The 54,457-nt window shown below is 37.1% G+C and carries 52 protein-coding genes, 1 tRNA gene and 4 pseudogenes; 19 read left to right on the top strand and 38 right to left on the bottom strand.

What is annotated here, in order from left to right:
* Positions 1–219 (bottom strand): hypothetical protein (locus GY23_RS17180; protein ID WP_211270701.1); only part of this gene is annotated, 219 nt, incomplete at its 3' end.
* Positions 220–270: 51 nt separating this feature from the next.
* Entirely contained in the window at positions 271–1,245 is a 975-nt protein-coding gene (locus GY23_RS17175; RefSeq protein ID WP_075620411.1) for a phosphotransferase, read from the bottom strand.
* Positions 1,246–1,365: 120 nt separating this feature from the next.
* Here GY23_RS17175 and GY23_RS17170 point away from each other — a divergent pair, with 120 nt between their 5' ends.
* A complete protein-coding gene (locus GY23_RS17170) occupies positions 1,366–2,763 on the top strand; it encodes a WD40/YVTN/BNR-like repeat-containing protein (RefSeq protein WP_075620410.1) in 1,398 nt (465 codons plus the stop codon).
* On the opposite strand, the gene GY23_RS17165 is transcribed toward GY23_RS17170, so the two are convergent.
* From GY23_RS17165 to GY23_RS17155, 3 genes and pseudogenes are all read right to left on the bottom strand, one after another.
* Complete coding sequence (locus GY23_RS17165) at positions 2,764–4,200, bottom strand: glycosyltransferase family 2 protein (protein ID WP_075620409.1); 1,437 nt, start codon at positions 4,198–4,200, stop codon at positions 2,764–2,766.
* A gap of 273 nt (positions 4,201–4,473) precedes the next feature.
* A pseudogene (gene groEL / locus GY23_RS18885) lies at positions 4,474–4,670 on the bottom strand (chaperonin GroEL); the annotation flags it as partial.
* A gap of 1,036 nt (positions 4,671–5,706) precedes the next feature.
* Complete coding sequence (locus tag GY23_RS17155) at positions 5,707–6,060, bottom strand: winged helix-turn-helix transcriptional regulator (protein WP_075620407.1); 354 nt, start codon at positions 6,058–6,060, stop codon at positions 5,707–5,709.
* A 191-nt stretch (positions 6,061–6,251) separates the two neighbouring features.
* Between GY23_RS17155 and GY23_RS17150 the strand changes: the two genes are divergently transcribed.
* Positions 6,252–7,238: a Gfo/Idh/MocA family protein gene (locus GY23_RS17150; RefSeq protein WP_075620406.1), complete on the top strand. Its 987-nt coding sequence runs from the start codon at positions 6,252–6,254 to the stop codon at positions 7,236–7,238.
* A 226-nt stretch (positions 7,239–7,464) separates the two neighbouring features.
* On the opposite strand, the gene GY23_RS17145 is transcribed toward GY23_RS17150, so the two are convergent.
* The 3 genes from GY23_RS17145 to hxlA all read right to left on the bottom strand — a co-directional run bounded on the left by GY23_RS17145 (position 7,465) and on the right by hxlA (position 9,478).
* The gene (locus tag GY23_RS17145; protein ID WP_075620405.1) at positions 7,465–8,082 is read right to left on the bottom strand and encodes a cyclase family protein; all 618 of its coding nucleotides are present in this window, start codon (positions 8,080–8,082) and stop codon (positions 7,465–7,467) included.
* 198 nt (positions 8,083–8,280) lie between these two features.
* Positions 8,281–8,835, bottom strand: a complete 555-nt coding sequence (gene hxlB, locus GY23_RS17140; protein WP_075620415.1) for a 6-phospho-3-hexuloisomerase — start codon at positions 8,833–8,835, stop codon at positions 8,281–8,283.
* 1 nt (position 8,836) lies between these two features.
* A complete protein-coding gene (gene hxlA, locus GY23_RS17135; RefSeq protein ID WP_075620404.1) occupies positions 8,837–9,478 on the bottom strand; it encodes a 3-hexulose-6-phosphate synthase in 642 nt (213 codons plus the stop codon).
* An 874-nt stretch (positions 9,479–10,352) separates the two neighbouring features.
* Here hxlA and zwf point away from each other — a divergent pair.
* The 7 genes and pseudogenes from zwf to GY23_RS17100 all read left to right on the top strand — a co-directional run bounded on the left by zwf (position 10,353) and on the right by GY23_RS17100 (position 16,055).
* Positions 10,353–11,798, top strand: a complete 1,446-nt coding sequence (gene zwf, locus GY23_RS17130) for a glucose-6-phosphate dehydrogenase (protein ID WP_139311145.1) — start codon at positions 10,353–10,355, stop codon at positions 11,796–11,798.
* Between the two features lie 31 nt (positions 11,799–11,829).
* A pseudogene (locus tag GY23_RS17125) lies at positions 11,830–12,833 on the top strand (glucose-6-phosphate isomerase); the annotation flags it as partial.
* Between the two features lie 96 nt (positions 12,834–12,929).
* Complete coding sequence (locus tag GY23_RS17120; protein ID WP_211270700.1) at positions 12,930–13,445, top strand: DUF2268 domain-containing putative Zn-dependent protease; 516 nt, start codon at positions 12,930–12,932, stop codon at positions 13,443–13,445.
* Positions 13,430–13,660: a DUF2268 domain-containing putative Zn-dependent protease gene (locus GY23_RS17115; protein WP_075620402.1), complete on the top strand. Its 231-nt coding sequence runs from the start codon at positions 13,430–13,432 to the stop codon at positions 13,658–13,660. The genes GY23_RS17120 and GY23_RS17115 overlap by 16 nt, the downstream gene beginning before the upstream one ends.
* 211 nt (positions 13,661–13,871) lie before the next feature.
* Positions 13,872–14,306 carry an Rrf2 family transcriptional regulator gene (locus GY23_RS17110; RefSeq protein ID WP_075620401.1) on the top strand — a complete coding sequence of 145 codons (435 nt, stop codon included), beginning with the start codon at positions 13,872–13,874 and terminating at the stop codon, positions 14,304–14,306.
* An 87-nt stretch (positions 14,307–14,393) separates the two neighbouring features.
* The gene (locus GY23_RS17105) at positions 14,394–15,257 is read left to right on the top strand and encodes an SDR family oxidoreductase (RefSeq protein ID WP_075620400.1); all 864 of its coding nucleotides are present in this window, start codon (positions 14,394–14,396) and stop codon (positions 15,255–15,257) included.
* An 81-nt stretch (positions 15,258–15,338) separates the two neighbouring features.
* A complete protein-coding gene (locus tag GY23_RS17100) occupies positions 15,339–16,055 on the top strand; it encodes an SDR family oxidoreductase (RefSeq protein WP_075620399.1) in 717 nt (238 codons plus the stop codon).
* Between the two features lie 100 nt (positions 16,056–16,155).
* Here the strand turns inward: GY23_RS17100 and GY23_RS17095 are convergent.
* The 5 genes and pseudogenes from GY23_RS17095 to GY23_RS18380 form a co-directional block, all read right to left on the bottom strand.
* Positions 16,156–16,493, bottom strand: a pseudogene (locus tag GY23_RS17095) (SRPBCC domain-containing protein); the annotation flags it as partial.
* 1,046 nt (positions 16,494–17,539) lie between these two features.
* Positions 17,540–17,920 (bottom strand): type II toxin-antitoxin system RnlB family antitoxin, encoded by a 381-nt coding sequence (locus tag GY23_RS17090; protein ID WP_075620398.1) that lies wholly within the window; start codon positions 17,918–17,920, stop codon positions 17,540–17,542.
* 62 nt (positions 17,921–17,982) lie between these two features.
* Positions 17,983–19,080 (bottom strand): RNase LS family HEPN domain-containing protein, encoded by a 1,098-nt coding sequence (locus GY23_RS17085; RefSeq protein WP_075620397.1) that lies wholly within the window; start codon positions 19,078–19,080, stop codon positions 17,983–17,985.
* A 4-nt stretch (positions 19,081–19,084) separates the two neighbouring features.
* Complete coding sequence (locus GY23_RS17080) at positions 19,085–20,002, bottom strand: ribonuclease H1 domain-containing protein (RefSeq protein WP_075620396.1); 918 nt, start codon at positions 20,000–20,002, stop codon at positions 19,085–19,087.
* Between the two features lie 345 nt (positions 20,003–20,347).
* Positions 20,348–20,551 carry a hypothetical protein gene (locus tag GY23_RS18380; protein ID WP_161487625.1) on the bottom strand — a complete coding sequence of 68 codons (204 nt, stop codon included), beginning with the start codon at positions 20,549–20,551 and terminating at the stop codon, positions 20,348–20,350.
* Positions 20,552–20,561: 10 nt separating this feature from the next.
* Here GY23_RS18380 and GY23_RS18375 point away from each other — a divergent pair, with 10 nt between their 5' ends.
* Positions 20,562–20,714: a hypothetical protein gene (locus tag GY23_RS18375; RefSeq protein ID WP_211270699.1), complete on the top strand. Its 153-nt coding sequence runs from the start codon at positions 20,562–20,564 to the stop codon at positions 20,712–20,714.
* Positions 20,715–20,793: 79 nt separating this feature from the next.
* On the opposite strand, the gene GY23_RS18880 is transcribed toward GY23_RS18375, so the two are convergent.
* Both GY23_RS18880 and GY23_RS18875 read right to left on the bottom strand, forming a co-directional pair.
* Positions 20,794–20,985: a hypothetical protein gene (locus tag GY23_RS18880; protein WP_075620395.1), complete on the bottom strand. Its 192-nt coding sequence runs from the start codon at positions 20,983–20,985 to the stop codon at positions 20,794–20,796.
* Between the two features lie 53 nt (positions 20,986–21,038).
* A complete protein-coding gene (locus GY23_RS18875) occupies positions 21,039–21,227 on the bottom strand; it encodes an FtsK/SpoIIIE domain-containing protein (protein WP_075620394.1) in 189 nt (62 codons plus the stop codon).
* A 514-nt stretch (positions 21,228–21,741) separates the two neighbouring features.
* On the opposite strand from GY23_RS18875, the gene GY23_RS17065 reads away from it, so the two are divergent.
* The 5 genes from GY23_RS17065 (at position 21,742) to GY23_RS17045 (ending at position 27,091) form a co-directional block, all read left to right on the top strand.
* Complete coding sequence (locus GY23_RS17065) at positions 21,742–22,026, top strand: hypothetical protein (RefSeq protein WP_075620393.1); 285 nt, start codon at positions 21,742–21,744, stop codon at positions 22,024–22,026.
* An 827-nt stretch (positions 22,027–22,853) separates the two neighbouring features.
* Complete coding sequence (locus GY23_RS17060; RefSeq protein ID WP_075620392.1) at positions 22,854–23,255, top strand: hypothetical protein; 402 nt, start codon at positions 22,854–22,856, stop codon at positions 23,253–23,255.
* A complete protein-coding gene (locus GY23_RS17055; RefSeq protein ID WP_075620391.1) occupies positions 23,252–23,767 on the top strand; it encodes a hypothetical protein in 516 nt (171 codons plus the stop codon). The genes GY23_RS17060 and GY23_RS17055 overlap by 4 nt, the downstream gene beginning before the upstream one ends.
* Positions 23,764–26,376, top strand: coding sequence for a hypothetical protein (locus GY23_RS17050; protein WP_075620390.1), 2,613 nt, complete (start codon positions 23,764–23,766; stop codon positions 26,374–26,376). Before GY23_RS17055 ends, GY23_RS17050 begins: the two co-directional genes overlap by 4 nt.
* A gap of 262 nt (positions 26,377–26,638) precedes the next feature.
* Positions 26,639–27,091, top strand: coding sequence for an HNH endonuclease (locus tag GY23_RS17045; protein WP_161487623.1), 453 nt, complete (start codon positions 26,639–26,641; stop codon positions 27,089–27,091).
* A 297-nt stretch (positions 27,092–27,388) separates the two neighbouring features.
* Here the strand turns inward: GY23_RS17045 and GY23_RS17040 are convergent, their stop codons facing one another.
* The 13 genes from GY23_RS17040 to GY23_RS16980 all read right to left on the bottom strand — a co-directional run bounded on the left by GY23_RS17040 (position 27,389) and on the right by GY23_RS16980 (position 41,059).
* Positions 27,389–27,739: a hypothetical protein gene (locus tag GY23_RS17040; RefSeq protein WP_075620388.1), complete on the bottom strand. Its 351-nt coding sequence runs from the start codon at positions 27,737–27,739 to the stop codon at positions 27,389–27,391.
* 497 nt (positions 27,740–28,236) lie between these two features.
* Complete coding sequence (locus GY23_RS17035) at positions 28,237–28,722, bottom strand: DUF3888 domain-containing protein (RefSeq protein WP_075620387.1); 486 nt, start codon at positions 28,720–28,722, stop codon at positions 28,237–28,239.
* Positions 28,723–28,908: 186 nt separating this feature from the next.
* The gene (locus GY23_RS17030) at positions 28,909–29,181 is read right to left on the bottom strand and encodes a hypothetical protein (protein ID WP_075620386.1); all 273 of its coding nucleotides are present in this window, start codon (positions 29,179–29,181) and stop codon (positions 28,909–28,911) included.
* Positions 29,182–29,315: 134 nt separating this feature from the next.
* Positions 29,316–29,573: a hypothetical protein gene (locus GY23_RS17025; RefSeq protein WP_075620385.1), complete on the bottom strand. Its 258-nt coding sequence runs from the start codon at positions 29,571–29,573 to the stop codon at positions 29,316–29,318.
* Between the two features lie 59 nt (positions 29,574–29,632).
* Complete coding sequence (locus GY23_RS17020; protein ID WP_075620384.1) at positions 29,633–30,220, bottom strand: recombinase family protein; 588 nt, start codon at positions 30,218–30,220, stop codon at positions 29,633–29,635.
* A gap of 473 nt (positions 30,221–30,693) precedes the next feature.
* Positions 30,694–32,445, bottom strand: coding sequence for a hypothetical protein (locus tag GY23_RS17015; protein WP_075620383.1), 1,752 nt, complete (start codon positions 32,443–32,445; stop codon positions 30,694–30,696).
* A gap of 544 nt (positions 32,446–32,989) precedes the next feature.
* Positions 32,990–37,048 carry a HigA family addiction module antitoxin gene (locus GY23_RS17010; RefSeq protein WP_075620382.1) on the bottom strand — a complete coding sequence of 1,353 codons (4,059 nt, stop codon included), beginning with the start codon at positions 37,046–37,048 and terminating at the stop codon, positions 32,990–32,992.
* Between the two features lie 483 nt (positions 37,049–37,531).
* Entirely contained in the window at positions 37,532–38,014 is a 483-nt protein-coding gene (locus tag GY23_RS17005) for a hypothetical protein (protein WP_075620381.1), read from the bottom strand.
* Between the two features lie 263 nt (positions 38,015–38,277).
* Positions 38,278–38,784, bottom strand: coding sequence for a transposase (locus GY23_RS17000; protein WP_211270698.1), 507 nt, complete (start codon positions 38,782–38,784; stop codon positions 38,278–38,280).
* A 244-nt stretch (positions 38,785–39,028) separates the two neighbouring features.
* A complete protein-coding gene (locus GY23_RS16995; protein WP_075620380.1) occupies positions 39,029–39,868 on the bottom strand; it encodes an ATP-binding protein in 840 nt (279 codons plus the stop codon).
* Positions 39,813–40,538 (bottom strand): hypothetical protein, encoded by a 726-nt coding sequence (locus tag GY23_RS16990; RefSeq protein ID WP_075620379.1) that lies wholly within the window; start codon positions 40,536–40,538, stop codon positions 39,813–39,815. The genes GY23_RS16995 and GY23_RS16990 overlap by 56 nt, the downstream gene beginning before the upstream one ends.
* Before the next feature lie 122 nt (positions 40,539–40,660).
* Positions 40,661–40,855 carry a helix-turn-helix domain-containing protein gene (locus tag GY23_RS16985; RefSeq protein ID WP_075620378.1) on the bottom strand — a complete coding sequence of 65 codons (195 nt, stop codon included), beginning with the start codon at positions 40,853–40,855 and terminating at the stop codon, positions 40,661–40,663.
* A gap of 3 nt (positions 40,856–40,858) precedes the next feature.
* A complete protein-coding gene (locus GY23_RS16980; RefSeq protein WP_075620377.1) occupies positions 40,859–41,059 on the bottom strand; it encodes a hypothetical protein in 201 nt (66 codons plus the stop codon).
* Between the two features lie 125 nt (positions 41,060–41,184).
* On the opposite strand from GY23_RS16980, the gene GY23_RS16975 reads away from it, so the two are divergent.
* Both GY23_RS16975 and GY23_RS16970 read left to right on the top strand, forming a co-directional pair.
* Entirely contained in the window at positions 41,185–42,210 is a 1,026-nt protein-coding gene (locus tag GY23_RS16975) for a hypothetical protein (protein ID WP_075620376.1), read from the top strand.
* Positions 42,211–42,504: 294 nt separating this feature from the next.
* Positions 42,505–43,633: pseudogene (locus GY23_RS16970) on the top strand (site-specific integrase).
* A 108-nt stretch (positions 43,634–43,741) separates the two neighbouring features.
* Here the strand turns inward: GY23_RS16970 and groL are convergent.
* Entirely contained in the window at positions 43,742–45,370 is a 1,629-nt protein-coding gene (gene groL / locus GY23_RS16965; protein WP_075620375.1) for a chaperonin GroEL, read from the bottom strand.
* A 34-nt stretch (positions 45,371–45,404) separates the two neighbouring features.
* Positions 45,405–45,689, bottom strand: a complete 285-nt coding sequence (gene groES / locus GY23_RS16960) for a co-chaperone GroES (protein WP_075620374.1) — start codon at positions 45,687–45,689, stop codon at positions 45,405–45,407.
* A gap of 350 nt (positions 45,690–46,039) precedes the next feature.
* Here groES and GY23_RS16955 point away from each other — a divergent pair, with 350 nt between their 5' ends.
* Positions 46,040–46,768: a CPBP family intramembrane glutamic endopeptidase gene (locus GY23_RS16955; protein ID WP_075620373.1), complete on the top strand. Its 729-nt coding sequence runs from the start codon at positions 46,040–46,042 to the stop codon at positions 46,766–46,768.
* Between the two features lie 34 nt (positions 46,769–46,802).
* Here the strand turns inward: GY23_RS16955 and tatC are convergent, their stop codons facing one another.
* The 3 genes from tatC to GY23_RS16940 form a co-directional block, all read right to left on the bottom strand.
* Complete coding sequence (gene tatC / locus GY23_RS16950) at positions 46,803–47,606, bottom strand: twin-arginine translocase subunit TatC (RefSeq protein WP_075620372.1); 804 nt, start codon at positions 47,604–47,606, stop codon at positions 46,803–46,805.
* Positions 47,607–47,627: 21 nt separating this feature from the next.
* Positions 47,628–47,825: a twin-arginine translocase TatA/TatE family subunit gene (locus GY23_RS16945; RefSeq protein WP_075620371.1), complete on the bottom strand. Its 198-nt coding sequence runs from the start codon at positions 47,823–47,825 to the stop codon at positions 47,628–47,630.
* A 63-nt stretch (positions 47,826–47,888) separates the two neighbouring features.
* Positions 47,889–48,542, bottom strand: a complete 654-nt coding sequence (locus GY23_RS16940; RefSeq protein ID WP_075620370.1) for a redox-sensing transcriptional repressor Rex — start codon at positions 48,540–48,542, stop codon at positions 47,889–47,891.
* A 123-nt stretch (positions 48,543–48,665) separates the two neighbouring features.
* Here GY23_RS16940 and GY23_RS16935 point away from each other — a divergent pair, with 123 nt between their 5' ends.
* Positions 48,666–50,597, top strand: a complete 1,932-nt coding sequence (locus GY23_RS16935; RefSeq protein WP_075620412.1) for an ABC-F family ATP-binding cassette domain-containing protein — start codon at positions 48,666–48,668, stop codon at positions 50,595–50,597.
* A gap of 340 nt (positions 50,598–50,937) precedes the next feature.
* Here GY23_RS16935 and tsaD read toward each other — a convergent pair whose 3' ends face one another.
* The 5 genes from tsaD to GY23_RS16910 all read right to left on the bottom strand — a co-directional run bounded on the left by tsaD (position 50,938) and on the right by GY23_RS16910 (position 53,882).
* On the bottom strand, positions 50,938–51,957 hold the full coding sequence (gene tsaD, locus GY23_RS16930) for a tRNA (adenosine(37)-N6)-threonylcarbamoyltransferase complex transferase subunit TsaD (RefSeq protein WP_075620369.1): 1,020 nt from the start codon (positions 51,955–51,957) through the stop codon (positions 50,938–50,940).
* Entirely contained in the window at positions 51,954–52,409 is a 456-nt protein-coding gene (gene rimI, locus GY23_RS16925; protein WP_075620368.1) for a ribosomal protein S18-alanine N-acetyltransferase, read from the bottom strand. The genes tsaD and rimI overlap by 4 nt, the downstream gene beginning before the upstream one ends.
* On the bottom strand, positions 52,402–53,112 hold the full coding sequence (gene tsaB, locus GY23_RS16920) for a tRNA (adenosine(37)-N6)-threonylcarbamoyltransferase complex dimerization subunit type 1 TsaB (RefSeq protein WP_075620367.1): 711 nt from the start codon (positions 53,110–53,112) through the stop codon (positions 52,402–52,404). Before tsaB ends, rimI begins: the two co-directional genes overlap by 8 nt.
* Positions 53,109–53,561 carry a tRNA (adenosine(37)-N6)-threonylcarbamoyltransferase complex ATPase subunit type 1 TsaE gene (gene tsaE, locus GY23_RS16915; RefSeq protein ID WP_075620366.1) on the bottom strand — a complete coding sequence of 151 codons (453 nt, stop codon included), beginning with the start codon at positions 53,559–53,561 and terminating at the stop codon, positions 53,109–53,111. Before tsaE ends, tsaB begins: the two co-directional genes overlap by 4 nt.
* Positions 53,562–53,806: 245 nt before the next feature.
* Positions 53,807–53,882: transfer RNA gene (locus GY23_RS16910), tRNA-Asp, on the bottom strand.
* Positions 53,883–54,457 lie beyond the last annotated feature (575 nt).

Raw genomic sequence — 54,457 nt, 5'->3', positions numbered from 1 at the left:
TTTTGGTTTTGGTTTTGGTGTTGTCGTTACTGGTGGTTTTGGTGTTGTCGTTACTGGTGGTTTTGGTGTTGTTGTTACTGGTGGTTTTGGTGTTGTTGTTACTGGTGGTTTTGGTGTTGTTGTTACTGGTGGTACCGGTGTCGTCGTTACTGCTGGTGCTGGCTTCCCCATCTTTTCCAATGTATAATCCACAGAACCTACAGGAAATTGATTCGGCATTCTGATCTCCTTTCTACATAATGTAATCATCTCATCTTATTCAAACAAACCTTAGGATAGGTCGGAATATGATAATATTTTAATTTTATTGTAGACTGTGTTAACAGTGTACATAGAAAGATTTTGATTAATCCACTCTTTACTAACCTGTTGATCTAATAATAATTTACAATACATTTCCCAATAAATTTTTCCAGGGACAAATAGTTGTGATTTTAAAAATTCAAATTCTATTTCACTTAATGGTCTCACCCGGTGATAGGACTTTAATATATCAAGAAGCCTTTCTCCCTCTTTTCCCATGTAGAGATGGCATAAGAAGACTAAATCGCTAACTCTTAAGTAAGAGGAACTATCATCAAAATCTAAAACATACATTTGACCTTTTGATGATAAAATCAAATTTGAAGAATTATAATCACCATGTACAAATGTATTTTTTTCTTCCTCTTTCACCACTAACTCTTTATAGCTATTTAAAGGAAAAATGTATTCCGCGTATTCCATTCTTTCCAGTGCTATTCTTAACGTATCGGTTCCAAACTGTTGAACCCACGCTTTTAATTTTTCATAAATAATATGATTGTAATATTGACCAACTCTGACATCATAAAATGATATAGGAAGTAAAAAATCGTTTGGTCCTTTTGCTTTGATACTATAATCAGAAGCTAAGGCTGCCTGGTGGAAGGTGGCCAAGAATGCCGAGGCATTTATCAAGTGGTCTTTATTTGAAAAAGAGGGTTTAACCCCTTCAATCCACTCGCTCAATGTGTAAATTAACTTACCTTCAGTTACAGAATTTAATCTATCCAAAGTCGGAATAATTTGGTGAAAATAATTAAAATCATTATTTTTTAACTGCTGATGGAGTGTATAAAGAAAATTATGATTAACTGCCCAATCATAGACCTTCAATGCATAAGTTTTCTCTGTAGTTTGGATTTTATAAATATTATTTCTAAGCTGTTTAATGAATACAGAACTAATGCCGTACTTTATTTTAAGCACATCGACTATTTCCATTTATTCACTTCCCCCAAATTACTTCTTTGTAATTTTTCATAAAGCATATTTCTACATCATATTCTATTCTATGACACTATTAATATTACCTAATTAATTGTCGAAAAGAGGGATAGAAAAATGTCGGATTATGTATTAATGCAAGTGAATAAAATGATTTCAATTGATAAGTGCCTCGCGATTTTTAATGTTAAACCCACTGCAACACCAATAAGTGCCGTCATCCACTTTGAATTCTCAAGTGATGACGGACTGACCTGGGATTCATTATTGGTTCGTCCAATTAACAGCGGTATACCTCAAGAGTATATAATGATTCCCGGAATTTTTTATGCTGACATCCAACACGCAACACACATTAAATACGTTAGAGACCTGGCGCATGATAACTTTTTCACCGTAAAGGTCAAATTCGTGTCAAACCTTACCTTACAGAATGAAACTACACGAAGTACTAAACGTTATACCCCTGTTCCAGCAAGATTAAGCCCTATCATTCGGTCTACCATAGGAAGAGAAATATCTGACGTTACACCTGATGGCACAATATATGCATACGGTGGTCTAAATCTATATAAGTCGACAGATTTAGGAATATCCTGGATTCCGATTCAAAGTCCATTTACTCAGGGCAACATTAGCAGATTTAAAAAACTATCTTCAAGGGAATTGCTAATTATCGGTAATAATTTAGATGGCAAAAAAGGTTTGCAAGTGTGGAAAAGTGATCCTAATGAAAAAAGTATCCATAAAGTAGCAGTGTTAGATACTGTGTCAGATGCCAACAGTTTTTGGGGACTTGAATCGTATGATAATATTATACTCTTCGCTCCATATGTCCTGCAGCCAAGAAAATCTAACCAAATACTTAAAGCATATATTTCTCGGGATTATGGTCAAAGCTGGCAAAGTATTTTCCAAGCCCCCGTTATTGATTCATGGCATTTCCACAATATAAAACTTGATCCATACGAAAGTAGAATTTGGTTATTGAGTGGTGATGGCTCTAAGAAAACAAATGTATGGTTCACTGATGATTGGGGACAAAACTGGAGTAGTTTGTGGCCTGAGGGTGAGTCACCTGTGCAATTTACCGACTTAGCTATACTACCACATTGTCTAATCTTCGGAATGGATGATAATAAAGGACGTGGTTTTTTCCGTCTGGATAAAACGACAAACCGCTTATCAGCCGGAGCCCTTAACTCCCAAATGCACGAAGCATTCTTTATTGATAAGATTGGCACTCCAGCTGACGCAACTGGAACCTTCATTACTCATCAAAATGTGGCTTATCTCCCTACAGAATCTCCGAGAGGATTGTTAACCGCCACTATGGACGGAATCAATTATTACGTGCTTTGGGATTATACACAACAACCTACTGGACCCGTAGAAGGGTTAAGTTATTTTTCAGCTACTATTACTGGGAAATTAATCGGTTATTTTAAAGATGATAGTTCAAAAAGTAGTCCGTTTATTTGGGTTGCTGATCAGCCAAAGTGGATAGAAATTTAATTAAATGACCCTCCCATGCTTTTGAAGAATTATTTCGTACAATCCCTGACACATATCTCCTATAATAAGTTGTTCAACTAAGTTTCCTCTACTGCTGTAATGTAATTCGCTTCTTATTCTATTTTTCGATATTACATCTACTTCACGAATTGCTTTAACGGTTAATCCTGATAATACAGCTCTTACCATCGCTATTGTAGGAACTGCCAAATTCGCAACTCCGATTATATTAACTGCTCTTCCATTTATAGCATGCGGAACTGCGGTTAGAGTATTTACATCCAAGTCTTTTCGGCTTAATGAATTATTTAGAAAAAATTTAGACCAGGTTACCTCATCCCATTCAGGATGCTTCACTAAATTACTTAAATTATTTAAGGCTACATCTATTCCTCCTTTGGTAACAGCAGTAATAAATGGAATTAGTTCCTCTACTGAAAGAACCATGTCTCCATCAAGAAATAAGTAATGTGCTGAAGGAAAGTTCAAAGCCCCTACTCCTCTGCCAACATCGTGCCCTAATCTATATGAGAAGGATAAGACTTTTGCACCTGCTTCTTTAGCTATTTTCGCAGTGGCATCAGTTGAACCGTTCTCTACAACTACTACTTGTGTAGCACCCGCATCAAAGGCACTTCTGATTACATTGCCGATGGTCTCCTCTTCATTGGAGGCAGAAATTATCGCAGTAACTCCCGAATGGTAGGACAGTATCTCATAATTTTGAAGTTCTAATACGTCAAATCTTCGCCCTAAATTCGTATATCCACTTCTTCTGCCGTAACTGTTCAACCAAGATGACGTTGATTGTAAAAATTCTTCCATTATCAGTGATTCTTCCTTTTCGTTTAACTTGTTCAAATTATTTTTGGAGTGATTAAAAACTTCGATAACTAAGCCCTTTTTTATTGCATTCATTTTTGCTAATGGAGGGACTGCCAGGCTATCTGCTCCAATAATTTTTAAAGCTTCTCGACTGATAGCAAAAGGGACATTATAGAGCGAACTGCACAAAAGGTCTCTCCGATTAGAGATAATATTGAGAATGTATTCTACTGATTCAAAATTGATAACACCTGGCTGGGGTGTATCTGAAAAGGTGCTAAGAGCTAAATCTGCTTTTTTATTTTCTACACAAAGTATCAGCGATCTTATTTCTTTGAAATTTATTAAGAATTTTGTATCCATGAATAGTAATATATTTCCCTTTGCTATTTTTGCTCCGTGTACCCGCATTTTGTGACTTATTATTTCTGAACCAAAATGAAGTACTTTTACATCATGATTGGAATAAATTAGATAATCTTTATTGTTGGATGAACCGCTCAGTAGTAAGATTAGCTCAGAATAATGTAAGTTTTGCGCTACCCTGAATAATTGCTCTAAATTTTCATCATCTGCTTTTCCGGTTATTATGATTGATAAAGTCGGTTTCAATATCCACTCTCTCCTCCCTTTTTAAGTGATTAATAAATCAGCGATTCATACAGCTTTTTTCTTACCCCCATTGAAATAATAAAAAGCGTTCCATAGGGGGTGCTTTCAAGCTGCCGCTTATATTCCATATAGTATGAGAGAACGATTAAAGATTTAAAGGCAGCTGTCCTCATTTAATATAATTTTTAGAAATCCTTTCCCAAGGCAAAATGTTAACCTTTTACTTTTATCTAACCTAAAAAACATTTATACACAAAGGTTTCTAGACGAAAATCACATCACTTCGCCCATTGGATTTTTTTCAGGTAGGTTTGCAACTACTGCTTCTGTAGTTAAGAATAATGTAGCTACAGATGCAGCGTTTTAAGGGCAAAACGCGTTACTTTAGTTGGATCCACGATTCCTGCGTCTATTATGTTCACCTATGTACCGTTCGCTGCGTTGAAACCGAAACCGATTTCTTCGCGTTTAGTCGATTTTCTGAACGGGTATTCCAAAGTAATATTCAAAGCAGTATATTATTTAAGAGAATTCTCCATAAATTAAACTATAATCCCCCCAAAATAATAAACATAGATCCAAAATCTATTCTTTTTGACACAGGAGCCGAAAAATCAATCCACTGGGAACAAAGAAAAAAGCGTGTAAACCTTGTATTACCAAGGTTTACACGCTTTTTTTATTGATGAATTACATCATGCCACTCATAAATCCTTCAATTTGTAATATGTTGAACGAAAGTGAATATAAGTTGATTAAAGCGCGATATGTCAACTTTCATGTAGCATGTTCTGCAACATCTTTTACTCTAGATAATGACTTTTAAATGGATTATGTGTCCAGTATTTAACCCTATTTGCATTGGTATACGAGGAAGATAAAATTTTCCCGCAATCATTCTTTTTTGTGTTAGCCATAATTAACTCTTTAGTTGCTACATTAATTGGAGGAATAATTGCAAATTATTACTATAGTTAAACACTCTATAAACATAGGAGGAATATGTGCTTCTGTTTACTATGAAATTAATCTTTTACTCGGCGGATATGAATTATTTAGTTTCCCAAATATTACTACGCTGGTTGTTTTGGTGCAATATTTGTACAATGAAATCAAAATTAAACGAACTAATCTTTGATACACTACGTGGGTGCATAAAAAGCATCAGGTTTTTTGGTTTGAGGTGAAATATGAGTTCTCATTTTTAATAAAAGCCCACTCATATGAGTAGGCTTTATGCAACGAATTAAATTCTTTAAAAAACCTTAACACCGCCAGTGCAAATGCAAATGAAAATAAAAATGAAATGTAATTTTACATCAGTAGAATATCACTCAACGTAATTAATAATAAGTAATACTAATCAAATTTCCACCCTTATGAAAGCACAAAAATTAACTTTAATTCAAATGTTCCTGTGCTAATTTCTCACGATTAGATGCAACATGGAAGAAAAGGCCATCCACCAGTTCATTAAACTGGTGGATGGCCTTTATTCAGGCTACATTATTTATTTTTCTTTTCCTTTTCCAAATTGTTCCTTATATAATCTTTACCCCATTCATACATCGAATCAAGAATCGGAATCAAACTTCTTCCTTGTTCTGTAAGTGAGTATTCCACTTTTGGTGGAACAACAGGATAAACTTCGCGATGTACGATCAAATGATCTTCAAGTTCACGTAATTGATTAACAAGCATCCGTTGTGTAATTCCCGGCATAAGGTTTTTTAATTCACCAAAGCGTTTGGTTCCTTCTTTACCTAAATGCCATAGCACCAACATTTTCCATTTACCACCAATGATAGAAAGTGTCAGTTCCTTTTCGCAATTAAACACTTTCTCCCCCAAATTAGGCATCTACTTCCCCTCCTTCCCTTTAGATTAATTAGTATACTTTTGAATACTATGTGTGGAAAAAGTTCGTACTTTGATTTTTATCATATACTAATTATACTAAATGCTACATAGTTAGTACATCACTCTCCTTTGGATATACTAAAATTCATATCAAAGTTTTAAATTACAAAACAAAGAAATGAGGTAAAAAAATGGTTCGATTCGGTATAGTCGGTACTAATTGGATTACAGAAAGATTACTTGAAGCGGCAAAGGCTGTAGAAAATTTCGAACTAACAGCAGTTTATTCTCGAACGAATGAGAAAGCTGAAGAATTTGCCAGCATATACGGTATAACAAAAATATTTACAGACTTAGAAGAAATGGCTGCTAGCGAAGAAATTGACGCGGTTTACATTGCTACTCCAAATTCATTACACGCAGAACAAGCAATTTTATTTTCACAGAATGGCAAACACGTTTTATGTGAAAAGCCCCTGGCTGCTAATGCAACAGAAGTAGCTAGGATGATAGCAGCAGCAAAAAATCATAACGTCCTATTAATGGAAGCAATGAAATCAACACTACTTCCAAACTTCAAGGTTATTCAAGATAACTTACATAAAATTGGTCCTGTCCGTAGATACTTTGCAAGCTATTGTCAGTATTCATCTCGTTATAATAAATACAAAGAAGGCATTGTCCTGAATGCTTTCAATCCAAACTTTGCGAACGGTTCATTAATGGATCTTGGCGTCTACTGTTTGTATCCGCTTGTTACATTATTTGGTGAACCAAAAGAAGTGAAGGCAACAGGTCTTATACTGGATTCAGGTGTGGATGGTGAAGGTAGTGTCATATTGAAATACGATGATAAAGATGCAGTTGTGATGTATTCAAAAATTACCAACTCTTATTTACCAAGCGAAATCCAAGGTGAAAAAGGCAGCATGATTATTGATAAGATCCATTCGGCAGAAAAAGTAGAAATTCATTACAATGACGGGACAATTGAACCATTAACTGTCGAGCAATCTCATCCCGCTATGTATTATGAATTGAAAGAATTTATTGATTTAATCAGCCAACAGAAAACGGAATCCACTACAAACTCATTTGAAAACTCATTCACTACAATGCAAGTGTTGGATAAAGTCCGAAAAGAAATACGACTTGTCTTTCCAAATGACCTTAAGTAAACCAATGTATATAAAAATATTAAGGAACATTTGTGTAACAAGACATATGTTCCTTAATATTCGATTATTTAATAATGGCCCTCGCAACCGCATTTTGAATAGCAGTGATTGTATTAGGGGGAATTATTAATTCGTCAGTGAGTAACGTCCCATCAAGGTCGATCGCCATCATTTTATATATAGAATCTCTCCTTGTAGAAACGCTTAATAACTAATTTCAAAATGGTTATCTTAGCCCCTCAAATAGCAATACTCTTGCAGGCGAAGCGTCTGTACCCATTAATTTTAATGGTGCTGCCACCATAAAGTATTGCCCTTGATCAATTTCCTTTAAGCGAAGTCCTTCTATTATGATGATGTTATTTGCAAATAACGTTTTATGTGTTGGATGCCCTTCTTGACTTCTTTCAATTCCAAGTGAATCAATTCCAACCCCTCGAATACCTACTTCAGAAAGATATTCTGCACCATCTTGTGCGAGAAAAATAAAATTAAAATTAAATGTTTCCTCAAATGAATTTTTCGTTTTTAGTAAAACAAAATCGCCCTTTTGAATGTCAAACCCTTCTAAGTCAGCTTTTGAAACTCCATTTTCCACTTCAGTTAAGTCGAATACTTTACACTGTCCTGTAAGATTGTCTAATGGAATCGTTTCAAACGTATCACCATCAGTGACCATGTGTAGAGGGGCATCGATATGTGTTCCTGTATGCACGTCGAAATCCAGCCGTGTCTCTGTCACATATCCATTTGTGATTGTATTTAATTTCGGTTGTTTTTCCGGTTTGTTCTTGTACACGGTCATTCCTTCATAAATTGCACCTGTTACATCATGCATTTTCATATTTAATCACCCCTTCCACTATTCAATATATTCTCTAGTTATAAAGCTATCCTCGCATGTTATTTGTCAGATTGTCTAGTGAAACTGCTTTGGTCTCTATAGGTATGAAACAAGGAAGTAAAGAGTATTCGTGCTCTTAGAACAAATTCAAAATAAACCTGAGTCTACATAACTTCAGACCCAGGTTTATTTGCAACTCTATTCTAAATTAGTATGTCTACCGTACATCACATCGGATTTTAATCCTTTTTTATCCATGAATCTTAATATCACTGCATCATAAAATAGAAGAAGCGATTGCTCAAACAGAGAGCCCATCGGTTGAATCGATTTTCCACTGGTGCCTTCCGCTTTTGCTTGAGCAGGTATTTCAATTTGAATGTCAGCCAACTTACCAATTGTAGAATCAGGATTAATGGTAACAGCTACTACTGTTGCACCAATGCTTTTCGCTTTTTTCGTCATAGCTGCCAGGCTCCCAGTCTCACCTGAACCAGAACCGACAATAAAGATATCACTCGGTTCTAGATTAGGTGTTACTGTTTCTCCTACAACATACGCATCAAGTCCAACATGCATCATGCGCATAACAAATGCCTTAGCCATGAAGCCGGATCGTCCTCCACCTGCAACAAAAATCTTTTTTGCACGTAAAATACATTCGACTACCTTTTCGGCATCCTCATCATTGATGAGTTCAAGAGTTCGCTTTAGCTCGGCCAGTATCTCATCTGTGTAGCCTTTTGTATTCATGTTACGCAATCACGCCTTCTTTGATTAGCTTTTGAATTTTTGCTGCTTCTGCTTTTTTATCTTCTTTACTTGTGATTCCACCACCAACAATGATTAAATCTGGTTGTGCTTTAATCACTTCCGGTAATGTCTCAAACTTGATTCCGCCAGCAATTGCAGTTTTCGCATTTTTTACAACGCTTTTAATTGTGCGTAGGTCTTCGAATGAATCTTTTCCTTCCGCTTGCAAATCATACCCTGTGTGTACACAGATATAATCAGCACCAAGCATATCAAGCTCTGCTGCACGTGTTTTGATGTCTTTCACAGCAATCATATCAACCAAGATTTTTTTACCTAATTTTTTTGCTGCTTCAACAGCACCTTTGATTGAAGAGTCTTCTGCTTGTGCAAGAATTGTAACTATGTCAGCACCTGCAGCTGCAGCATTAGAGACTTCATAACCTGCAGCATCCATGATTTTAACATCTGCAAGAACTTCTAGGTTAGGAAATGCAGCTTTAACAGCATCAACTGCTTTAAGACCTTCTTTATTGATTACTGGAGTTCCGATTTCAACGATATCAATATGATCCTCGACTTCTTTAATAAGTTCTAGGGCTTGTGGAATGTTAACTAAATCTAAAGCTAATTGTAATTTCATGTATGTTGTACTCCTTATATTCGTATTTTTGGTACAAACTTAGTGTAAGTTCTGCAATCGACTTTGTGAAGTACGCACTTTAAATTCATATACTGACAAAAAGTATACTGTAAACATTCTTTCCAATATAGGAGTGCCATGAATCTATATAATGTCTTCTTCTCACTCCAATATCTAGTCATGGGATAAAATTTCTTGGGAACGATGTGGGATCACAGGATGAACCCGAAAAGCTACTTCGCTTTCTTACCCTATATAAATTTAGTTAAGTTAAACGATACGGTTAAATATTTTCGTTTGCCGTATATTCTCCGCAAATGTCTCATTCGTTTTATTCTTCTCAACAAAAAAATTTAACATGACTAATCTTAGTCTCCTAAAAATGATGTAGTTATTATCGTATATTTGGCTTGCCACACATTTCGCTGGGCCTAATATTTATGGTTCCCCCCTCACACTCTAGTGGCAGGCAAGGATACCTTATCAATTCAATATCAACAACATTATTTAATATGTTTTTTCTTGAATTTTCAAAACAATATAGTTGACCATAACAGGACGAAAGCCCCCCAGTGAGAACCAAATTAATTTGAAGGTTTCAAAGTCAGTCAATTTCGTATCGTTAGTGCATTCTTGCTTATTCATTCCCCATATGCTCAAACAAAAGTATGCTTTTATACATTATTTGTCTTTCGAGTGCGTACTTACATAAATTGAATGCAGTCCGTATACTGAGAACTATTGCGATTATCATTCATGGTTTAAACAAAATACTGATTGTAAAGGTTGGTGGATATTGAATATGAATTACTGGAATACCGCAGTAGAATTTGATGTAAAAGATCAATTAATTGGATTCCAAGAAGAATGGTTCATACAAGACATGACATTCGTATTATTTGGAGCAACGGGAGACTTAGCACAACGAAAATTATTTCCTGCTTTATATAATTTATATCTTGATGGTAAATTACCCGATACCATTTCTATAGTTGGTTTAGGCAGAAACTATTGTTCAAACGAAGATTTTCAGTCCAAGGTGGAAAGAGCTCTTCATGCATACTCCAGAAGAGCTGTACAACCTTCTGGTCTGCAAGATTTTTTATCCGAATTTCGGTACTGTGCATTTGATGCGACAGACAAAGAATCCTATCACCATTTGCACGAACTCATTGAAAACAGAGAAATTGAGCTAGGAATTCCACAAAACCGACTATTCTATTTGTCTGTTGGACCAAGTCTGGTTGATGTTATTACGTCAAATCTTAATTCAAGTGGTATTTGCCAAAACAAAGGATGGAAGCGCCTCATCGTTGAAAAACCATTTGGAAGTGATCTAGAGACGGCAAGGCAATTAAATAAAAACTTGAGCAAAACTTTCAGTGAAGATGAAATCTACAGAATTGATCACTATCTAGGAAAACCAATGGTCCAAAATCTTGAAACCTTAGTTTTGGCCAATCCCGCACTGAAATCATTACTAGATCATAAACAAATTTCGAATGTCCAAATTACTGCAAGTGAAACGGTTGGGGTCGAAACTCGGGCTGATTATTACGATAAAGCAGGAGCCATTCGTGATATGGTTCAGAACCATCTTCTTCAGTTAGTGATGATGACAGCCATTTACCTCCCAGAGAAAATAACGTCAAATGAAATTCATGTTAAAAAGATGGAAATTATCGAATCTCTTCGACCACTCCTAAAAGAAAATGCATACAAGGATGTTGTCCGCGGTCAGTACGATTCTGGAGAGATTCAAGGTACTCCAGTATTTGGATATAAAGAAGAGCCCGGTGTTGATGGTTCCTCAAAAAATGATACTTATTTCGCGGCTCGCTTATATATTGATATTCCATCTTGGAGTGGAATTCCCTTTTATATACGCACGGGGAAAAGATTGGATCAGAAGTCTACACGGATTGTCATTGAGTTTAAGAACAAGATGAAAGATTCAGATGTGCTACAAGGAATCACTCCGAATTTATTGATCATCGAGATTAGTCCAAACGAAAATATTTCTTTACGGGTGAACATGAAAAATCCTTCTAGTAATCATTTTGAACCTGTTTGGATTAACTTCTCAACCAATTCGGAAAGTCAGCCGGAAGCATATGAACTTCTTCTATTTGATGCAATGCTCGGTAATGCTACCTTCTTCTCCCATTGGAAAGAAGTCGAATTATCGTGGGAGTGGATCCAACCGATATTAGAAGCATATCAGGAGAATCTGTTACCTTTATATTCCTATCCTGCAGGTTTAACTGGTCCAGAAGAAGCAAATCAGCTATTGCAATCCGATCAATTTAAGTGGTGGTAGAAAAACATAATAACAAAAGGTGATATGAGATATGACCGTTTCATTTGATTTCACCAATGTTTTATCATTCATGAAAAATAGTGAGTTGAAAATCTAAGTGAATTTGTAAAACAAGCGCATAACCAAATTCACCAACAAACAGGAGCAGGTTCTGATTACTTAGGATGGGTTAACTCGAAACTTACATACGACAAAGAGGAATTTGACAGAGTGAAGCTAGCTGCTAAACGAATTCAACAACAGTCAGACGCGCTAATCGCTATTGGTATTGGAGGTTCTTATCTAGGGTCAAAGGCAGCAATAGAGGCTTTATCCCATACGTTTCATAAGCAAGTCAAAGGAAATACGGAAGTTTATTTTGCTGGACATAATATTAGCTCGACCTATATCGAACATTTACTTCAAGTATTAGAGGGCAAAAACATTTCTATTAATGTTATTTCCATGTCAGGTACAACGACCGAGCCTGCTTTAGTATTCCGTATTTTCCGTACATTTATGGAGAAGAAGTATGGGAAAGAAGAAGCAAGGAATCGAATTTATATGACGACCGATCAGAGCAAGGGTGCCCTTCGGAATCTGGCGGTCGAAGAAGGTTACGAAACGTTTTTTATTCCGGACAACATAGGTGGACGCTACTCAGTTCTGACGACTGTTGGCTTACTTCCAATGGCAGTAGCCGGTCTTAATATTGACCAAGTGATGGAAGGGGCAAAAGCTGCCTATCACAAATACAATAATCCCGTTCTTGCTACAAATGAAAGTTACCAATACGTTGCAGTAAGAAATATTTTCTATAATAAGGGAAAGTCAATTGAATTGTTTGTAAGCTATGAGCCTCGTCTACTCTTTGTAGCAGAATGGTGGAAACAGCTTTTCGGAGAAAGTGAAGGGAAGGATGGAAAAGGCCACTTCCCCGCTTCAGTTAACTTCTCAACGGATTTACATTCGATGGGTAAGTACGTACAAGAAGGACGTCGTCTTTTCATAGAAACAGTTCTACAGGTAAAAAATTCTTCAATCGAACGCATCATTTAAGAGGATATCGACAATATTGACGAAGTACTTGATTAAACCGACTATGTTCAAGAGAATCCTTCCCAAAGTAACCCAAGTGCATATGTAGAAAAAGTGTTAGAACCTATAAAGGAAAAATATGCTATGTATTTACCTTTGGAGTACCCTTTTTTATCATCAACAGAGGTTGATAAGTTTGAAGATAACATTATTAAGCTTTTACAAAACGAAGAGAAAATTAATGTGTATATAAAAGAAGCACTAATAAAATCAGCAGAATTGCTACCAGGTGAAGACAAAAACATTTATGTTATGCCACTTAGACCTGAGGATAGGTTTGTAGTTGAAGAAATGGAGGGTGTAGCTGATATAACGTATGGCGAAAACACAATATTTATCCAAATAGACACATCTTATAATGAAAAATTGTTAAAATATACGGTCGCTCATGAATATCACCATGCAATAAATACACAGCTCAATGGTGATATGGCGAATTATTCAATTTTGCATTCAATTACTTCAGAAGGAAAAGCCAATTCGTTTGCTACTATTGTTTATCCTGATATAAATGCTCCGTGGACTGAACCATACCAAAAGAATCCGAGGAAAAGGTGCTCGAGAGTTTAAAGGAAACAGCTGATTCAACTTCTCCGAAAATATACATGGAATTCTTTAATGGGAAATCTTCAAAAGGAATTCCATTAAGGTCGAATTATAAAATAGGCTATCTAATTACTCAAAATTATATTGAAAAAAATCCAGATGTTCCAATTGTAAAATGGACAAGGCTTCTCTCAAAAGACCTATTTCAAGGTAGTGAATATGAAAATTTATTAAAGTAGTATTGATAAGATCCAAAATGCTCAGAGAAATATTCTGAGCATTTTCTAAACTTCTCATTCCCTACTCAATAGCTAGAGTTATATACTATTTTCGTTAAGGATTTATATAGGAATTGCTCTACTGCTCACACATTTTCCCTCCTTTTCAAACGAATTCTTTGACTTCTATTATCGTTGTAACTATAATGATTACATCGAGAGGGTGACTTGTATGAAAAAATTTAGCAGCCGTTATTCCATTGCTGTCCATATTTTATCGCTAGTTGCATTAAGTCCAACTTCATGTACTTCCGATTTCATTGCTGAAAGCGTCAATACGAACCCTGTCATTATTCGCCGTATTATTGGCATGTTGAAGAAAGCTGGGTTGGTCCATGTACGTGCCGGTGCAGGAGGTACCTATTTACAAAAGGGACTTGATGAGATTACTTTACTTGATGTGTATAGAGCAGTTGAAGTTGCAGACAATGGAGATATTTTTAATTTTCATGATGAAACCAATCCAAAGTGTCCAGTAGGCGCAAATATTGAGTCTGTTTTTCGGACAAAGATGTTGCAAGCACAATCTGCCATGGAGCACGAATTGGCTCAAGTTACACTCAAACAATTGGTGTCTGAACTAAAAGAGAAAACCGGCTCTATTTAGAGCTATTTTTTCCATACTCGTTGTAACAATATTGGTTACACTAAAACCTCTTGAAATAATCTGCAAATAGAAGGGTAGGAATTTTATATGTCAATCGTTATTACTGGTGCAACAGGTCATTATGGAAACCGTGTCATTCAAGAACTATTAAAAACTATTCCTGCAAGTGAAATTATCGCTAGCGTTCGCAATGTAGAAAAAGCTGATGCACTTGCCGAACTGGGAGTAGAAGTTCGTCATGGCGATTACATGGACTACGAGTCGATGAAAACATCGTTTGAAGATGCTTCAAAAGTTCTTTTTGTTTCAGGACCGGATTCAGATAATACTCTTCGTATTCGTCAACATGCAAATGTCGTCCAAGCTGCACGAGATGCTGGTGTAAAACACATAGTTTACACAGGTTATGCATTTGGTGAAACATCCCAAATCGATCTTGCACACGTCCATATGGCAACAGAGTATGCAATTCGTTCAACTGGCGTACCCTATACATTCTTGCGTAATTCACTATATTCAGATGTATTCATTGATGAAAGCTTAGCTGGATCAGTAGCAACTGGTGAATTAGTAACAAACACAGGTGATGGCAAACTAAATGCCGTAAGCCGTGAAGATCTTGCATTAGCTGCTGCTGCTGTATTAACGGGAGAAGGACATGAAAATAAATCATACAACCTTGTCAACCCATCACCTTGGACTTTCGATGAGCTAGCAGAAGTTGTTTCAGATGTTTCAGGTAAACAAGTTTCACATAAAAAGGTATCATTTGATGAAATGAAAGATTATCTTGGCGATGTTGGATTACCTGCACCAGTAGCTGAACTAATTGCAGGTATTTACCATACTGTTGCAGCTGGGGAAACGGGGAAAACTTCAAATGATTTGACAAATCTTATCGGACAACCAACGCCATTGAAAAAATTGGTTCAACAAGCATTGAAAGCATAAATTCAAGAATAAATTTGGTCCTTTTCGGAAATAAACAACTTGTGACCAATTAAAAATACGGATAATACTGGAGGCTATTTCATGTCATTACAAGGAAAACGTGTTGTTGTTGTCGGTGGTACTTCAGGGATCGGATTGGCTACTGCCAAAGCATTTTTAGATGAATCTGCTCAAGTAGTAGTTGCCAGCCGTTCTTCTTCCAAGTTCAATGAGGCAAAAAATTTGTTGGGCCAAGATGTAGAAGGATATGAGCTAGATTTTCGTAACGATGAGAGTGTAGCTAACTTCTTTAAGAATGTGGGGAATTTTGATCACTTGGTAGTAACTGCAGGCGAAGGAACAATGGGGCTATTTAAAGAGGTGCCAATTGAAAGAGCGAAAGAAGCATTCGACAGTAAGTTCTGGGGTCAATATGCTACGGCTCTTGCAGCACTCCCTTACTTGAATGATGCGAGTTCTATCACGCTTACATCAGGTGTTTATGGTCAACGCCCACCTCAAGGAGCATCTACATTAGCAGCAATTAATTCTGCAGTTGATGGTTTAGTAAGAGGACTTGCTATTGAGCTATCACCAATGCGCGTAAATGTTGTATCACCTGGTATTGTAAATACACCGATATACGCAGGAATGCCAGAAGCTCAACGTGAAGGCATGTTCAAAGGAATTGCTGAACAACTTCCTGTGAAACGCATTGCACAACCTGAAGACATCGCGCAATCTTACGTTTACTTAGCAAAAAACGGATTTACTACTGGATCTGTTGTTGATATTGATGGTGGTGCACGATTAATTTAATTAATATGGTAGCATTCCTTTTTGGAGGAATGCTTTTTTTTCGCAAAATCTTCCCTCTGCTTGCTACTGCGTTTTTTTTCTTATAACAAGTGAGTATCATAGGTATCGTTTCTTCAATATTGCCCTCCGAATCGGAGAAGTAGTCCGTATACACAATCACCTCTGGTACCCGGATCTTGTTGTATATCGCCTTTCCTCACGATTCCATGCCATAGAACTCGACTTGATTCTCGTCCTCGCATTTCATGCAATAATGCCAAACGTCTCCAATACGGAAATCAACGTTACACACTGGCATTCCCCAGCCTCTCGGTCCCCACCAGTGCTTCAAGTGCTACTCTTCAGAAAAGCCTGGAACACCAACTCTCTGGGAGCATTGAATATGCGCTCCAGTGTTAGGGTCTTGTCTTCCACCTTGGAACTGATTTGATTCTTCATGTACTTTCCTCCTTAATTATGAATAAACTTTCAACACTATTCTAAAGTTCCAATTTAACTTTCTTCAGTACCTGAAATACATTATAAAAAGATGCATATATATTACACATTCTGCGAACATATCATTTTTTCCTTCTACAAATCTTTCTTATTGACTACCCTAATAGCACCAATTTTCATAGCTTACTTTTTTATTTAATAAATCATGTAAATCCTAGAAAAGTATCCTCGTACTCTTAATCTTTTTGCTGTTGTGTGTTTCGTGCTTAACTCCAATATCTCTGATTCATTCCACAAAATATCTAGGCATCACCTTTTGGGACATACGGATATATATACTATATACTCCATGAACATCGAACACTTGACTCGTATTATGAAAGAAAAGGCCAATCATCCGTTCAGTGAACGGATGAAAGACCTTCTAAGAAATTAATTAAATTGTATTACCGAGAAAAACAATGTCAACAAAATGTCAACAACCGAAACCCTTATATCTAAAGAGCTTTTTCTCTTTATTACATCATGCCGCCCATAAGTCCTTTGTGTTGTAACATGTTTAACTAGAATTAATATAAGTTGATTATCATGCGACATACAAACGTTTTGCTGGATTTGTACTGCAACATCTTTAATACTAAATAATAGCTTTTCACTGGATTACGTTACTCTTTTGTTACCCCATTTAATATCAAGCCTGCCTTTGATGCCAGGCTTTTAATATGGATTGACGAAAAGTAGAAGAACTTTTAAGACCGTATTTTTTACCTTATAAAATAACTGCAGTTTTATAGCATTTTATGCGATTGCAAAGCCAAAGCCTTTAAAATCAATGATTCATATGTCTGCCTATTTCATACAACAACATACAATTTCAATAGCTCATAGATATTTCATATTTAAAAGGCATTACGATTCACATACGCTGACGGGCAATATTGTGTAAAAATGTTGGTAGAAAATAAAAATAAAAAGTGCTTTAAATTGTGTTGTCACATGTCACACAATCAAAATAACCTAGCTAAATAATAGCTAGGTTATTTTGATCATATAGCAATTCCATGTAATAACAAGTCAATTTGTTTCGAATTTAATACGGTATTATATAGTTCCTCATTTAGCTGTTGATATACGTTCATTGATATTTGACGAACGTCACTTTCCTTAGAAAATTGAACGAATTGACATGAATTCAAATCAAAGTTCGTACCATCAAATTCTAATGTAAGATATCGTTCTGAGTTGTCACCAACACATGCTAGCAGATCAAATAGAACTTTACCTGTTACCAGGTTATTCTTTATATCAAATTCGAGTAAAGTTATTTGTTCCATATTTTCTAAAGGATCTAAATAGGAAGTAGCCACTACCATACAAGGATAATGACTGATTACTTTGTCTAACTTTACCAGCGTATATCTTGTCATGACTACTCCCTCCTTCTAAATAAACTAAACTAAAAAATACCATACTAATCAAGTGAAATCAACTATTTATAATAATTATTAACAATCATGAAAACATCTGTAATATATCCTGTTGCTTCATCTAACCTTTCAACCATTCTCGTTCTATCTTGCCCTAATGGATTATCAATATTCCCCCAATGGAATAATGAGTGTCGGTTATTTTTGAAGAAATTATACGCTTTCTCAACATATTCTTTTTGATTTGATGTGAATTTATAATCAAATTCAGGATGTAGTATGTACCTTTTATTCCCTGTTTCCGTACACGTAAACATACTGAACTTTCCTTTTTCTAATTCTATTTGTTTTTCCTTCATAATGTACTTGAGGTGACCTTCAAGTAACCTTAATGCTGGAAACGCTAGAAAACTATAATCAAACATTTCATCATTAACCTTCAGGTTCATTATTGCTTGATAAGATAATCGCTTAATCTTATCATTCAACTTATCAGCTGCATCTGGTAAATATAAAGTTAATTCCTCTTTGATTGATTCTTTTGTAATACCAGTAGCAACATTTAACTGTTGATTCATTATTTTCGGAATTTCCTCAACATCAATTAACGTCATTAAATAAGTATATGTTTCTGAAAATAGTTTTAATGGTTTACCTTGAACCATAGCTTTTTGTCTTTTAAAAAAATAGCTAATTGTCACTCTTTCCCCTGTTGTCGAATGTAATATCCACTGTTCCCCGCCAGGAATTATTTTTTTCGATTCTTCAAAGACGCCATCAATAGCTTTTATTAAATCTAATACAACATTAAAATCTTCATATTTCACATTTTCAAATGTAAACCAAGGTTTGTCTAAACCGCTAATTTCTTTATCTTGACAAATAGGTGAGTTCAATATAAAATTTGCCAATTCTTCCTTTATTGCATTTGTACCACCAGGTGTTAAATCAATTGTAGTACTTCCATCCTTATTAAAATGAAAATCAATTTTATGATTTATTCCACCATATGTAAATTCAATTCTATTTCTTGTACCATTCATATGTCTTAATTCGTAACATCTATATTCTTCTTCCTTTGCGGAAAAGAATGCAATTACCGTTGTTTCAATTTGATCTTGAAATAAGTTTAGTTGTCCATATTTTGGTTTAGTTACCATTATTTTATTCACCTTCTATTATTATTTTTTTATTTAGTGTGTAGTCTGATTGTTTTTCACTCAAATTAAGTTCCAAAATAAATGTGCTTAAATCAAAGTATGCTTCTATTTGTAAATCTGAAATTTTTCTTTTTTCCTTTTTCCAGAAATATTTAGCAATTTTAATTATTGCATTATCATTTATAATCAAATCTTTATATTTAATTTTCACTTTATCTTCATCTATTTCGCCAATAATCTTATAAAAATCTGTTAGGCTTAATTTATCAGCCTCTGCATTAGTGAGGATTTCACTAATAACTGATTTTCTGTCATTATTCTCTGTTTCAACATTATATATTGCGGACTTAGCTAGTTGGTCAGCTAATTCATTGAATGTATCTCCAGAATGCGCCTTTACTTTAACAAAGTTTATGCTAATTTCCTTTTTTAATTGATTTAATTTTGATACATAATTCTTAGTTGTTTTCTTATTAGCTTTCCATTCTCCGCTATACCATTTTTCGAGACCTTCATAATCGTAGAATATGTTTACGATTGGATATTTATTTTTTATAGCCCATTCAACTGCGCAAAGCACACCAGCAATTTCAGCTGAAACATTCCATAAATCCTCATCTTTATCAATTGGAGCCTCTTTTGCTACTGTATGTACAGCAATTTCCTTTAGAACAAAAACACAACCAAATCCTGCTTTTTTTAGTTTTTTAGAATAGCTACCGTCTACATAAATATGCAACTCATCTTTTCCAATTGTTTTGCTTGAAGATTCATTACCTTTTAAAAATTCTTCTGCTTCCCCTTTTGTTGCAAATGATTTATATCTAGCTCCACTAAATCCCTTCACCTGTTGTTCACACTCTGCCCAGGTGGTAAATATGCCTGCTTTTCTACCTGATTTTACAGCATAAAATTTCTCCATTAAATCATATCCTAACTACATGATATTTTTAATAAAAATTCGGTATATTATTATTCTTAGTTTTATAATACATTTATAACTAAATTTTTCCAAGTTAAATTTCACAGACACTAGTGACTATTTTAAAAAAGAGAAAAAAGAGCATAAGGGGAATGAAAAAGCCGAAGTGCAAGATAAGGTTATTCAAGAACGAATTCACTCATGCAGCCCCCTTTCGTTTTGGTAATACAAGCGTAGTACAATACATTGATTTCTTATCATCGATAATACAACGGTATTACACTGCTTCACCAACTTGACGAAGAATCTCTAAAAATAGTGGAGATAGTTGAATTAGAACATAGCCTAACCCGCATTCATTATGGTTTGCCATTCCTTTTCGCTATTTCCTATCATAAAGAAGAAACATCCGCCAATCATAATGACACTTGCTATCGTAAAACTGATTGCTACCATAATTTGAACTATTGGATCTAATACATTAGCAAGCATTTCTAACGATGAATCTGCTATAAATCCAGTAGGAATCATTTCGGGTGTGGAGGTCATTTCAATTGGTTTGGTTGGTGGTTATGCTATTACATTCACAGGTGCGGTTACGGGGATAAATCTAGAGGTATTTGTTACAGATAATCGGTTTATGTTAAGTCCTACAATTACTGTGGTTGGAACAATCGATACTGCAACTACTGTTCTCTTGGTTGCATATTGATCACCTTTCGACGGTCCGAGAAATTCGTGTATTCACTTTAAGGAACAACTTCTATTTTGTGTTTCTTTTTAAACACGCTTCATCCTCCTTGACGGAAACCTAATCCAGCACCAAGACGAGCTATTTGGCTCATATATGTTTGGCATTCCTCTTTTAACTGCCTTTCCTCTCTAGTAACCGCTTCAATAGGATTCAGTTCTCCAACTTCATCTATTATGATAAAATACCTTTCTTTAATGTTTGCCTCCTGCACATTCTTTTTACCTATCATTCTTAAACGACATTGAACACTTCTCATTTGTTCATAAGCAAGTTGGAGTGTTGTTATGCTTCTTCTGGTTCATACGCAATAGAGACAGTTTGTTTGATGTTCTCGTAGTCGCAAAGCTCGACCCCACCTTTTAGGTCGATTAAAAAGAGTTTCACGTTAACAGGTTGGCTTTGTAGTAAACTGGTGATCATTGAATTGATGAAATTACTTTTTCCATAACGTGTAGCTCCACCTAAAACCATGTGTTGTATTTTCTCAAAGTCATGAACCTAAATGTATTTTTATCTCGTGTAACCCCTACAGGCACTTTCCAACCTTCTCCCACACGGAAAGCAACTTTTGTTGGTAAATGCTCATTGTAGACTTTCAAAGTTAATAGTCCATCAAATGAAAGCTCTAATTCTTTCTTTTCGATCAGTTAGTGAATCCCATATTCAATTGACAGTTTCAATATAAGATGTTGATATGTTGTTGGAAATGTCGGGTGTTTGGTCCAGTTCAGAAAGAGCTATGCTTGAAATGGCATACAATGTTTTACAGGACATAATCTTTATATAGATGAGGATGGAGCACAATAGACCACATCATATATTCACTGGATAGCGAAAACACAAAGATTGTCATTGATGCAATAGCTCAAAAATATCTGTAAACAAATAAATCCCCGTGCATTTTCCGATACACGGGGTTTCTTGCAGGTTTTTTACTGTATTATAATACCCGTTTGTAATAACACGATTATAGGAGGAATAACCATTGGAAAATACACCGCCATTAAAGTCATTGAAAATGGAAAGAATTTATGTTTGTTTGTGGGACGATGAAAATTTAGTAAGCAGTAATAATCATGCAGTAGGTCTTGCGGAAATGCCAACAGATAGAAAATTAGCAAGGTTTAAAGAAGTCGCTTTGATTGATCCTGATTTTATCGCTTTTTCTGATGTTGGTGAAGTATTGATATTCGAGGACATGGAATTTATCGTTTTGGAAAATAATAAAGCTGAAATGAGCGACGAGTGTATAGAAGAAGAAGGTTATTGATATTAATGTTATTTTAGGGATTTGCTTAGTCCTTATAGTAGGTCTTGGAATGGTTATGTTATCAACTCTCATATGGGGTGTTATTTTGTGGTTTATATTTAAAGTAGCATCAGCATTTTATTGGATTATAAAGAAAATAGGAAAGTAGGATAAAAGCATCTTTATTTTTTTGTTTTTTCAATTGCTCAATGTAATCGTCATTTGTGACTCCACATTCAATTATTACTTTAACCTTTTCGCGTAGTTCTATTTCGAGTTTGTTGTCAGTTTTAATCCAAGCAAGTTACTCATTAAGTTTATTAAGTGGTGACATTCGATTTCCCCCTGGTTATATATTTTATAAAACGATTCTTACATCTCATTTGAATTCTACAAGAAAATGGGAAAACCTTTATAAATCGTTCAGCGTAATACGACATTTACAACTTTTTTCTATTCATAGTCTAAAACGGTATCATTTGATCACCTCATTGCATATCTTGGTACCAGTACCGAGATTGTAGAGATAATACCGTCCTTAGAAAAAGAGCCTTTTCCTCATTGGAATTGGCTCTTTTTTCTATTACTTATTATTACTTTTTATCAATGTACAAGCATTTTATTTAATCTGCCTACATAGGATGTAAAAAGTGATAAAAAGTAATAAAGGAGGAAATCACAATCGACGCAAAAAAAGAAACAATCAACATTCAAGCAAAACTTAATCCTGAAATTGATTCAGACCTAATTGAAGGCATCAGAAAAATTCCCAAACGTGATAGATCCCGCACATATCGAGAAGCTTTACGTTTCTTTTTCAAACATCTAAAGAAAATGGAGGAAAATGATTGAACGCAACTATTATTGATTGGACTACTTCTTTTCCTATTAAAGAAGATAATACTGCTTATAAATGTGAAGAATTCAAGAAAACAACTTTCACACAAAGAGCTACTTTTGCTTTATCATCAGCTTCTCTTTTTGCCTACTCAACTTTAAATGGCGGAATCGCACACGCTAATACTTCTGTTAATGAAGTTATTCCTTCAACATTTGAGCCTGTAAAAGACTTGATTCTTTCATTAGCTGAGCCACTATGTTGGATTATGTTTGCGTGGGGATGTATTGAGGTTATCTGTAAACGTCCTTCATCTGGATTAGACCGCATGAAATATGCTGCAATTGGATTTATTGGTATTCAATTAATTCCTGTAATGATGAACGTTATTAAAACGGCTGCTCCCCAATGAGCACGATCATTAAATGGGACTTCATTCCACTTGAATATGAATACAAAAGAGCTGATTATATTTGGGAAATGCCTCCCCCATTAGCAGAAAGACCGACTCCATTCATTAACGAGTGGAGTCCACCAATAGAAGTTGCACATGTGCCACTAGAATGGACTCAAGTTGTTGTAGCTGATCCAATGCCACCAATTGAACCAATACAATTAGAAGGATCACCTGAGCCTATTGAAATTTGGGATATTCCTACACCATCTGATTTACTTGAGAGCCATATGCAAAGAGCAGTAAATAAAGCATTTGAAAACTTTGGACAATACATTGGTGAGGCATTTGTTCAATTAGGAAAAGGTTTTGGTTTGTGGATTCTTAAAGTTATGCCTGATACCTTTGGACTGATTGCTATGATTCTTTGTCTTGGGGGTATTATGTCCATTCCAAGAACAGGAAAATGGGCTGTGATTTCAGTGTCGCTTGCTGTTATTTTTGAAATTTTAAGGAGGTTGACCATTTGAATGAAATAAAAGTTGGTGAATTAACAATTAAAACTGGAAAAGGTGAACAGATTAAAACAGTTGTAAAAAAGGAGCCTAATACAAAAAGTAGCTATATAACGCTAAGAATAATTCCTGACAGAACAGTATTGAATAATAGGAATCACGACTTTATGAGATCCATTCACGACTTCTACAAAGGTTATCGCAAACGGTTAAGCTTTACTGAAAAGGAAATCGAGTTAACAACTCCACTCCGTTTCTTTTGGGACATATTGCTAACTTCTAAAGATATAGCTTTCTATTGTACAATTCCATCTGGAAAGGAGTCATTTGTTAGGCAACAGATTGAAATAGTTTGGGGAAATGCAACAATTCAAAAGGAACATATTACGCATCTTAAAGTGACAAATAATCTTGAAGTGTGTGAAATGGGATTGTCACGACATAACATTTTTTCGTTAAAAGTTGATAAACGAGTTGAACATGAACCACTTGGATCACTGTTAATGGGGACAAAGGAATTGAAAGAAGATGACTTTGCTAGGATTCAGATTGTATGCCAACCAGTTAATCGTTTGTCATGGCAGGATACTGCAGATAAGGCGCATAAGAAGTTTAAATCAGGAAAAGTACCGAGTCGCATAAAAATATCGAAGAAAGATGCATTACTTGCTAGTGGTAACGGAATCTTATTTGCAATGGATCAGGCTACAGACGCTATTGACGTCATTTTAGATTCACTCGCAGGAAAAGCAAGCGCTAGAGATAAGGAAATACGCGATAAAAGTCGCAAAGAGGACTCTATCGACATCGAAAAACGCATGATATTAATTGACGGTGAATTAAAGACCGCCACACATCGTAAGAAGAAAGACCCGACATTTAAGACATGGATACGCATAGTGGCTGGTTCTAAGGACGCAGGAAGACGTCAAAGTATTATTATGTCACTATCGAACGGCTACCATGACCTCACCGCAGACAATGAACTAGAACGAGTTGAACTATCACGTAAAGCACAGCTACGCACCCTATCCGAAATCCTACACTTCTCACCTTCCACAAAAACCACACTCAATCCTAATGCAATGATTCTTTCAAATAATGAACTTGGGCGATTGATTGAGCTACCTTCTGCTTATTTACAAGACACCTATGATTTTCAAAATGTTAACCGTCGTGAGGTACAAATTCCAAACGTATTACGGTCAGGCATACCTTGGGGACTCGTCCGCCATAAGGGTACAAAGGAAATTGTTCACATTCCCATTAAAGACTACGGCTTATTGTGTCGGCCACAAGTAGTATTAGGGAAAATGGGAACAGGAAAAACCAATCAAGGCATGCAAATGGGACACCTGTTCCCTACTTTCGGATTCACTTCAATACTCGTGGACACCGCAGACGGTGATTTAATCCAGGACGCAATCAATCGCCTTCCTGGTGACTTTCCTGAGTCACATATCATTGATTTAGATTTTGGCAATCTTGCCATGCTCCCTGCATCTGATTGGAGCGAAATCACTTCAGATATGCAGCTAAGTGGTGGAGATTGGACAGAAGTCGAAGTAAACAGACGTATGGCTTCAAATAAACTATCTGGTGTACTCATTGATTTCTTAAATAAACTCGCTACAAATGAAACCACTGACAATATGGAGCGCTACCTTTCAGCAGTTGCAAAAGGGATACTCACTAATCCCAATCGTGGAATTATGGAGGTTATTCTATGCCTTACAAATGACGAATACAGAGAAAATGTTTTGAAGAACTTTAATATTAATGATCCCATCGTGTTCGGAACTATCCAAGAACTACATGAAATGTCACAAGACACGAGAGCACAAACTGTACGTTTTATCATGACGCGTATGAATGTACTCCTTTCAAGCGATTACATGAGAAATTCCATCTTACAAACGCCAAAGGTTGGCCCTGATGGTAAACCTCTAATAAATATACGTAAATGGATTGACGGAAACTTATTAACGAATCCTAAATATGGCGGTGCATATTTTGTAGGAATCCGTATTCCTAAGAGCATTTTAGGTGAAACAGGTATTGACAGATTCGCAGCTTTTTGGGATGCAAAAATATGGCTTGCAGCATTATCCCGCTATGACGTTCCAAGCGTTAAAGGCTGTCATGGTAAACCATTTATATATATTAGGGATGAACCGCATCAAACTCCATCGTCTTTCAAGATTCACAATGACGCATGTCGAGAAGCACGTAAATGGGGCATGAAGAATATCTGGATGGCTCATAAGTTAGAGGATTTTGAATTCATGAAGAAAACTCTTAAAGATGCTGGTGCTCAGTTCTCTATATTTTCTACGTCTAAAGAAACGGTTAAATCGTTAAAGGAGGAACTTGCTCCTTTTACGGAAGAAGAACTCTTTAAGATTCCTGAAAAACGTGTCTGTGTTAGTAAATTTGCTGAAAGTGACGAGGCGTTTTTATGTGAAACGATTAAGTCTCCACTCGTCAAGGATCGAAGTTACATGCGGAAACAATGTGCAGAAACATACGGCAGACCGTTACACGAAGTCGAGAAGGAAATATTTGATAAGACGAGGGTTTTGTATTCACAGGATAAATCAAAAAAACGCCTAAATCGCAAATGACTAATGAGATATATAAGTCTATAGATTCATGTCAATCGTTTAACTAAACAATGAGATGTGCAAATCAAATAATCTAAAAGGGAGATGTCCATTGAGGCGCAAAAGTCATGTGAATGGCCAAAAGCATTGTTCCTCTTGCGATGAATGGAAGCCTGCTGATACTCGTTTCTTTACACTTAAATCAAACAGATGGGATAAACTTAACCCAAACTGTAAAGAGTGCAACAAATTGTACGCTGAACGAACAAAGGAAGCAAAAAAAATGAGTGGAGCAAAACGATACATCGAAAAAAAAGAATATATTACATCTTATAATATGAAGTGGCAAAAAGAAAATCTTGATAAAGTTAAAATAATCAGTCGGCGGTTTGCTAAGACCGATAAAGGAAAATTATTAAGATTAATGGCTCAACAAAGGCGTGATGCACGTAAAAAGGCTTTAATAGCCGATTTGACCACCCTACAGTGGCATGAAACAATCGAGTACTTCAATGGTTGCTGCGCATATTGCGGAAAAGACGGCTACTTAACACAAGATCATTTCATACCATTATCGAAAATGGGAATCTACAGCAAAAAGAATATAATTCCTGCTTGTGAATCATGTAATTTGAGGAAGAATACAAAAGATTTCATAATTTGGTATACAGAATATGAACACTTTTCATTTAATCGGAAACAAAAGATACTACGTTTTATTGAAGAATTTAAATAACGGATAGTATAGTTTAGAGATGCCCTACTCGGAAATGAGTAGGGCATTTCATATGTGCTTTCCGGCAAACAGAGGAAGGAAACCCTTCTATTTCAACATAAAAAATACACCTCATTGGGTGTTGTCAATGTTGCTTATCATGTTCCTACTGTGCAACTAAAAAAAGCCTTCATTAATGGCAGTTAATGAATCAATAATTGACATTAAATTTGTTTTAGCCTGTGTCTAACAGTACACAATATGATCATACTGTTAATTAAAAAAGCCAACAGCGACGATTTGTTGGCTTTTCAAATGTTAATCAACTATTTCATTATCGTTCCACATAACATTAATCCATTCGTCATTAAACTTTTGATTTCCATGACCTCTAAGATTTAAAGAACATTTATTATTAACATAATCTATATCTACCACTGAAAGGATCTCGTGGTACAATCCAGTTCCTCTTAGGAGAATTGATTCATGGTTTTCTATTTCTGTTGGTTGCTTTCTCACCAAGTATTTATTATCTTTTGTTTTAATTAGTACTCTATTGTTGCAATGAATGCACTTCCACTCTTCAACATCATCTCTTGTATTTTCCTTTCCACAATATCTACAAGAGTATGTTTCGCCCTCAAACCTTTGATTTACTTTCTTCATCATAATAATCCCTCCCAATAGGAAAATTATACCACGACTATAACTAATTGCACCGCTGATAGTTGTGTTTTTTGTTACTAATAAATTAGCCCAGTTTAATCTTGTTACGGTTGGGTTCTGTCTTCTAGGTGTAGCGTTACCACTACACAAAATTAACCAATATATGGATATTGGTTATAAGGTTTGAAAATGTGAATTTTAAAAATTTAGCGGAAGGACGTATATACAAGAGGAAGCGAAGTGAAACGCGACAGCCCTCCACTTGTAAACTAAGCTGATTCCTTTATGTTTATTTCAATTTCTTCTTCAACTAAACACCCGTTAGTTAAAGAAGAATTATTCATTCAATCTTAAGAGGAATACTTTCAAAGCTTCTCTACTTGAATCTTCTAGCATGCCCTGTTAAGTCAGCCGGTTCTTCAACTAAGCACTCGTAAGTTTAAGTGAAGCTCTTCACATTGTTACACAAAAAAAAGTAAAGTCGAACAAAACACAAACACTTATTTTAAAGGCTTCTTGATGAGATGCTTCCACTCTTGTGGCAATTCATATATTTTTAATTGTTTGTATCTTTCAAAGAACACACTGTTCGCACCGCCCCCTGATACTGGTCCTTCTAATCTAAAGGTTATTTGTCCATCTACTACCGGTACTTTTTCACCTACAAAACCTGTTACTTCAACAATTATCCTAAATTCAAAGTTATCGATATGACCAACCCTGTCGACTTTCACAATACGCATCAATGGTGGTGACGTATTTAAGTATTGTGTTAATGACTCTTCAGATTCGTAATGGCTATTGATGGCTTCATAAACATAAGGACTAATAAATCGTACCGTTACATCGCTATATAGTTCATTTTTAATAGGTTGATCCTCTAAGAACTGTGCATTTGTTTGAATTGTATTATTTTCATAGACCACTTCTTTATATGTAAAGAAAAGAAAAGAAAAAAAGAAAAAAAACATAATAAATTTCTTCATAAAAAATACTCCCTTCAACTTCAACTACGGATAGTTTGTCTGAAAAGGAGATAATTAAACACCACTGATTTTTTAAAGACTTTATAACAATTCTGCCCCATTAGTTCAATAAGAAAAAAAGCTTAACTCCTTATTGAAGTAAAGCACCCGTTAGTTGAATAAGCATAAAATTCCCGACGCCAATCATTAACAGATTGAAGCCTTAATCATTTCAATTTCCCCATTTTCTCCGTCAACAGAATCAATACCCTGTTCACAATTTTCTTCATTTTTCCACTCAACTATATAGTTATTTTTTTTTAGTTCTATTGAACGTATTTTGACCTTGCCGATGTGTCCAGTGTGATGTTCGATAACACTGGATTTCGCCTGTTCTTCTGATACTTTTAATTCTGCACTATTACAACCACTTACAATAAACATCAGTAAGACAAACATAGTAGAAACTATTTTCTTCATTTTTCTCCCCCCTAACCACTTAGACTTTAATTTTATTATCAAGGTTTCAAATAATTCCTTGTTAAACTAAACTGCCCCGTTAGTTCAATAAAAAAAGGCTTTACTCTTTTTCGAAGTAAAGCACCTCTTTAGGTTTATTCCCTCGAACTTTTAAATAAATATATTCCAACAGAACCAAATACACTGGTTGTAGCAATTACAGTGACAGCAAATATAATTTCTGAAGTTGAATGAGGTCTATTAGTCAGCAAACTAAACCAGAATAGCTCAATAAATAAAATAAGCCCCCATAATATAAAGAATGCTTTCAATATATCATTTTTCATACTATCACCATCCCCAAAAAATAATAATCCATCTTCAACTAACCTGCTGCGTTGGTTTAAGTACATTTATTCACAATCTCTATATTTATTCTAAAATTTATAATTCATTTTTAATGTTTGCTTTACTAAGTGTTTAGCCCTTTTATCTTCAAATAGATCGTTGGCTTCGGTACGCCTGTTAGCTTCACGATGTCAGCGACACTCATACCGTTCGTTTCTCTGTTTGCCATCATTTCTAGTGCTTGCTGCACTTTCTTTTCAGGCTGCCCGGTCCGTCCCATATGCTTACCTGATGCTTTTGCACGTTCCCGCCCTTCGCTTGTTCTTTCTACAATGATGTCACGCTCAAACTGTGCAAAGCTCCCCAGGATGTTGAACATTAGCTTGTTAAGACTTGTGTTATCTTTGCCGGCTCCAAAGGTGATGTTATCTCTAAGGAATACGACACTTACCCCTTTGTCATTCATTTCAGAAACAATCTTGTTTAAGTCAATGATGCTTCGGGCCAGACGATCAATCTTAGTGACGATTACAGTATCACCTTCCCGGACGTATTCGAGCAATTCCATTAGTTGAATGCGATTCTTTGTGCTTGTGCCTGTCACTTTCTCCACAAACCACTTCTCACACCCAGCTTCTTTTAACGCTTCTATTTGCGCCGTTAAATCTTGACCATCGCTTGAGACACGGCCATAACCAATTTTCTTACTCACTCTTCTTCTCCTGTCTATAAGTTAATAATGTTTTGTACTACAGATTATATACAAACTTATAGACAGATATTCCTGCTATTATGAACTAAATATCCGATGTTTTAATGAGGGTCTATTTCTTAACACTTTTAGACGTAAAAGGTCCGACATTATATTCAAACTTTTTTAAATCTCAATTTTACAGGACAACATAAAAAAGAGGCAAGGCATTTAGCCTTCCTCTCATACTCTGCTCGACTGTATTACTGCAGGAGGTACTATTGTGTCCAGTAGTTCCCATTCTTCATGTAACCAACGCAAATTTGATTGCAGTTAACGTTAAGAGATTAACCTTGTGTCCTATAGAATTCATCGATGAAGTCATAACTGCTTGAGGAGTAGCTTGACCTTAGCGATATTTTCTCCTGCTGAAAATAGTTAATACGACAATAACTCCTTTCCCCTTGCTAAATAAACTGGTTTATCCATCTTGATTACCGTAATGGTATTCCTTTTAACTTTCTGTAATTGTGTAGGGTGGTTCGGCTAATATTAAATTCTTTTAAGATATCATTTGTACTGTATTGCTCGTCTAAATACCATTCGGCAACCTTATCGATTAATGCCTTATTTGGATGAATTTTTTCACGTTTATGCAATTCACATGTTCTTGAACAACTAAGAATCGAATTTCTTTCCAGTGCATAGTGAGGTTTTTCCGTTATAACTCCACACTTACACATTGTTTCTACAAATAATCGTATCTGTTTACCTTCGCTTCTCCTACCAATTACTTTTGTAACGGTTAGATTCCCAAACACTTTTCCCACTATGCAACTGTTAAGTAGTTCGTCTATTTTTCCACCACTTTTAAGGAAATCTTCAGCATCGTCTTGAGAGATCACCCAAATATTATCAAGATCCTGGTAGGCTCCTTTTATTTTCCCCTGGACGATAAGTATTCTAACAATTTCGGGGTACTCTCTTAGTAGTAAGCCTAGTTTGGATATTGAATAAATTTTCTTCCTTACAGTTTTTTCTTCATTAATTAGACTGAGTAACATTGGTTTGATGGAATGCAAATGTAATTGTAATTCCCTCGTATCGTATTCTGGTAATTGTTCTAAATAAGATTCAAATTGGTCTAAGGTGTTATTTCCATACAAATAGGAATCATGAAAACGATTATGACAAGAATGGCATAATGGTACGCCATTTTGTAAATTGTATCTTACATTATCATATTCGTTGAACCCATATAAGTGGTGGGAGACTTCAATGGGATTAATCTGACAAACGGCACAGATACTCCCGGTTTTTTTAACTCCTCTAAACCAACGTTTATATAAAGCATCTGTTCTTCCTTCGTAGTTTTCAATGCTTTTTCCATGAACATAAAAAGGGTTATTTTCCCCCTTGGAAAAGTCCGATTTACAAACAGAGCAAACAAAAGCTTTGTTTTTCTTATAATCTTCAATGTCGGATTTAAACAAATTGTTAATCCAAGTCGTATGTTTATGATTGTGTTTACAGATGATATCGAGAGTTTGTTTAGTCTTAAGGTTTTTAAGCTGCTCCTCATTTACTATGATAAAACCTAGTTCCCTTTGATACATGAATAGCTTTTCCAAAAGATGTTGCGATCGACATTGGCTACATTTTCCTTGCCTATAAATAATTTTTGATGGTTTCCTAAATTCTTTGTGTCCACAATCAACCCATGTTCCTTCAATATCATGATGTATACCCTTCCATTTATCCGGGTGAATCTCAAAGCCTAATGAAAACAATTCATCTGCTGCTTCAGTTGGTTTTCGTATCACAATTTTCTTTATTGGATTGGTGGTATTTAGACAAAGATTACATCGGCATCTCAATTGAATATTCCCACTAAAGTGTGTTCTACTTACATTCCATGACGATCCATTTGGACAAACAACGGAATATGTTTGATTAGCTTTTGTATAGTCGGAAAAATGAAACATAGGAATATAACGTTCCTTTATTAGTTGTTTAGTAAATTCTTCATACGCTTTTTTTCGTTGCGAATAGTTAAAACAATTAACACACTTATTATTTTGATTTTTGATTTTTGATGGTGAAAGTTTCCTTGTGTGTCCGTTGTGGCAAAGAACAGCAACAGTTGTTGCACCATTCACCACTTCACCAATTCTTTTCCATTCAGGAAGATACATATTAAGTTCGATATCGAAGGTCTCATTTGTCCATTTTTTCTTTAATCCCACTCTTTTCACATCCTAGTCAAAGCTGGTACTGTTTATTGTATGCTTGGAATTCCGAAGTCATGGTCGAAAGAAATCTATCTATCTATATAGTCATTAGGAGTTGTGTCGACCAACAGCATACAAGTAATTTCATATGGTAATTATTAGAAAATCATCATTTGGGCAGGTACTTTCTAAATTCAAATTCTTTAGCCAAATATAAACTGAAAAGTTTGTTACTAATTAATGGCTCCACTTCTCCATTTCTCCCATATCAATCTTGATTGTGCCTGTATGCTCATTATAGACCTCAACCTTATCCCGCCATTCTTTCGGATTGCGATTCTTCAACCAAAAATTTGTGCGGGAACGCCGGGCACTTGCGACTCCAAACTTTCTCAACGTATGTCACAACGATTACCACCCACTTCAATAAAAAGAGATTGTGGGGAATCAACAGTAATCATGGCTCTTCTATAAAAGAGACTATCCCAAAAGATTACTTTGGGAAAGGCCTCTTCCATTTTTATATCTATTTACCTTTTTATGATAACGATAACTTTATTTAATCGCGTAATCTCTTCGCAATATTTTCTTCAGAATCATGCCATTTGGCTTCCCTATTATAAGACTCAGCGATATCCTCTAGAATTGCCCCAACATAAGGGTAGTCAAAGTACAAACGCTCAGCCCAAGTATGGTATTTTACTGCTTGCTCACGCTCCTGTTCTCCCCCGGCGACTCGCCATTGAGCACCACGAGAATTATGAACTTCTATTGAGAATCCTTTGGCAATTTCTAATGATGATATTTCCTCCATTGCTTCGCAGACCTCTTGACAGGGCCACATACCATTTTCATCCGCAGGTGCCTTTGCTAGAAGTTTCCCTAAGCACTGATCACCAATTTCCGCACGACCATATTCGTGACACAACCTCCGTACTTTTGCAAGCCACTCTGCAAGCGCAACAGCGTCGATTATTCCATTATTATCTGTGCCGGGAATCTTCGTAATACGTTCTAGCAGACGATGGGCTGCAGATGCAACAGCCACACGTTGATCCGGATTCTCAATCCTCCATTCTAATGGGTCCTCTTTTTCGTCACGTCGCTTGTAAGCAAGTGCAACCGCTTGGACAAACAACGATGGAGATTCACCAATCTGAGCTTCTAGATTCGGGATTCCATATTTACTTTCGTCTAACAGCCCAATGAAGAGAAATTCTAGTTGGGCAAGCTCGTCACGGGTGACGCCTGCGCGACCATTAAGCATAACTAATGCTTCTGAAACGTTGTAGCTTTCAAGCTTGAAATGATTTACTGGTTCCGCATCAACTGTTGCTAAATCGAACAGAAGGCGCTTAAGGTAGAGCGTCTCGAGATCCTTAAAATTCGTTTGCACGGCATGGAAAGCCGCACGTGGTCGACTAGCCTCCAAGAGACAATCGACCAGTTCGGTGAGCTCGGATGGAGTACGAGAACCCCAGGTTGGAAGTACCTCCTTCCAGTACCCTGTGTGGATAATCTCGTTATAATCGTCTAGAAGACGCCAAGTTGATTCCCTGAATGGCGCACATATAAATAATCGCTTTCGCTCTTCATCAGTCATCTCATTAGCTGCAGCCTTTAACACCTCGCTACGTGAATCGTCCTCAATTGCATTAACAAAGCCCTGTAAGCACCACTCTGCCTTGCTTTTAAGATCGCCATTAACAGATAAACATTCACGGATGAAATCTACCCTAGACTTATATTCAGTAACACAAACTGTCACATAGCGACCAATGACTCCGGCTGCACCACTGCTGGCCATTAATTCTTTTACTCCATCGAAACCGCGCTCTCTCCATATCTCAATCATCGCTTCGAGACGCAAACTGTCGATTCTCTCTTCACGTTTTCGAGAGTCGAACTCCTCATCTTCAATTTCATCAGTCGATATCTGCACCCAATGATCAGCGAACAGCCAACCATGACTGATAACTGGATTTTGTGCCCGAAGGTTATCATAGGCAGTGCGGGCACGATCACGGGTCGCTTCCTTGAGCTTCCGTTGGCGACTTCGGCGGGTAAAGGCAAACTGGCGGATGCGTTCGCGTAATACTGCTTTTGGGGTATCATCAGCGTTATGAGAAAATTTGTCAATCAAATCCCATATCTTGATTTGATCTTCCTCTGGCATACCTTGTAAAGATTCGACTAGATCACCAAGCGTTTTTTCATCGTGATTCGGCCAAGTAATTAGTAAATCTAAGACTCTTCGATTAAATTCATAAATCTCCTTGTACGTGAGGATTTGTCCAGCGCCTGACGCGTCAGTGCGCCAGTTAGGTCTGTAACTGTAATGACCAATTCGGGAACCGGGTTTAATTTGATCAATAGAAATCTCCCAGCTGATATCCGGAAAACGCTTTGTAAGCATTTCCAATACTTTGTATCTCTGTTCTACTGAGGCTGCTGTTTGTGGCATCCATGATCTGAAGATTGCCTTAAGGCTAGCGTCTGGTTTATTCGCCCAATTGTCGTTGATTTTCGGCTGAGAAAGTCGAGCTAGGATTAATACGACGCGCGGAAGATGTTTCCATGACAGGCACTCCAACCCCCAAAGAAGTCCAGTTCGTGATGGTGAAACCCCAAACAAGCTATTATCAACTGGTTTCAGAAGACCGAAGACAACAGGATTGTTACACCGCAAATCAGCTTCAATAATCTTTAAAAATTCATTTGGAGCAGCTTCGGCGTATCGCGGCAAGTCACGATCGTGGGAAAGCAGCTTTTCGAGAGTCAACGGCGTTAAAAGTTTACGGACTAGTAATGCGACTCGACTTTCAATGTCAATGCCAAGCCGACTTTGAAACAAGTTATTTCCGTGGACCGATAAAATGACGAGTGTCTCACAGATACCTGTGCGTAAAGCATTGGAGTGATTGCGGGTTTTATTGTAAAGAGCTGCAGCCCATCTATCCTTTTCCGGCAGTTCAAGCGCTGGATCAGATTCTGAAAGGACGTATTCAGCTGCAGCCATGAACTGTTCTAAGTCCGCTGATGTAACTAACCTCTCAATTGCGAATAGCGCGTCTAATTTTGAGGCCACACCTCTAATATGTCCCACAGACCATACTGGGCTGTCATCGAATCTAAGAAACCGTGCTATCTCGGCTTCGACTGTATCATAATTACGATTTGCCACTTTAGAAATAATCTCTCGATCAGCTTCTGTCTCTGAGTGCCAAGCACCAATTAACACCATTGGTATTAAGTTCCTTGCTGTGTTGTCGTCTCCGGACCATACCGGCATCCTAATCGCAGCATTCTTAGAGAGACGTCGACGAAGTATCGTTGGCGAGTAGCCCGATTCTCTTGCAAGCCTATCAACTTCTTGCTCTATTCCCATGGATGTGAGCACCTCCTTAAAGGAGTCGTGGCTGAGAAGATCAAGCTTAATATCAGCTTCCACATCTACCGCGTTACGCGGACGGAAAATAATGCAATGAAGTCGGTGATGGGCATCTAAAAGTTCACGCTCGGTATCTTCGGAATGAACAATTGGGATAAAAGGAACCGAAGACGCTACAAGCGTACGTAGTGTTTCTGGCGAGGTGAAAATTGCGGAAAGGTCTTTTAAATGACGAAATTCCTCCTCTTCGAACAAGCAAGACAAAAAGGCTAGAGCTTCACCCCTTGAATCAGCAGCAACAACAAAAGGTCTGCTACTAGGCTTGTTAATCCAATCCTTAAACGAATTCCTGCTCGCAGCAATTGAAGCAGCAAAAATAGCAGGAGTTAGAGGAGGTTCACTAGCATTCGCCCAGCGACTCCATTCCATCTCTAGTGTTTCATAACCACTTATGGGTAAGTTGAGCTGTTCAGCGAACCAAATTTGCGTGGGTATCGACTGCTCCAGCCATTGTTCGAGATCGCTTGCGTCAAAAACTCTAACTGCTTTCCAGTCACTCGCCTCATTTTTTTGCGTCTCCCAAGTTTTTCTCCCTGGCCAATTGCGAGGTGTAACAAAAACAAAAGTACTGTTGGACCTCACAGCAGGATCAATTGTAGTCAATCGCGCATTATAATCACTTTCAGCCTTACCACTTACCCTTTCGTTAGTACCGAACTCCCAATACGATTGACCCTCAGGAATCCAAGGCGTAGCGGTTCCAGCTTCGACGAAACCATCGTTGCCCTTCCGTTGCCCATTATCATAACCAGGGAAGTCAACCTGACGGAGGTCGTTACCGGTCGAGTGCACCAACCTTCGCAGAAGTACCGGAAGGTGGCTACGGGACTCTAACTGACTATTAGCCCATTCCTCGATCTGCCTTGCTTTAATGGTTAGGAAATTCGGAACGAAAGCACGAACCGTAATTTCTTTATTGCTTGTAAGCCCCGCCCGCTGGTTATAAACTGCCTGCATGTCGAGCAGCTGCTCTTGATCAGCTCCGAATGCCTTCTCTAATCTTGTCGCCATCTCAAGGGAAAGAGAAGATTTTCCGTTAAGAAAGTTAGACAGGGCCGGTCTCCCAATACCAAGTCGCTCGGCCGCAGCTTTCACAGTCATACCTGAGGGAATAATATTCTGACGAACAAAGCTACCGGGATGAGTTTGTTTTTCAAATGATTTCATAATACCCGCCTTCTTTCAATAAGTAGTGTAGTGATTACAATTAGCGTATCGCGTATCGCGTAACGCTACACGTGTCAATTATTTTCCGAAAATATATTTAGATTTTTTGAATTTATTTGAAAATTTAATTAGACACTTTTTGCAAGGTCTCTCGTTTTATCAAAGCAAATCAAAAACACCGTCCATTCATTCTGGATGGTGTTTTAATTATTTGTATAGGTTTGGAAATTCAGCAATTCGTTGTAATACTTTTTTGCAGAGATTTAATGCTGTAATGGACCTCGCTTATCTCTAACTCGCCGCTCTACCACTCGGTTATGGATGGTAGTCATATACTTACGATTTACAACTGGTCGTAAGTTGATTTTGTATTCTTTTAAACGTTCTAGACGGTTGTTGAGGAGGTTTCAAACCTTCCCGCAATTTGATAAGTTGTAATTCGTTTTACTATATATATATATATATGCTCTAGTACTTCTTCATTCATTCCTTCGATGCGTCGCCGTCCTCTCCATCCATTGATTCATTGAATAGCCTATACAGTTCGTCGGTCATGGTTCTACCTTTAAGGAAGTACAAAGGGTTCATGACGTACTGTGTTTCCTTTTTCCCTTCCCCCAAATAACGAGTGATCTTCGTTATGACATCCAGCTCGTTCATCTTCCTTAAAAAACTTTCGGGATATGCCAGCCCTAACACAAAACCTATCTCCTTCTTAGTTAGTGCCTTCTTCCCATTCTTTGTCGTTTTACCTATCACATTCGTAAGCGGTAACAGATGACGTGCAAGCATAGAAGCGTAACCTAATTCTATAGGAGTCATGCCGTGTGGGAAATCAATGTCCCTACTAATTATCATTTTATCTTGTGCATAGCGTTCGTCATCTTGTAAGCGTCCATTGAATTGGATGGTGTGCTGAGAAACCGTTTCCCCAGCATTGTTGATGTGTGATATTACTTTGTACATAGAAACTCCCCCTATTTTTTGAGCTTTTTGCTCTTTTTCTTTTGTATTTAAATTTTGACCATTCTCGAAGTAACGGCTGCACCAAACTTTTTTGACCTCCTTATATAACATCCAGTTTTCAAATTGACCAACGAATATTAAAGGTAGTTGTGAATCTGACGATTCGGTTTGATTTATTTTCCTTATTGGTGCAAGAAAAAGTTTTTAAGGACAGATTATGTGCATATTCTATATGCTTTACTTAACAACCTAACCTAACAAGGTTAGTTACTCCATTTCTCCATGTCACCCATCTCCACACGGATCGTCCCACTATGCTCGTTTTGAATTTCAACTTTGTCTCTCCATAGTTTTGGTTGGCGATTCTTGAGCCAAAATATTTGCGCAGTAACGTCCGGCGCTTGCGACTTCAATACCTTTTTCACCACAATCATTTCCCCGTCATGGTCCTTTCTCCAGGTTTCTTCTTCGTATTGGTATCCCATGGCCCGCTTCAGCAATGAATTTTCAACTTGTTCATCCATTACTTTACGACCATTCCTAATGGCTTCGGCTAATTCGGGAAACTTCTGCATCCAGTCGTATAGAGTTGTATGATTAATACCGATGTTCTGAGCAATTTCTTTGCCAATCAAACCAATTTCAGCAAACTTTTTCACCTTGACCAAACCTTCTTCAGTTAGCCAATAAGTATATAGTGGTTTGCGGCCTACCTTCTTCTTCATTAAAGAATTCGGGTTATGCGAAACAATTTTTGCTGTCTTTAACATGACCTATCACTCCTTTATTAACGATTATCTCTGATTACCTGATTAAAATTAATCGGAGATTATTATTAGCATTGAACAGATACTGAAGTGGTTAGGAATAGATAGAAAAACTGGGTGATAAATCTGACGAGTCTATTGTGTAAGCAAAAAATTATATTCTGAATTCATTTCTTCAACACTTTGCTCATTTGTAACAGGATGTTTATTTAAATATTGCTGCTTTTACCATTCAAGAATTTACAGACTAGAATGGTAAACTTAACATTCTCTTATCAGTAGTTTCTTTGAACAGTACATATTTCGGGTTTTTTAATAATCTGGAAATCAACTTCTTATCATACATGGTAAATAATTTATTACTATCCAGATTCGTAGTACTAATCGTTACTTTGTCCTGTCGTGAGTTGGTTACAGCATATAAAACTCTCTGAACAAAATCAGTAGCAATTTTACTTGTGTCAATTGCCCCTGTCTCTGCACCTATATCATCCAATACTAGGTAATCAACAGATGACAGTAAATCCAAGAAATATTGTTCAGTGTATTTGCTCTCCTTGTTATTAAAGGTCTCTTTAATGAGCCTCATCATCTCCTCAACGCTTACGAAAAGGCAAGTAACATCTTCCCCCACATCATTTAATTTGCGAAGCAATGAATATGCTAAATGACTTTTTCCAGCTCCTTGATTCCCTTGTAGGAGTACATTAAATATTTGTCCGTTTTTAAAGCGTTCTACAATTTGCAAGCAAAGTAGTTTATTGCTTTTTTCTTCTGTAGTTTCAGCTTTGTAAGTGTCAAATGTTGCATTCAGTATCGTCTTATCCAACAGAATACTTTTCTTAAAAAGAATGTTGTAATTACTCCTTTTAAAATTATGCATATATTTCTGTAGAATATCGGCTTCAAATTGCATATTAATCTTATTTAATACACATTTAGGGCAGCATTCTATTCCATCTACCATCATCATTTGACATAACTTAACGTGTTCCACACCATCTTTAATATAGGTGTGTTCCTTGCAGTAGTTAGAAGTCAAGATGGTATCGAACGGCCATTTCTTCGGGAGTTTGATTCGCTCCATTTTTCACTCCTCCTTCCCCAAAGTCACCTATGAATGAATCATTTATTAAAAATGTTGCTGGATTCTTTACAAACTGTTTGTCCCTACCTTGTACATCTTTAGCATACTTTTGGGTACCCATAGTTATTGTTTCTAACGAATGGTTTTTAATTGCTTTCTTGAATGCTATATATGCTGACTTTTTTTCAACCTTCTTTGGATATAAATCCCAAAACAACTCAAATTCAGTAGAATACGTTTCATTATTATCATTTTCATCATTCTTTACATTCTTGTTTGTGTGTTGCTTTGTCTTTTCCTCGTCGTTAGCATGACTTTCTTGCATAGTTTGTGAAACACCACTTGTTTGGTAAACCTCATAATTAACAATGGTTAATGTCGTCTTTTTTGTGTCGCTTACAAACAGTAACATGCCATCCTTTTCCAACAGTTTAAGGAAATTCGTTACTTTACTATTTGACCAGCACCATCTTTCACATAATTTGCGAATAGAAGTAATTGTCTGGCCGGCTTTCACCTCAACTAGTTCACTACCTAATAAAAACTTATGCTCCTTATGATTGACTTCAAGTAATAAATCAACCCAAGCTTCAAGACGGCTAAATACTCTCCGTTCTGTAAATAACCAGTGGTCTCTAGTCTTCCGATGTAATTTAATCCATCCTTGCATTTTTCCACCTCCGACAGATTCCTTAATTACTAGAACCCTTTTGTAAGCATGTAACTAGATCTTTTTAACTGATGAAATAACACTTACACTATTTTCTAATGAGCTTGAAAGAATATCAGATATTAGTTTTTCTTCTGTTCAATCCACTGAAGGAAGTCCTTTTTATCAACTCGCTTTGATAATCCTATCTGAAAACTTCTTATACCACCGGCTTCTTCCCTAGTTTGTAAAAGTTCATACACACGTCGTCTTGAGATACCTAAATAGTCAGCGATATGTTGAGCGGTTAATATGTTGGAAAGTCTTTGTTCCTGCATTGATCAAATCTCCTCCTGCGCTTTTTCGACTTTCGTTAACGTATTAATAATATTAAAAAGCTCCCTCTTTACTGATTCTGGTAATTCTTTTCGAAGCAATCTAGAAAAATTCCCTTCACTAATCCCATAAAGTTCTGCTACTCTCCATTGATGTAAACCTGAACATTTTATTGCTGTTCTTACATCGATATTTTTTCGTTTCATAGTTCTAGCCTCCTTTACTTTATTAATTGTTGTTGTTATGATCAATTTACCAAATAGTTCACGATAAAGTAATTTTTTCGGGCTCAGTATCGTGAACTATCGTCAATAATTTTTAGGAGGATAAAATGATTAGTAAAAATAACGAAGCATATCAAACTTCACACCACCCTGATGACATATTTATGGTGGCTGCAAACCAATTACTTCAGGACAACATCGCAGATTTTGAAGAAAAAATTTCTTCACCTAACACTCAAATAGGTTTGGAATTTTTGATCAACCAATTAAATGAACACATAAAAAAATCTATAGAAGAGCGTGCTTTTGCATATAAGAAGATTTTTGCAAGCACCATGCCAAGTCTTGTTCACGTTCTTCGACAATTGCCTTCTTTCCAAGAAAAAGAAATCAAGGATATTTCCTTAAGGTTTTCAAGGTTGGAAAATGAGAGCGATATTCTTTCTTTTGCAAGAATTTATGGTCTGTTAGGGGTTTTGGACTGGGGATGGAATAATTACTCTCATACGAACTTTGAAACGTTAAATACATGGCATACATACATTGCGCATATCAAGAGATTATTAAAGTTATACAAAGCTCTTAAGGAAAAAAAACAAGGTAAGGAAGTAGAGGTTATCGGTGAGTTTTTTAGCTTGGAAGAGGAAACTGTATATATGGTCGGGAAAGGATTGATTAAAAGAACAAAAATAAGTTGGACTGAAAAATACTGTATTAAGGAAATGGAGAATCTGCTACTCGATGGTGTGAACAACATCCCCCATCCAGCTCCGGATCTCCCAAGAGAGATAGAGGAATCTCTCGCATATGACGGTCTTATAGGATCATACGTTCTAGCACTACTAATAAAGAATGGTTTAGATGATGCTGTTAAGATTTCATTTTCCGAAGTTTTTCATTCTGACTTATCACCTATAGGTTTCTCTTTTAATGAGACCTATTCAAGTCGGTATTTGTTAGGTGCTATATACCAAGATTTATGGAGGTTAATTAACACTGATGTGCCAATAAGATATTGCAATTACTGTAACAGACCCTTTGAAGGCAAAGGGAAAAAGAAACATTGCAATGAATCCTGTAGGCAAATGGCATACAAAGAACGTAAACGTATAAGATCTACAATACTAAGGTAGGCAGCCGCCTTGTATTGGGTAACAGAATAATATTGTTCAACATGGTGTCCACTATTCCTCTGAATAAAAAAGGGATTCAATGATTAGAGAAAGTAGTAAAAATTTGCACATTCCATTCCTAATGACTTACAAGTACCAAATAGCACTAGAAAGCTTTGTAATAGGATTTGTAACACAGATAATAACCATTCGAGAAATTCATATACAGGAGATGAAATAAATTATGAGCTATATCTACACCCACGTTGTAAATGTGAGAGTAAAAAATGTAAATGTGGTGCTAGTTGGGCATACATTTTAGACATAGGTATAGATCCTATAACCGGAAAAAGAAAGCAAAAGAAGAAAAGCGGTTTCCGAACAAAAAAAGAGGCTGAAACAGCCTCCATTATTCTTCAGAATGAATTGAATCGTGGAATGTTTGTTGAAGAAACTAACATAAGAATTCGCATATGAATGGCTTTCGATTTATGAAGGAATGGGGAATATAAAAGAAAGTACGGTGAGAATTCGTCGGCACGAGATTAAACGCTTCTTAGATTACTTTGCAAAGTTAAAAATAAAGAATATAACAAGAACACAATATCAAGACGCTATAAATGATTTGAAGAAAAGAGGGTATGCCCGAAACACGATAGATGGCGCACACCGCACTGGCAGAATGATTTTTAAAAAGGCTTTGGAAATGGAAGTTTTAAAGAAAGACCCAACCGAACACACTCATGTACCTAAACAGCTGAAGACAATCGAAGAATTGGAAGGGAAAAAGGATTTACCTAAGTATTTAGAAAAACAGCAACTAAAACACTTTCTCCAAGTAGCAAAAAAATTAGGTTTGGATCAAGACTATCCTATCTTTTTATTACTCTCATACACTGGAGTGCGTGTCGGTGAATTATGTGCTTTAAAGTGGCGGGATATTGATATGGAAAATCAAACAATTAGTATTTCAAAAACTTATTATAACCCCACCAATAATAAAAAAGAATATAAGTTGCTAACACCCAAAACTCCCACATCCGTGCGTGTAATTGATGTAGATGATACGGTGATTAGTGAACTTAAATTGCATAAATCTTTTCAAAATAAAACAATAATGAAATACCGAGATATATACCATGACCAAGGTTTTGTTTTCGCCAGTATTGATAATCTTCTCGGCTACCCCCTGTACCTAAAAAAGGTGGGAAATCGCATGACGAGATTATTGAAACTAGCTGAATTAAATTACGAATTGACACTCCACTCTTTACGACATACGCATACGTCGCTTTTAGCCGAGGCTGAAGTAAGTCTTCCACAAATCATGGAACGTTTGGGACATAAAGATGAAGATACAACAAGAAATGTCTATCTCCATGTTACGAAAAAAATGAAAAAAGAGGCTTCCCAAAAGTTCAAAGAACTTATGGAAAACCTCTAATATTAGACCCGTATTCAAGAAAATGTTACCCGTTCGTTACCCCTAGGGTCTTTTCTAAAGATACTAAAGTCTTTATCCCCTGATGTAACAGGGGTTATGAGAAAACGATTACATCATGCCGCCCATACCGCCCATATCAGGCATTCCGCCGCCTGCATTTTTCTCAGGAATGTCTGCTACTACTGCTTCAGTAGTTAAGAACATTGCTGCTACAGATGCTGCGTTTTGAAGTGCTGATCGTGTTACTTTTGTTGGATCTACGATACCTGAGTCGATCATGTTTACCCATTCACCGTTAGCTGCGTTGAAACCAATACCGACTTCTTCGCGTTTCAAGCGGTCAACGATGATTGAGCCTTCAAGACCAGCGTTGTTCGCGATTTGGCGAACTGGCTCTTCAAGTGCACGAAGAACAATTTTCACACCAGTAGCTACGTCTCCTGCTTCAGCAGCTGCAATTTCAGATACTTTGTTGTATACATTCACTAGTGCAGTACCACCACCAGCAACGATTCCTTCTTCTACTGCTGCACGTGTAGCATTGAGTGCGTCTTCGATACGAAGTTTACGTTCTTTTAGTTCTGTTTCAGTTGCTGCACCGACTTTAATTACGGCTACCCCACCTGAAAGTTTAGCTAAACGCTCTTGTAATTTTTCTTTATCGAATTCAGAAGTTGTATCTTCCAATTGTGAACGGATTTGAGACACACGACCAGAAATGTTTTCTGCTTGGCCAGCACCTTCAACGATTGTTGTGTTTTCTTTTGTTACAACCACTTTAGAAGCGCGACCCAATTGAGTGATATTCGTTGTTTTCAACTCTAGGCCAAGGTCCTCAGTAATGACTTCCGCACCTGTTAGAATCGCGATATCTTCAAGCATTGCTTTACGTCGGTCACCAAATCCAGGAGCTTTTACCGCTACAGCATTGAAAGTACCACGAAGTTTATTCATGATCAATGTAGCCAATGCTTCGCCTTCAATGTCTTCAGCGATTAATAGCAATGGTTTACTTTGTTGAACCACTTGTTCTAACACTGGAAGAATTTCTTGGATGCTCGAGATTTTTTTATCTGTAATCAAGATATATGGATTGTCTAAAACTGCTTCCATTTTATCTGTATTCGTAGCCATGTATGCAGATGCATACCCACGGTCAAATTGCATACCTTCTACTACATCAAGTTCAGTAGTGAAGCCTTTAGATTCTTCAATCGTGATAACGCCGTCGTTTCCAACACGTTCCATCGCTTCAGCAATCAATTGGCCTACTTCTTCATCTCCAGAAGAAATTGCTGCTACTTGTGCAATCGATTCTTTGCTTTCGATTTCCTTAGAGATTTCTTTAAGACCCGTAACTGCAGCAGCAACCGCTTTTTCGATTCCTTTACGGATACCGACCGGGTTAGCTCCTGCTGTTACGTTCTTCAACCCTTCACGAATCATTGCTTGAGCAAGAACTGTTGCAGTTGTTGTACCGTCACCAGCAATGTCATTTGTTTTAGATGCTACTTCAGCTACAAGTTTTGCACCCATGTTTTCAAATGCATCTTCAAGTTCGATTTCTTTTGCAATCGTCACGCCATCATTTGTGATAAGTGGTGAACCGAATTTACGCTCAAGAACAACGTTACGTCCTTTTGGTCCAAGTGTTACTTTTACAGCATCCGCTAATTTATCTACACCACGAAGCATTAAACTACGTGCGTCTTCGCTGAATTTAATTTCTTTTGCCATTTTGTAAACCCTCCTAAAATATGTTAAGTATTTATTAGCCTACAATCGCTAAAATATCATTTTCGCGTACAATCAAGAACTCGTTACCTTCATATTTAACTTCAGTACCAGCGTATTTCGAGAAGATGATTTTGTCTCCTTCTTTCACATCTAACTCAACGCGTGTGCCATTTTCTAGTACTCGACCAGTTCCAACAGCAACAACTTTGCCTTCCTGTGGCTTCTCTTTAGCAGAGTCTGGAAGTACGATACCGAATGCAGATACTTCTTCAGCTTCGATTAATTCGATTACGATACGATCGCCTAATGGTTTTAACAAGTGAAACAACCTCCCTGAAATGGTAATAATTATTTTTATTAGCACTCTTACTCATTGAGTGCTAACACAATTCTTATCATAAATGAATTGGCACCTCTTTTGCAAGCGGGAACATTGAGAATTTTGAATTCTTTACAGAAAAGTGATATGCGACACACGAGCTCGACACCGGCGCTGGAAGGATGAGAGGCGAGCTTTCGCCTTTCTGACCCCATGGTCCGCGAGCTGGCGCTTGAGCTAGACATAGACACTCTGAAAGTAAGTAAATCAATAATAGTTATTACTTTCTTATATGTGCACAAAAGATTTACAATAAGAAAAGATCTTCTTACAATGAAAGGAATAAACCTGTGAAAAATAATAAAACTGCTTTTTACTTAATTGTGACTTACGTAATCATGCAATTATCAGGATACCTGTTTGCACCACTTCTGCTTGAATTTTTCATGCAACAAGGAATAAAGGTTTCACAAGCTGAACTCCTCGCGAGTGGATGGTGGATTTTCATCAGTATGCTAATTGCAACAATCATCACTTTGGTACTGGTTCAAAAAGATAAATCATTTTTCACCAACTTAAAAGGTAAGAAAAGCTCAATTGGAGCATCAATAGGATGGGGATTTCTCGGCTTTTTCATGGTGTTAATCGGCCAATCCCTTGCAGCCGTCATTGAAGGTGCTCTCGGTGTCGATCCGGGATCTGAAAATACAGCTGTTTTTGTAAAAATCTCAGCAGCCGCTCCAGTTGCCATTCTTTCAATCGCAATATTTGCTCCGATATTAGAAGAATTAATTTTCCGACGCGTAATCTTTGGATCTCTTGTACAAAAGACGAACTTCTTTATTGCAGGATTTGTTAGTGCGGTTGTGTTTGCCATCATCCATTTTGATTTCACACACATACTACTTTATGCGGTATCTGGATTTATATTCGCATTCTTGTATTACAAAACTAAGAGAATATTGACATCAATCATCTCGCATATGTTACTGAATGGCTTTGTTGTGTTGATTCAATTAAATCAAGAAAATATTCTGCGCTACCAAAAATACTTGGAGTCATTATCCAACGCTCAATAATAGAAAAATAAACAAAGAAAAAGCCTTCTACCCATTACTGCGGTGGAAGGCTTTCATTTTGACGAATATTCATTTCATCAATGAGAGCTTGTTGCTCTTCAATCTGACGTTTCTGTTCTGCTTTTAAGTATTTTTTATAGCCTACTCTAGCTATTAAAATACTAATTTCAAAAAGTATGATCAGTGGTAGTGATACTAAAACGTGTGACATAATATCTGGTGGTGTCAAAATATCCGCTACCACTACTAAAATCAAGTAAATATATTTTCGATACTTTGTTAATAACATTGGTGTGATAATCCCTAATCTTGTGAGGAACAGTAGCACAACTGGCATTTGGAAAACAAATCCAAATGGAATGGTCAACTGGAATAGGAAATCAAAATATTCATTAATCCCGATCGTTTGCTCTATATTCAAGTCGCTCGATAAATCTGCCATAAAGTTAATAACAAATGGGAAAACGACGAAATAAGAAAATGAAACCCCACCGATAAACAAGAAAAAGATAAACGGAATGTAGCTTAATGTCGCGGTTCTTTCTTTTTGGTAAAGACCTGGGGATATAAAGGCCCATACTTGATATAAGATGATTGGGGACGTCATCACAATGGATAAAACCATCATCACGGTAATCAATATTTTAAACGGATCCGTGATACGAAAAGCATTTAACGTTAAGTCTCGTGCTTCCTCACTTACTTGTAAAAACTGAATCAGTGGTCCAGCTAAGAAAAAACTGACAATCACTGCTAGAACAAAGAAAACGACGATAATAATCAGTCGTTTTCTTAATTCAATAATATGATCAACTGTAGTCATGTCTCTTTCTTCCATTAGAAAAACACCCTAACGTACTTACTTAACTTCATCTTGTTGCTTGATTTTCTTTTTTTGATCGTCATCTTCGTCGTCATCGACTAGACCTCGAGTTGCATTTTTAAATTCGCGAAGCGAACTACCGAAAGCTCGTCCTAATTCAGGAAGTTTTTTCGGACCGAATACAATTAAAGCCACAACTACAATTAATAAGATACTTAATGGACCTGTTGGCATGAGAGGCACCTCCTCTTGTCTATTTTTATTTTAACCCATTTTCGAGTCATTTGCTATTTTCTACTATGAACGAAGTGTGAACGTTTCTTCTTGTTTGATTAAGTATATTAACGTTTGTAACTCGACGGATAAATCAATTGTATGAACTCGGATTGATTCAGGCACCGTTATTCGTACAGGCGTGAAATTCAAGATCCCCTTCACATTCGTCTTGGTTAAGCGATCCGTTACTTCTTGGGCTGTGCGTGATGGAACCGTTAGAATGACTAACTCTATTCCAAACTCTTTAATCTTTTCCTCTAACTTACTAGGGTCAAAAACAGGGATATCACTCAAAGTGGATCCGTCTTCCGTTGCACTAGGGTCAAAAGCCACCACAATTCGCGTGTTATGGTTCTTGTGAAAATTATATTTTAAGAAGGCTGTCCCTAAACTTCCTACTCCGATCAACGCTACATTCGTTGCCACGTCTTGATCTAACGTTTGACGGAAAAACTGAAGTAAATGTTGGACGTCGTATCCATAACCTTTACGACCCAACGCACCAAAATGTGAAAAATCTCGTCGAATCGTGGCAGAATCAATTTTCATCGCTTCACTCAGTTCCTGAGAAGAGACTCGTTTGTGTCCAGCATTCGAGAAATTTTGAATGAATCGGTAATAAAGAGGTAATCTTTTTGTCGTTGCTTGTGGAATTTTTAGTTGTTCTTGTTTCATGCCGTCCTCCTGCATTCAAGCGAAATCGCCTTCATATTACATGAGTACTTAAGAGAAGTAAAGTTCAGTCGTTGCATGACTCACGACCATCCTTTAAACTGAAGGAGAACTGAGGTGGAATTCATGATTGTACTACAAGTGAACCAATTACATAAATCGTTTGTCGTCGACGAAATCCTAAGCGGCGTCAAGCTTGAAGTAAACCATCGGGACCGTGTGGCTTTAGTCGGACGCAATGGTGCTGGAAAGTCGACACTTCTTAAAATAATTGCTGGAGAAATGTCATATGACTCGGGAGAAATCATCATTCCCAAAGGAACGAAAATAGGTTATATGGAGCAGCATGCCGGCATTGATTCCGATTTATCCATTTGGGACGAAATGATGACCATTTTCGAACACCATCATTTGGCTGAACAGGAGTTACGTTTACTCGAACAACAGATGGCTGACCCTAAGATTTATGAAGATGCAGGATCTTACGCACGCATCATGTCTGACTATGACGTCAAACAAGTTGCGTTTAAAGATTCTGGTGGGTACCAATACGAGTCGGATACCCGTTCGGTCTTACACGGGATGCAGTTCTTCCCTGCTGATTACGATAAGCCGATTCAATCGCTATCCGGCGGTCAAAAAACTCGTCTTGCATTGGCGAAATTATTATTAACCAAACCGGACTTACTGATTCTAGATGAACCAACGAACCATTTGGACATTGATACACTCAGTTGGTTGGAGCGATATCTACAAGGTTACCCCGGTGCTATTTTAATCGTTTCCCATGACCGCTATTTCCTGGACCAGGTTGTAAACTTTGTCTACGAAGTATCTCGTCACAAAGTAAAACGTTTTGTCGGGAATTACAGTGCATACTTGGATGAAAAAGCAAAAACGTATGAACGAGACTTAAAAACGTTTGACCGCCAACAAGAAGAGAAAGCAAAACTAGAAGACTTTGTGCAACGTAACTTGGCACGTGCATCAACTACGAAAATGGCACAGTCAAGACGCAAAGTATTGGAGAAAACCGATTGGATGGATTCACCGGATGGGGATGAAAAATCTGCAAAATTCGGTTTTACAATCGAGCGCCAAAGCGGAAACGACGTATTAAAAGTTGACGATATGTCTGTTGGCTATTCTGGAAAACCAGTATCTCACGATGTGAATCTGCGCGTTTTCCGTGAAGATCGCATTGCTTTAGTGGGACCAAATGGAGTCGGTAAATCAACTTTACTCAAAACAGTGATTAAAGATATCCCTCCAATAGCTGGAACGATACATTACGGGACCAATGTTCAATTTGGTTATTATGATCAAGAACAAGCTAAACTTACAGGAAATCGAACGGTCCTCCAAGAATTATGGGATGAGTGGCCATTATTAAATGAAAAAGATGTTCGAAATGTCTTGGGCCGTTTCCTATTCAGTGGCGATGATGTGACAAAATCGATTTCATCTTTATCTGGTGGCGAAAAAGCCCGCGTTGCTTTAGCAAAGCTTATGATGTTAAAGTCCAACACACTCATTCTCGATGAGCCCACGAACCATTTAGACTTAGACAGCAAAGAAGTGCTCGAAAATGCGTTACTCGATTACCCAGGAACCATCCTCTTCGTCTCTCATGACCGCTATTTTATTAATCGAATTGCGACCAAAGTGATTGAGTTATCGAGCGACGGTGCTTTTGAATATTTGGGTGATTACGATTACTACATTGAAAAGAAAAAAGAATTAGAGGAAATTCGTGCAGAGCAAGCTGGACCCAAAGCAGCCGAAGTTGCCATTGCAAAGCAATCGACCTCTACGATCGACAAAGAAGCGAAGAAAAGAGAACGCCAAATTACGCGTCGCCTAGAAGAATTAGAAGGTCAATTACATTCAATTGAGGAACATATTAAAGGTGTAGAAGAAAAACTGTGTGACCCTGACATTTTTCAAGACCATGAACAACTAATGTCCCTTCAAAAAGAGTTAGATTCATTTAAAGAGGAACAAGAAAATTTTATGACGGAATGGATGGAACTCGAGGAAGAATTAGAACAATCATAATAATGAGTGATACCACATGTCGAAACATGTGGTATTTTTATATACTAAGGACATATATATGGGTCAAGGACAAATTTCGACATTTTTCTTTCCACAATATTATACACACTCAAAAGCTAGATATATCAACCTATCCACAGAGTTATACACACTATCCACAAGCGAAAAAGTTTTTATACACAGTGTTCCCCTTAAAACTAACCACTATATATTGAATTCAACCGAGTTATACACAAGTTATACACAGAATGTGCATAAGTACAGATGTTCTCTATTGACACCTCTATTATTTTTTGCTAAAAAAAGAATCGATTCTCTATAATAAGAGAATCGATTCTTCTTAATTCCAGTCGAATAATGTCATTCCTGGTTTTCCGTTCATCGCCATAGTACTTCTATGGCCTCTTTCGAACATAACGGATCCAGCAGCCGCAATCATCGCAGCATTATCTGTACATAAAAACAGAGGTGGTACTGTAAATGGAAGTCCTTCTCTCTCAAAGGTATCTTCTAATGATTTTCTTAATCCTTTGTTAGCCGAGACACCACCAGCAGCAATCACCTGTTTAACCTTGAATTCTTTCGCAGCACGTAAAGTTTTAGCTGTTAGCACTTCGACAACACTAGCCTGGAAACCTGCGGCAACTGCTCCAGGTATAATCACTTCTCCACGTTGTTCTGCATTGTGCATGTAATTAATCACACTGGATTTCAGCCCACTAAAACTAAAATCATAAGATCCTTCTTCCAACCATATTCGTGGAAATGCAATCGCTTCAACACTTTCATGAGCAAGACGATCAATATGTGGCCCTCCAGGATACGGAAGCTTTAATACTCGTGCTACTTTGTCATACGCTTCCCCTGCTGCATCATCACGTGTTTCGCCTATTAGCTCAAATGAACCATGCTCGCGCATTAAGACAATCTCGGTATGTCCACCTGATACAACGAGGGCTAGTAATGGAAATTGCATAGGTTCTACCAGTTGATTGGCATAAATATGTCCGGCAATATGATGTACACCCACAAGAGGCAAACTATTTGCAAAGGCAAAAGCTTTTGCTGCATTAATGCCAATGAGAAGTGCACCAACAAGCCCTGGACCTTCTGTCACTGCAACTGCATCCAAATCACCTGGTTGCATGTTTGCTTGTTCAAGAGCTTCTTCAATGACAAGCGTTACTTGTTCAACGTGATGTCGGGAAGCAATTTCAGGTACGACCCCACCAAAACGTTTATGACTTTCAATTTGTGAAGCAACCACATTGGAAATGATTTCACGACCATTTCGCACAATCGAAGCAGCCGTTTCATCACAACTCGTCTCAATGCCTAATATGATTTGATCTTTACTCATTTAAATTCCACCCACATCACTAAGGCATCTTCAAGATTATCTGAATAATAACCTTTACGAATACCTCCATTTTGAAAATCTAGTTTACGATACAAATTTTGAGCAATCTTATTACTAACGCGTACTTCTAATGTCATCAAGACGACTCCGTGTTCTTTAGCCACTCGGATCGCCTCACGCATAAGTCCTTCACCAATACCTTGGCCTTTAACATACTCAGTAACAGCTACGTTCGTGATATGACTTTCATCTATCACAAGCCACATGCCACAAAACCCGACAATCTGATGAGCATCATTTTCAGCTACAACATAATAAGCATGCAAATTGGTAGTCATTTCCTGCATGAAGGCATCTTTTGTCCAAGGCAAACTAAATGCTTCTTCTTCGATCTTTAAAACTCCATCAATGTCATCAACCGTCATTTTACGATAAGTGATTGTATCAATCATTTACTTTGCCAACCTGTTTTTGTTCTGCAAGCCAGTTCGTTTCAGCTTCAGTGATCCGCTTGTAATCCGGAACAAAATGATGCGTTTCTTCGATTGATGGAAGTTGTTTTGTCATTGCTTGTTCAATTACTACAGACGCTCGTGGCATGTCTAGATGAAGTGATGCACGTTTAGCCCGTTCACCTAAAACATGTTGAATCGCTTCCCAATGAATTGCAACATCCTTCCCTACAAAGAGGATGTCTTCTTCACTTGTTGATAATTTTTCTAAAATTGCATCTAGTGCATAATGACCGTCCTGCAATACAGGCTCTAGCTCATTTGTATAAACTGCTGAAAATACATTCTGTCTACGTGCATCCATGATCGGACAAATTAAGCCGTTGAAAAGTGAAGCATTCCCCGCAAGTATTTGAAGACTGGAAACCCCTACTATCGGAATCTTCAATGTCCATGCAAGGGTCTTGGCAATGGTCACACCAATTCGAACACCAGTGTAAGATCCTGGCCCCTCGGAAACAGCTATTGCTTCTATTTCACTCGGCTTAATATTTGCTCGCTTTAACGCTTCTTCAACCGCCGGCATTGCTCCTATTGAATGTGCAATTTTTGTAGCACTTGTCCATTCCACTAATAGCTGACCATCTTGAACAACTGCAACTGACAATGGTACATTCGATGTATCGATTCCTAACCAAATCATGCAAATAACTCCTTACATAGTTGCTCATAACGCTCACCCATCGGGGTAACTTCAAATCGTCGAGCAAACTCATTTTCATAAAAAACTTCTATTTGTAATCGTTCATCCGGCAAATCGTATTCAATCAATTTTGCCCATTCAATTACCGTCACCGCTTCTCCGTAAAAAAGCTCGTCCCATCCTAAATCTTCGTCGCTATCTGCCAGACGATACACATCTAAATGATTAAACGGCAATCTGCCTTCATATTGCTTCAAAATCGTAAAAGTTGGGCTGTTCACATTTCGTGTAACACCTAAACCTTTTGCAAAGCTTTTTGTAAAAGTCGTTTTCCCTGCACCAAGATCACCTTCAAGTGTAATAACATCTTGTGCTCGAACGAGTGATCCCAATCGCTTACCGAAATCTTCGGTTTCCTCTAGGGATGTGACTTGTTTAATATACGTCATATCATTACTACCTCACACTTGTTTTCTCTAGTGTACCGAATCTTTCACGATACTACACTTTATTTGCACAACGAAAAGCAAAAAGCACTACTTTAGCTCGTTGCCGGTGCTGAAAGAAACTCATGTGGAAAGTTGTTTCCACATGAGTTCTAAAGCTTAGGTGCGAGCTAATGCTTGGAACTAGACAATAAAAAAAACCCACAGAGAAAGTTACCTTTCTTTGAGGATTAATAATTTTAGGTAAATGGCGGTCCCGACGGGAATCGAACCCGCGATCTTCTGCGTGACAGGCAGACATGTTAACCGCTACACCACGGGACCACAATATTTAACGACAAGATTTATTATACCAATGTATGAAAATATTACAATAGTTTTTCAAGAAATAGTTTTAAAAGATTTATCAGATGGTTTTTCAAACAGAAGAACGTCATATAGCTGCAGCTTTGAGGTAGTGTTAATCAGTTTTGTTTGCGCTTCGCTCCTTTTTGAAAGAAGGTACGTTTCATTGACTAGTTGACTTGGTTAATGAGACGTTTTTCAAGAGACTCGCTGACTTGTAAAAAAATTAGCACTCAAACTGGCACTTTATCGCTCAAACTCCTCTCCTTAGCAAGTGTACTTGTTGAAGCAGCATCACTACCATCGGCGACGAGCTTAACTTACGTATTCAGGCTACGAAAGATAACGGCAGCACTTCGTCAACCGCAATTCTTCGATTCTCGCGTATGAGATACGCTCCGAGTCTCTTCCCTTTGTTTCCTCGAACTCTTTGTTCCTCCTCTTTCTCGCACACCTCCTATTTAAGAAACAACTATAATCTAAAAAAGAACACAAAAAAACCGATACCTTTCGGTACCGGTCTTTCAATTGCCTAGCGACGTCCTACTCTCACA

Source organism: Paenisporosarcina indica, from assembly GCF_001939075.1.
Lineage (GTDB): Bacteria > Bacillota > Bacilli > Bacillales_A > Planococcaceae > Paenisporosarcina > Paenisporosarcina indica.
This window is presented reverse-complemented; position numbering and strand designations above follow the sequence as displayed.

Coding starts and splice junctions, on each gene's coding strand:
- GY23_RS17175 (WP_075620411.1), bottom strand. CDS start 1,245: ATGGAAATAGTCGATGTGCTTAAAATAAAGTACGGCATTAGTTCTGTA.
- GY23_RS17170 (WP_075620410.1), top strand. CDS start 1,366: ATGTCGGATTATGTATTAATGCAAGTGAATAAAATGATTTCAATTGAT.
- GY23_RS17155 (WP_075620407.1), bottom strand. CDS start 6,060: ATGCCTAATTTGGGGGAGAAAGTGTTTAATTGCGAAAAGGAACTGACA.
- GY23_RS17150 (WP_075620406.1), top strand. CDS start 6,252: ATGGTTCGATTCGGTATAGTCGGTACTAATTGGATTACAGAAAGATTA.
- GY23_RS17145 (WP_075620405.1), bottom strand. CDS start 8,082: ATGAAAATGCATGATGTAACAGGTGCAATTTATGAAGGAATGACCGTG.
- hxlB (WP_075620415.1), bottom strand. CDS start 8,835: ATGAATACAAAAGGCTACACAGATGAGATACTGGCCGAGCTAAAGCGA.
- hxlA (WP_075620404.1), bottom strand. CDS start 9,478: ATGAAATTACAATTAGCTTTAGATTTAGTTAACATTCCACAAGCCCTA.
- GY23_RS17110 (WP_075620401.1), top strand. CDS start 13,872: ATGAAAAAATTTAGCAGCCGTTATTCCATTGCTGTCCATATTTTATCG.
- GY23_RS17105 (WP_075620400.1), top strand. CDS start 14,394: ATGTCAATCGTTATTACTGGTGCAACAGGTCATTATGGAAACCGTGTC.
- GY23_RS17100 (WP_075620399.1), top strand. CDS start 15,339: ATGTCATTACAAGGAAAACGTGTTGTTGTTGTCGGTGGTACTTCAGGG.
- GY23_RS17090 (WP_075620398.1), bottom strand. CDS start 17,920: ATGACAAGATATACGCTGGTAAAGTTAGACAAAGTAATCAGTCATTAT.
- GY23_RS17085 (WP_075620397.1), bottom strand. CDS start 19,080: ATGGTAACTAAACCAAAATATGGACAACTAAACTTATTTCAAGATCAA.
- GY23_RS17080 (WP_075620396.1), bottom strand. CDS start 20,002: ATGGAGAAATTTTATGCTGTAAAATCAGGTAGAAAAGCAGGCATATTT.
- GY23_RS18380 (WP_161487625.1), bottom strand. CDS start 20,551: ATGACCTCCACACCCGAAATGATTCCTACTGGATTTATAGCAGATTCA.
- GY23_RS18880 (WP_075620395.1), bottom strand. CDS start 20,985: ATGATAGGTAAAAAGAATGTGCAGGAGGCAAACATTAAAGAAAGGTAT.
- GY23_RS18875 (WP_075620394.1), bottom strand. CDS start 21,227: ATGGTTTTAGGTGGAGCTACACGTTATGGAAAAAGTAATTTCATCAAT.
- GY23_RS17055 (WP_075620391.1), top strand. CDS start 23,252: ATGAGCACGATCATTAAATGGGACTTCATTCCACTTGAATATGAATAC.
- GY23_RS17045 (WP_161487623.1), top strand. CDS start 26,639: ATGAGTGGAGCAAAACGATACATCGAAAAAAAAGAATATATTACATCT.
- GY23_RS17040 (WP_075620388.1), bottom strand. CDS start 27,739: ATGATGAAGAAAGTAAATCAAAGGTTTGAGGGCGAAACATACTCTTGT.
- GY23_RS17035 (WP_075620387.1), bottom strand. CDS start 28,722: ATGAAGAAATTTATTATGTTTTTTTTCTTTTTTTCTTTTCTTTTCTTT.
- GY23_RS17030 (WP_075620386.1), bottom strand. CDS start 29,181: ATGAAGAAAATAGTTTCTACTATGTTTGTCTTACTGATGTTTATTGTA.
- GY23_RS17025 (WP_075620385.1), bottom strand. CDS start 29,573: ATGTACTTAAACCAACGCAGCAGGTTAGTTGAAGATGGATTATTATTT.
- GY23_RS17010 (WP_075620382.1), bottom strand. CDS start 37,048: ATGAAATCATTTGAAAAACAAACTCATCCCGGTAGCTTTGTTCGTCAG.
- GY23_RS17005 (WP_075620381.1), bottom strand. CDS start 38,014: ATGTACAAAGTAATATCACACATCAACAATGCTGGGGAAACGGTTTCT.
- GY23_RS17000 (WP_211270698.1), bottom strand. CDS start 38,784: ATGTTAAAGACAGCAAAAATTGTTTCGCATAACCCGAATTCTTTAATG.
- GY23_RS16995 (WP_075620380.1), bottom strand. CDS start 39,868: ATGGAGCGAATCAAACTCCCGAAGAAATGGCCGTTCGATACCATCTTG.
- GY23_RS16990 (WP_075620379.1), bottom strand. CDS start 40,538: ATGCAAGGATGGATTAAATTACATCGGAAGACTAGAGACCACTGGTTA.
- GY23_RS16985 (WP_075620378.1), bottom strand. CDS start 40,855: ATGCAGGAACAAAGACTTTCCAACATATTAACCGCTCAACATATCGCT.
- GY23_RS16980 (WP_075620377.1), bottom strand. CDS start 41,059: ATGAAACGAAAAAATATCGATGTAAGAACAGCAATAAAATGTTCAGGT.
- GY23_RS16975 (WP_075620376.1), top strand. CDS start 41,185: ATGATTAGTAAAAATAACGAAGCATATCAAACTTCACACCACCCTGAT.
- groL (WP_075620375.1), bottom strand. CDS start 45,370: ATGGCAAAAGAAATTAAATTCAGCGAAGACGCACGTAGTTTAATGCTT.
- tatC (WP_075620372.1), bottom strand. CDS start 47,606: ATGGAAGAAAGAGACATGACTACAGTTGATCATATTATTGAATTAAGA.
- GY23_RS16945 (WP_075620371.1), bottom strand. CDS start 47,825: ATGCCAACAGGTCCATTAAGTATCTTATTAATTGTAGTTGTGGCTTTA.
- GY23_RS16940 (WP_075620370.1), bottom strand. CDS start 48,542: ATGAAACAAGAACAACTAAAAATTCCACAAGCAACGACAAAAAGATTA.
- GY23_RS16935 (WP_075620412.1), top strand. CDS start 48,666: ATGATTGTACTACAAGTGAACCAATTACATAAATCGTTTGTCGTCGAC.
- tsaD (WP_075620369.1), bottom strand. CDS start 51,957: ATGAGTAAAGATCAAATCATATTAGGCATTGAGACGAGTTGTGATGAA.
- rimI (WP_075620368.1), bottom strand. CDS start 52,409: ATGATTGATACAATCACTTATCGTAAAATGACGGTTGATGACATTGAT.
- tsaB (WP_075620367.1), bottom strand. CDS start 53,112: ATGATTTGGTTAGGAATCGATACATCGAATGTACCATTGTCAGTTGCA.
- tsaE (WP_075620366.1), bottom strand. CDS start 53,561: ATGACGTATATTAAACAAGTCACATCCCTAGAGGAAACCGAAGATTTC.